Annotated in this window: 58 protein-coding genes, 2 tRNA genes and 1 pseudogene (2 of these 61 only partly in view); 34 read left to right on the forward strand and 27 right to left on the reverse strand. The window is 68.2% G+C overall.

Annotation, left to right across the window (positions count from 1 at the left end):
- The 9 genes in view from KBZ33_RS07715 to KBZ33_RS07755 are tightly spaced (at most 52 nt apart) and all read right to left on the reverse strand, a layout consistent with a single transcriptional unit that may run on beyond the window.
- A protein-coding gene (locus KBZ33_RS07715) for a glycosyltransferase family 2 protein (RefSeq protein ID WP_254951950.1) crosses the window boundary here: on the reverse strand, positions 1-367 show its start. It extends 725 nt beyond the left edge of the window; 367 of the gene's 1,092 nt are visible here — the first part of the coding sequence; its start codon is at positions 365-367; the stop codon falls past the left edge of the window.
- A 19-nt stretch (positions 368-386) separates the two neighbouring features.
- Positions 387-1,001 (reverse strand): triacylglycerol lipase, encoded by a 615-nt coding sequence (locus KBZ33_RS07720; RefSeq protein ID WP_254951952.1) that lies wholly within the window; start codon positions 999-1,001, stop codon positions 387-389.
- 26 nt (positions 1,002-1,027) lie between these two features.
- Positions 1,028-1,756 (reverse strand): peptidase, encoded by a 729-nt coding sequence (locus tag KBZ33_RS07725; RefSeq protein WP_254951954.1) that lies wholly within the window; start codon positions 1,754-1,756, stop codon positions 1,028-1,030.
- Positions 1,753-2,592 carry a transglutaminase family protein gene (locus tag KBZ33_RS07730; protein WP_254951956.1) on the reverse strand — a complete coding sequence of 280 codons (840 nt, stop codon included), beginning with the start codon at positions 2,590-2,592 and terminating at the stop codon, positions 1,753-1,755. Before KBZ33_RS07730 ends, KBZ33_RS07725 begins: the two co-directional genes overlap by 4 nt.
- A gap of 3 nt (positions 2,593-2,595) precedes the next feature.
- Positions 2,596-3,411: an N-formylglutamate amidohydrolase gene (locus KBZ33_RS07735; protein WP_255011621.1), complete on the reverse strand. Its 816-nt coding sequence runs from the start codon at positions 3,409-3,411 to the stop codon at positions 2,596-2,598.
- A 52-nt stretch (positions 3,412-3,463) separates the two neighbouring features.
- The gene (locus KBZ33_RS07740) at positions 3,464-4,330 is read right to left on the reverse strand and encodes a transglutaminase family protein (protein WP_254951960.1); all 867 of its coding nucleotides are present in this window, start codon (positions 4,328-4,330) and stop codon (positions 3,464-3,466) included.
- Between the two features lie 22 nt (positions 4,331-4,352).
- Positions 4,353-5,660, reverse strand: a complete 1,308-nt coding sequence (locus KBZ33_RS07745; protein WP_254951962.1) for an alpha-amylase family glycosyl hydrolase — start codon at positions 5,658-5,660, stop codon at positions 4,353-4,355.
- A 29-nt stretch (positions 5,661-5,689) separates the two neighbouring features.
- Positions 5,690-6,136 carry a hypothetical protein gene (locus KBZ33_RS07750; RefSeq protein ID WP_254951964.1) on the reverse strand — a complete coding sequence of 149 codons (447 nt, stop codon included), beginning with the start codon at positions 6,134-6,136 and terminating at the stop codon, positions 5,690-5,692.
- Between the two features lie 42 nt (positions 6,137-6,178).
- Positions 6,179-6,340, reverse strand: coding sequence for a hypothetical protein (locus KBZ33_RS07755; RefSeq protein ID WP_254951966.1), 162 nt, complete (start codon positions 6,338-6,340; stop codon positions 6,179-6,181).
- 186 nt (positions 6,341-6,526) lie between these two features.
- Between KBZ33_RS07755 and KBZ33_RS07760 the strand changes: the two genes are divergently transcribed.
- On the forward strand, positions 6,527-6,745 hold the full coding sequence (locus tag KBZ33_RS07760) for a CsbD family protein (RefSeq protein WP_254951968.1): 219 nt from the start codon (positions 6,527-6,529) through the stop codon (positions 6,743-6,745).
- A 40-nt stretch (positions 6,746-6,785) separates the two neighbouring features.
- On the opposite strand, the gene KBZ33_RS07765 is transcribed toward KBZ33_RS07760, so the two are convergent.
- Positions 6,786-7,193 (reverse strand): hypothetical protein, encoded by a 408-nt coding sequence (locus tag KBZ33_RS07765; protein WP_254951970.1) that lies wholly within the window; start codon positions 7,191-7,193, stop codon positions 6,786-6,788.
- Positions 7,194-7,726: 533 nt separating this feature from the next.
- Between KBZ33_RS07765 and KBZ33_RS07770 the strand changes: the two genes are divergently transcribed.
- The 4 genes from KBZ33_RS07770 to KBZ33_RS07785 all read left to right on the forward strand — a co-directional run bounded on the left by KBZ33_RS07770 (position 7,727) and on the right by KBZ33_RS07785 (position 11,412).
- The gene (locus KBZ33_RS07770) at positions 7,727-8,446 is read left to right on the forward strand and encodes a DUF305 domain-containing protein (protein WP_254951972.1); all 720 of its coding nucleotides are present in this window, start codon (positions 7,727-7,729) and stop codon (positions 8,444-8,446) included.
- 93 nt (positions 8,447-8,539) lie between these two features.
- Positions 8,540-10,144 (forward strand): iron uptake porin, encoded by a 1,605-nt coding sequence (locus tag KBZ33_RS07775; RefSeq protein WP_254951974.1) that lies wholly within the window; start codon positions 8,540-8,542, stop codon positions 10,142-10,144.
- Positions 10,145-10,191: 47 nt separating this feature from the next.
- Positions 10,192-10,881: a response regulator transcription factor gene (locus tag KBZ33_RS07780; RefSeq protein ID WP_254951976.1), complete on the forward strand. Its 690-nt coding sequence runs from the start codon at positions 10,192-10,194 to the stop codon at positions 10,879-10,881.
- A 264-nt stretch (positions 10,882-11,145) separates the two neighbouring features.
- Positions 11,146-11,412, forward strand: coding sequence for a type II toxin-antitoxin system RelE/ParE family toxin (locus KBZ33_RS07785; protein ID WP_254951978.1), 267 nt, complete (start codon positions 11,146-11,148; stop codon positions 11,410-11,412).
- 55 nt (positions 11,413-11,467) lie between these two features.
- On the opposite strand, the gene KBZ33_RS07790 is transcribed toward KBZ33_RS07785, so the two are convergent.
- A tRNA-Lys gene (locus KBZ33_RS07790) sits at positions 11,468-11,539 on the reverse strand.
- A 128-nt stretch (positions 11,540-11,667) separates the two neighbouring features.
- A tRNA-Lys gene (locus tag KBZ33_RS07795) sits at positions 11,668-11,739 on the reverse strand.
- 58 nt (positions 11,740-11,797) lie between these two features.
- Between KBZ33_RS07795 and KBZ33_RS07800 the strand changes: the two genes are divergently transcribed.
- The 6 genes from KBZ33_RS07800 to KBZ33_RS07825 all read left to right on the forward strand — a co-directional run bounded on the left by KBZ33_RS07800 (position 11,798) and on the right by KBZ33_RS07825 (position 16,376).
- Entirely contained in the window at positions 11,798-12,313 is a 516-nt protein-coding gene (locus KBZ33_RS07800; protein ID WP_254951979.1) for a gamma carbonic anhydrase family protein, read from the forward strand.
- Positions 12,314-12,342: 29 nt separating this feature from the next.
- Positions 12,343-12,465 carry a photosystem II protein Y gene (locus tag KBZ33_RS07805; RefSeq protein ID WP_254951981.1) on the forward strand — a complete coding sequence of 41 codons (123 nt, stop codon included), beginning with the start codon at positions 12,343-12,345 and terminating at the stop codon, positions 12,463-12,465.
- A complete protein-coding gene (gene trmFO / locus KBZ33_RS07810; protein ID WP_254951983.1) occupies positions 12,465-13,856 on the forward strand; it encodes an FADH(2)-oxidizing methylenetetrahydrofolate--tRNA-(uracil(54)-C(5))-methyltransferase TrmFO in 1,392 nt (463 codons plus the stop codon). Before KBZ33_RS07805 ends, trmFO begins: the two co-directional genes overlap by 1 nt.
- A 47-nt stretch (positions 13,857-13,903) precedes the next feature.
- Positions 13,904-15,469: a carotenoid isomerase gene (gene crtH / locus KBZ33_RS07815; protein WP_254951985.1), complete on the forward strand. Its 1,566-nt coding sequence runs from the start codon at positions 13,904-13,906 to the stop codon at positions 15,467-15,469.
- An 80-nt stretch (positions 15,470-15,549) separates the two neighbouring features.
- Positions 15,550-15,831 carry a hypothetical protein gene (locus tag KBZ33_RS07820; protein ID WP_254951987.1) on the forward strand — a complete coding sequence of 94 codons (282 nt, stop codon included), beginning with the start codon at positions 15,550-15,552 and terminating at the stop codon, positions 15,829-15,831.
- 29 nt (positions 15,832-15,860) lie between these two features.
- Positions 15,861-16,376 (forward strand): hypothetical protein, encoded by a 516-nt coding sequence (locus KBZ33_RS07825; protein WP_255011624.1) that lies wholly within the window; start codon positions 15,861-15,863, stop codon positions 16,374-16,376.
- 9 nt (positions 16,377-16,385) lie between these two features.
- Here KBZ33_RS07825 and KBZ33_RS07830 read toward each other — a convergent pair whose 3' ends face one another.
- Positions 16,386-17,177: a response regulator transcription factor gene (locus KBZ33_RS07830; RefSeq protein ID WP_254952072.1), complete on the reverse strand. Its 792-nt coding sequence runs from the start codon at positions 17,175-17,177 to the stop codon at positions 16,386-16,388.
- Between the two features lie 203 nt (positions 17,178-17,380).
- Between KBZ33_RS07830 and KBZ33_RS07835 the strand changes: the two genes are divergently transcribed.
- A complete protein-coding gene (locus KBZ33_RS07835) occupies positions 17,381-17,647 on the forward strand; it encodes a DUF6761 family protein (protein ID WP_254951991.1) in 267 nt (88 codons plus the stop codon).
- A gap of 23 nt (positions 17,648-17,670) precedes the next feature.
- Here KBZ33_RS07835 and grxD read toward each other — a convergent pair whose 3' ends face one another.
- From grxD to KBZ33_RS07855, 4 genes are read right to left on the reverse strand one after another with little or no spacing between them, the layout of a single operon-like run.
- Entirely contained in the window at positions 17,671-17,994 is a 324-nt protein-coding gene (grxD, locus tag KBZ33_RS07840; RefSeq protein ID WP_254951992.1) for a Grx4 family monothiol glutaredoxin, read from the reverse strand.
- A gap of 23 nt (positions 17,995-18,017) precedes the next feature.
- Positions 18,018-18,251: a BolA family protein gene (locus tag KBZ33_RS07845; protein WP_254951994.1), complete on the reverse strand. Its 234-nt coding sequence runs from the start codon at positions 18,249-18,251 to the stop codon at positions 18,018-18,020.
- A gap of 47 nt (positions 18,252-18,298) precedes the next feature.
- Entirely contained in the window at positions 18,299-18,880 is a 582-nt protein-coding gene (locus KBZ33_RS07850; RefSeq protein WP_254951996.1) for a hypothetical protein, read from the reverse strand.
- 29 nt (positions 18,881-18,909) lie between these two features.
- On the reverse strand, positions 18,910-19,536 hold the full coding sequence (locus tag KBZ33_RS07855; RefSeq protein ID WP_254951999.1) for a 1-acyl-sn-glycerol-3-phosphate acyltransferase: 627 nt from the start codon (positions 19,534-19,536) through the stop codon (positions 18,910-18,912).
- Here KBZ33_RS07855 and KBZ33_RS07860 point away from each other — a divergent pair.
- From KBZ33_RS07860 to KBZ33_RS07870, 3 genes are all read left to right on the forward strand, one after another.
- Positions 19,523-19,660 carry a hypothetical protein gene (locus KBZ33_RS07860; protein WP_254952001.1) on the forward strand — a complete coding sequence of 46 codons (138 nt, stop codon included), beginning with the start codon at positions 19,523-19,525 and terminating at the stop codon, positions 19,658-19,660. The genes KBZ33_RS07855 and KBZ33_RS07860 overlap by 14 nt on opposite strands.
- Before the next feature lie 121 nt (positions 19,661-19,781).
- Entirely contained in the window at positions 19,782-20,531 is a 750-nt protein-coding gene (locus tag KBZ33_RS07865; RefSeq protein WP_254952002.1) for a pyridoxine 5'-phosphate synthase, read from the forward strand.
- Between the two features lie 13 nt (positions 20,532-20,544).
- A complete protein-coding gene (locus KBZ33_RS07870; RefSeq protein WP_254952004.1) occupies positions 20,545-20,865 on the forward strand; it encodes an MgPME-cyclase complex family protein in 321 nt (106 codons plus the stop codon).
- Positions 20,866-20,877: 12 nt separating this feature from the next.
- Here KBZ33_RS07870 and KBZ33_RS07875 read toward each other — a convergent pair whose 3' ends face one another.
- The gene (locus tag KBZ33_RS07875; RefSeq protein ID WP_254952005.1) at positions 20,878-21,222 is read right to left on the reverse strand and encodes a hypothetical protein; all 345 of its coding nucleotides are present in this window, start codon (positions 21,220-21,222) and stop codon (positions 20,878-20,880) included.
- A gap of 123 nt (positions 21,223-21,345) precedes the next feature.
- Between KBZ33_RS07875 and KBZ33_RS07880 the strand changes: the two genes are divergently transcribed.
- The 7 genes from KBZ33_RS07880 (at position 21,346) to KBZ33_RS07910 (ending at position 33,852) form a co-directional block, all read left to right on the forward strand.
- The gene (locus KBZ33_RS07880) at positions 21,346-22,020 is read left to right on the forward strand and encodes a metallophosphoesterase (RefSeq protein ID WP_254952007.1); all 675 of its coding nucleotides are present in this window, start codon (positions 21,346-21,348) and stop codon (positions 22,018-22,020) included.
- A 10-nt stretch (positions 22,021-22,030) separates the two neighbouring features.
- Positions 22,031-25,339, forward strand: coding sequence for an exodeoxyribonuclease V subunit gamma (locus tag KBZ33_RS07885; protein WP_254952008.1), 3,309 nt, complete (start codon positions 22,031-22,033; stop codon positions 25,337-25,339).
- On the forward strand, positions 25,336-29,139 hold the full coding sequence (locus KBZ33_RS07890) for a UvrD-helicase domain-containing protein (protein WP_254952010.1): 3,804 nt from the start codon (positions 25,336-25,338) through the stop codon (positions 29,137-29,139). The genes KBZ33_RS07885 and KBZ33_RS07890 overlap by 4 nt, the downstream gene beginning before the upstream one ends.
- Positions 29,136-30,773, forward strand: a complete 1,638-nt coding sequence (locus tag KBZ33_RS07895; protein ID WP_254952011.1) for an ATP-dependent RecD-like DNA helicase — start codon at positions 29,136-29,138, stop codon at positions 30,771-30,773. The genes KBZ33_RS07890 and KBZ33_RS07895 overlap by 4 nt, the downstream gene beginning before the upstream one ends.
- 354 nt (positions 30,774-31,127) lie before the next feature.
- Positions 31,128-31,502 carry a phosphomannose isomerase type II C-terminal cupin domain gene (locus KBZ33_RS07900; protein WP_254952012.1) on the forward strand — a complete coding sequence of 125 codons (375 nt, stop codon included), beginning with the start codon at positions 31,128-31,130 and terminating at the stop codon, positions 31,500-31,502.
- Between the two features lie 90 nt (positions 31,503-31,592).
- Positions 31,593-33,494: a DEAD/DEAH box helicase gene (locus KBZ33_RS07905; RefSeq protein WP_254952014.1), complete on the forward strand. Its 1,902-nt coding sequence runs from the start codon at positions 31,593-31,595 to the stop codon at positions 33,492-33,494.
- Between the two features lie 34 nt (positions 33,495-33,528).
- The gene (locus tag KBZ33_RS07910) at positions 33,529-33,852 is read left to right on the forward strand and encodes a hypothetical protein (protein WP_254952015.1); all 324 of its coding nucleotides are present in this window, start codon (positions 33,529-33,531) and stop codon (positions 33,850-33,852) included.
- Positions 33,853-33,866: 14 nt separating this feature from the next.
- On the opposite strand, the gene KBZ33_RS07915 is transcribed toward KBZ33_RS07910, so the two are convergent.
- Positions 33,867-34,070 (reverse strand): hypothetical protein, encoded by a 204-nt coding sequence (locus KBZ33_RS07915; protein ID WP_254952016.1) that lies wholly within the window; start codon positions 34,068-34,070, stop codon positions 33,867-33,869.
- Between the two features lie 284 nt (positions 34,071-34,354).
- Here KBZ33_RS07915 and KBZ33_RS07920 point away from each other — a divergent pair, with 284 nt between their 5' ends.
- The 3 genes from KBZ33_RS07920 to KBZ33_RS07930 all read left to right on the forward strand — a co-directional run bounded on the left by KBZ33_RS07920 (position 34,355) and on the right by KBZ33_RS07930 (position 37,566).
- Positions 34,355-34,783: an RNA-binding protein gene (locus tag KBZ33_RS07920; protein ID WP_254952017.1), complete on the forward strand. Its 429-nt coding sequence runs from the start codon at positions 34,355-34,357 to the stop codon at positions 34,781-34,783.
- A gap of 14 nt (positions 34,784-34,797) precedes the next feature.
- The gene (locus tag KBZ33_RS07925) at positions 34,798-36,609 is read left to right on the forward strand and encodes an ABC transporter ATP-binding protein (protein ID WP_254952019.1); all 1,812 of its coding nucleotides are present in this window, start codon (positions 34,798-34,800) and stop codon (positions 36,607-36,609) included.
- Between the two features lie 78 nt (positions 36,610-36,687).
- Positions 36,688-37,566 (forward strand): LCP family protein, encoded by an 879-nt coding sequence (locus KBZ33_RS07930; protein ID WP_254952020.1) that lies wholly within the window; start codon positions 36,688-36,690, stop codon positions 37,564-37,566.
- On the opposite strand, the gene KBZ33_RS07935 is transcribed toward KBZ33_RS07930, so the two are convergent.
- Positions 37,535-38,035 (reverse strand): MgtC/SapB family protein, encoded by a 501-nt coding sequence (locus tag KBZ33_RS07935; protein WP_254952022.1) that lies wholly within the window; start codon positions 38,033-38,035, stop codon positions 37,535-37,537. The two genes, KBZ33_RS07930 and KBZ33_RS07935, sit on opposite strands and share 32 nt — an antisense overlap.
- Positions 38,036-38,265: 230 nt before the next feature.
- Between KBZ33_RS07935 and KBZ33_RS21805 the strand changes: the two are divergent.
- The 6 genes and pseudogenes from KBZ33_RS21805 to KBZ33_RS07960 form a co-directional block, all read left to right on the forward strand.
- Positions 38,266-38,574, forward strand: a pseudogene (locus tag KBZ33_RS21805) (FUSC family protein); the annotation flags it as partial.
- A 301-nt stretch (positions 38,575-38,875) separates the two neighbouring features.
- Complete coding sequence (locus KBZ33_RS07940; RefSeq protein WP_254952024.1) at positions 38,876-39,907, forward strand: FUSC family protein; 1,032 nt, start codon at positions 38,876-38,878, stop codon at positions 39,905-39,907.
- A 3-nt stretch (positions 39,908-39,910) separates the two neighbouring features.
- Positions 39,911-41,233 (forward strand): carbohydrate porin, encoded by a 1,323-nt coding sequence (locus KBZ33_RS07945; protein ID WP_254952026.1) that lies wholly within the window; start codon positions 39,911-39,913, stop codon positions 41,231-41,233.
- 114 nt (positions 41,234-41,347) lie between these two features.
- Positions 41,348-42,748, forward strand: coding sequence for a TolC family protein (locus tag KBZ33_RS07950; RefSeq protein WP_254952028.1), 1,401 nt, complete (start codon positions 41,348-41,350; stop codon positions 42,746-42,748).
- Complete coding sequence (locus KBZ33_RS07955; RefSeq protein ID WP_254952030.1) at positions 42,745-44,187, forward strand: chloride channel protein; 1,443 nt, start codon at positions 42,745-42,747, stop codon at positions 44,185-44,187. The genes KBZ33_RS07950 and KBZ33_RS07955 overlap by 4 nt, the downstream gene beginning before the upstream one ends.
- Positions 44,188-44,402: 215 nt before the next feature.
- Positions 44,403-45,368 carry a sensor domain-containing diguanylate cyclase gene (locus tag KBZ33_RS07960; protein ID WP_254952032.1) on the forward strand — a complete coding sequence of 322 codons (966 nt, stop codon included), beginning with the start codon at positions 44,403-44,405 and terminating at the stop codon, positions 45,366-45,368.
- A 300-nt stretch (positions 45,369-45,668) separates the two neighbouring features.
- Here KBZ33_RS07960 and KBZ33_RS07965 read toward each other — a convergent pair whose 3' ends face one another.
- From KBZ33_RS07965 to psbP, 3 genes are all read right to left on the reverse strand, one after another.
- Positions 45,669-46,829 (reverse strand): NHLP bacteriocin system secretion protein, encoded by a 1,161-nt coding sequence (locus KBZ33_RS07965; RefSeq protein WP_315859166.1) that lies wholly within the window; start codon positions 46,827-46,829, stop codon positions 45,669-45,671.
- Between the two features lie 211 nt (positions 46,830-47,040).
- A complete protein-coding gene (locus KBZ33_RS07970) occupies positions 47,041-48,105 on the reverse strand; it encodes an FAD-binding oxidoreductase (protein ID WP_254952034.1) in 1,065 nt (354 codons plus the stop codon).
- A gap of 2 nt (positions 48,106-48,107) precedes the next feature.
- Entirely contained in the window at positions 48,108-48,605 is a 498-nt protein-coding gene (gene psbP / locus KBZ33_RS07975) for a photosystem II reaction center PsbP (protein WP_094584211.1), read from the reverse strand.
- A gap of 233 nt (positions 48,606-48,838) precedes the next feature.
- On the opposite strand from psbP, the gene recR reads away from it, so the two are divergent.
- The 3 genes from recR to lipA all read left to right on the forward strand — a co-directional run bounded on the left by recR (position 48,839) and on the right by lipA (position 51,360).
- Positions 48,839-49,408 carry a recombination mediator RecR gene (gene recR / locus KBZ33_RS07980; RefSeq protein ID WP_396108183.1) on the forward strand — a complete coding sequence of 190 codons (570 nt, stop codon included), beginning with the start codon at positions 48,839-48,841 and terminating at the stop codon, positions 49,406-49,408.
- A 498-nt stretch (positions 49,409-49,906) separates the two neighbouring features.
- Positions 49,907-50,338, forward strand: a complete 432-nt coding sequence (locus KBZ33_RS07985) for a hypothetical protein (RefSeq protein ID WP_254952035.1) — start codon at positions 49,907-49,909, stop codon at positions 50,336-50,338.
- A gap of 110 nt (positions 50,339-50,448) precedes the next feature.
- A complete protein-coding gene (lipA, locus tag KBZ33_RS07990) occupies positions 50,449-51,360 on the forward strand; it encodes a lipoyl synthase (protein WP_254952036.1) in 912 nt (303 codons plus the stop codon).
- A 23-nt stretch (positions 51,361-51,383) separates the two neighbouring features.
- Here the strand turns inward: lipA and KBZ33_RS07995 are convergent, their stop codons facing one another.
- The 4 genes in view from KBZ33_RS07995 to KBZ33_RS08010 are tightly spaced (at most 23 nt apart) and all read right to left on the reverse strand, a layout consistent with a single transcriptional unit that may run on beyond the window.
- Positions 51,384-51,929 carry a DOMON-like domain-containing protein gene (locus KBZ33_RS07995; protein ID WP_254952038.1) on the reverse strand — a complete coding sequence of 182 codons (546 nt, stop codon included), beginning with the start codon at positions 51,927-51,929 and terminating at the stop codon, positions 51,384-51,386.
- Between the two features lie 5 nt (positions 51,930-51,934).
- The gene (locus tag KBZ33_RS08000; protein WP_254952075.1) at positions 51,935-53,125 is read right to left on the reverse strand and encodes a phosphotransferase enzyme family protein; all 1,191 of its coding nucleotides are present in this window, start codon (positions 53,123-53,125) and stop codon (positions 51,935-51,937) included.
- Positions 53,071-53,766, reverse strand: a complete 696-nt coding sequence (locus KBZ33_RS08005; RefSeq protein WP_254952040.1) for a phosphoribosyltransferase — start codon at positions 53,764-53,766, stop codon at positions 53,071-53,073. The genes KBZ33_RS08000 and KBZ33_RS08005 overlap by 55 nt, the downstream gene beginning before the upstream one ends.
- Before the next feature lie 23 nt (positions 53,767-53,789).
- Positions 53,790-54,114 carry the 3' portion of a hypothetical protein gene (locus tag KBZ33_RS08010; protein ID WP_254952080.1) on the reverse strand. It continues 113 nt past the right edge of the window, so the window shows 325 of its 438 coding nt (coding positions 114-438); its start codon lies beyond the right edge, outside the window; its stop codon occupies positions 53,790-53,792.

Below are 54,114 nucleotides of genomic sequence, written 5' to 3' on the forward strand. Positions count from 1 at the left end.
GGAAGACCAGAAGCTCCCCTTCGCTGGCGCGGACGCCATGGTGCAGGGCCCAGGTCTTGCCGCACCAGCCCTCCGCCAGGGGCGGCGGCTGCATCACCCTGACCCCTGCATCCGCGGTGATGGCGGCGGTGCGATCACTGGAGTGGTCGTCAATCACGATCACCTCCGAGGGGGTGAGGCTCTGCAGCTGCAGGGCAGAGAGCAGTTTCGGCAGGGTATGTTCCTCGTTGCGGGCCGGAATCAGCACCGAAAGCGTCGGGTGACCCTGCACCCTGGAGAGCGGCAGGCGCGGCATGCGCAGGCACAGGGCCCAGCCAAGCAGCCAGCGCACCAGCAGGGAGATGGCCAACAGATCCACGGTCGGCACGGCTGCTAATGCTTTCAAGCTAAGGACGCAACAGCTCGTCCACCAAAGCCTCCAGGGCCGCCGGGTGGGTCAGGAGCTGATGGTGATAGCGCACAGGCAGGTTTTTCCCTGGCCCGATCGGCAATAGGGCCCGCCAGGCCGGCATCACCATCAGATCCGGCTCACAGTAAAAACTGCAGCAATCCACGGGTACGAGGGTGGCGAGATGGGCGTTGAGCTCCGCCAGCAGCGGGCTGCCCGTTTTCAGGTCGGCAATGCCAGCCAGGGGCCAGCGGGGCCAGGGCCCGGCCGTGAGGGTGCCCTGCTGGGGACTGCCCACGCTGATGAAGCGTCGGGTGCGCCGGTAGCCGCCCAGCCGCTGGATCCAGGTGCGGGCAATCACCCCTCCCATCGAAAAACCCAGCAGATCGATGGGCTGCTCCTGGCCAAAGGACGCGTCGATGTGGGTGCCGAGCAGGGCAGCCTGCAACGCGATCGGCGTCAGCCCGAACCGATGCGGCAGGCGGGGGATCAACAGGGGGTAGCGGCGCCCTGCCAGCTGGCGCTTGAGCGGCTCAAACACAGAAGGGGTGTCCAGCATCCCGTGAATCAACACCAGCGGTGGGAAGGGATGGGGCCGATCCTGAAGGGTCATCGATGGCCCGTGGCGCTGGATGTCACCTACCAGACCAGCTCCGGCAACTCCCGGAACACCTGCCGCACGCCCACGCTCCACTCCCTGCTGAGGTCCTTGAAATAGGCATCACCCTCACTGAATCGGAGCCGCTGGGTGATCTCGAGGCGATCCCGCTCGTAGAGGAGCAGGTCGATCGGCATCCCCACCGACAGGTTGCTGCGCATGGTGGAGTCGAACGACACCAGCACACACTTGGCCGCTTCCGCCAGGGTGGTCTCGGAATGGATCACACGGTCGATGATGGGCTTGCCGTATTTGGCCTCACCCGTCTGCAGAAACGGCGTGTCCTCGCCGGCTTCGATGAAATTCCCCTCGGCATACATGCGGAACAGCCTGGGCGCTTCCCCCTTGATCTGCCCACCCACCAGGAAGGACGCATTGAAACTGGAGCCGGACGCCTTGAGGTAGGGGCCATCCCGCTCCTCGATCGCCCGCACCGCATCCGACACCAGGCCCATCACCTCAAACATGGTCTGCGCCGTCCAGACAGTGGGCTCCCCATCGCCGGCTTCGGCCCGCTGGCGCAGCAGGCCGATGACCGCCTGGGTGCCGGCCAGGCTGCCGGAGCTGAGCAGCACGAGCACCCGATCGCCCTTGCGCTCAAACACCGTCATCTTGCAGAAACTGGCGAAATCGTCCAGACCCGCATTGGTGCGTGAATCAGAGGCGAAGACCATCCCCCCCTCCAGCAGCACGGCCACGCAATAGGTCATGCCGTCCACACCTGAAACGACTCCAGCTCCGACGGGCCGAAGGTGGTGGTGAGGGCCACATCCGCCGCATCCCGGCCTCGGGCGATCAGGATCCGGCCGATCCGGGGCGTGTTGTTGCGCGGGTCGAACACATGCCAGCCATCGCCGAGATAGGCCTCGAACCAGGCATGGAAGTCCATGGCCGTATGGGGCGGCGGCACCTTGATGTCGCTCAGATAACCCGTGCAGTATCGCGCCGGGATGTTCATGCAGCGGCACAGGGCGATCGCCAGATGGGCGAAGTCCCGGCACACCCCTTCCCGGCTTTCGAGGGTCTGCAACGCCGTCTTTGTCGGGCTCGAACGGCCGTAGCCGAAGCGCACGTGCTGGTGCACGAAATCGCAGATCGCCTGCACCCGGCCCCAGCCGCCGGGAATCCCCTCGAAGCGCGACCAGGCCATGGGCGAGAGCAGGTCCGATTCGCAGAAGCGGCTGGCCAGAAGGAACAGCAGCGCTTCTTCCGGCAGCTCCTCCACCGGCTGCTGCACAAGCCATGGCAGAACGGGATCGGGCTGGCCGGAATCAGCCACCAGACCGCTGCCCCGCAGTCGCAGCACGCCGGCCGGTGCCACCAGTCGGTGGCAACGGTTGCCGTAGGAATCCACGTACAAGCGCAGCGGAACTTCCGGCTCCACCTGGAGCCGGTCGGCCTCCAGCAGATCGGCGGAGCGACTGGAATGCACGCCCAGGGTGACGATCATCGGAGTCGCCGCCGTTAAGCGCAGGGCCACGTCAAATCCCACCCGTATTTCAAGGGGTTGGTTCGGCAGCGGCGTGGCCTGTTGCAATGTGTCCATGCATCACCCTAAAGAGCGTGGGCAAGCCTGAAGCGGCGGAAATCCCTCCGCCAGGGCGACCTCCAGCACCTCGGCGAGGCGCTCCGCCCACTCCTTCTGGCCGGCCTCGGTGGCCAGCAGGTCCTGGCGAATCTCCAGCTCCACGTGGGGAATCTGGCGCCGCTCACCGTGCACCACCAGCGTGTGGTCGCTCGCGTCGCTGACCGCATAGGGCTCGTTGTCTCCCACCTGCAGACCCTGTTCACGTTCCAGCTCCTGGTGGATCCGCCGGGCCAGGCGCTCATCGCGCCCGTACAGCACGCCCACATGCCAGGGTCGCTGCTGAGTGCCGAGCACCGGTGTGAAACTGTGCAGCGTCACCAGCACGCTGGGCTGGCCGCGCCTCCGCCGGGCCTCCAGTTCGGTGGCGATGCGGTGGTGGTAGGGGTGGAAGAGCGCGTCGAGCCGCTGCTGCCGCTCGGCGGGGGAAAGGTTGGCGTTGGCGGTGATAGCGACAGCCTCGCTGTGGCTGATGATCGAATCCGGTGCCTGCGGCGGCCGGTTGGCATCAACCACCAGCCTTGAGTAGTTGTGCAGGATCAGGAAGGCATCGAGCCGCTTCGAAAGCCGCGAGGCCAGCCCGGCCACGCCCAGATCCCAGGCCACGTGGGTGTCAAGCAGCCGCTCATCCAGACCAAGGCCGACCAGACGACGGGGGATGGCGCGGCCAGCGTGGTCGGCCGTGAGCAGCACGGCCGAGCCACCGGCGGGGCTGACAATCCGGAAGACGGCCGGATCAGCGGCCCCCAGGAGGGGTTCTGGTTGCACCGGTGACTCCATGATCCGAAGCGGTTAGGCAGGCAAGCACGGCCGCTGGTGCTGAGGGTCCAAGCTATGTCGTGGAGCCTTGGAGTTCGGTGATCCAGACACCCACCTCCATCGATAACAGCGCAGCTCCGCAGAAACTGCCGGCAATGGGAGGCACAGACTCGGGCCTTCGGGCCACCGCGACAGGGATGTGGGTGTCGCCCACAATCACGCCGTGGGTTGGATCAAAGCCCTTCCAACCAGCCCCCGGCAGAAACACCTCAGTCCAGGCGTGCGTGCTTCCGGCCTCCTCCGGTGGAAGCGCGGTGAAGCTGTAACCGCTGACGAAACGGGCAGCGAATCCGAAACATCGGGCCGCCTCCATGAACAGGAAGGCGATATCACGGCAGGTTCCAAAGCCGCTGTCGAGGGTTTCGGCGGAGGTCTGGACGCCAGGCTCGTCGCGCTTGCGGTAGGAGACCCTCTGGTGAGCCGCCAGATTCAGGCGTTTCAACAGGGTGTAGCTCTGGATGATGTCGCCCGGCTGCCAGACCGTTGCCGTCCACTGCTGCAAAGCCCGGCATGGTTCCGCGGTCGCTTCCGCCAGATAGGCCCCCAGAACGGGGCGGTCCCTGGGAACGTAGTCGAAGGGATAGGAAACAGCGTCATCATCGACAAGAAAGTCGAGTGGAACACGGTCGTATTGCTGGATGATCAGATTACTTTCGATCAGCAATCTTTCGGCAGCGACGCTGAATGAGGCCATGGCAAGACAATTACCCTCAACATCACGATGCCAGCGCAGCTTCGCCGCCGGGCGAATGGAGAGCGAAGAGGTTTCGATGCGCAGATCATGGCCCTCCCGAGGACGCAGACGCAGCGTATGGGTGCCGAGTCGGACAGGGGCGCTGTAGGTGTAGGTCGTGAGATGGAGGATGTTGAAGCGTCTCATCAGCTCGCCATGCGGGGGTTGATCATTGGGAATAGATCAAGACGCTATACGGCCCAACGCGGAAACGGGCGTGATAGGGAAAGCCATCCCACGCTCCTTGAACGGCTTCAACATCACCGCTTTGGCAGCCGTCGAAGCACTCACTGTAGCCGTGCCAATCACTGTTGAAGCGAAGTTTCCATTCCTTGGCCGCCGGCAAGCCCACGATGTAGTCCTCTTGGGGCTGATGAAAGAAATTGGCGATCACCACCACATCATCCCCGGGCCCTCCTTGATCCCAGCGGTGGAAGGCCAGCACATTTCGCACGCTATTGAGATGAAAAACCTGGCTGAACTGACCACAAAGGCCACGGGATAGTCCCTCACCATTGAGCCGGAGACGGATCAGATCCCGGTACAAACGCACAAGGCCGCAAAACTCCTCACGCTGGTCCCAGTCAACGGGAACCGTATCGCGGAACCAGCCGCCCTCGAGAAACTCCTGACCTTGAAACAGCATGGGAATACCAGGTGCCGTGAACACCATGGCGGCAGCCAGCGTGGAACGCTTCTGGGCATGCCAGCCCGTGGGATCAGCTGGGTTGACATCCTGGGGGATCCGAGACTGTCCGTTGGCAACGTCGTCATGGGATTCGCTGTAGATCACACGCTCGAAGGCATCGTCGTTATAGCGATAGAGGAGGGCGTCCCGGATACTCTCGAGGGCACGGTCTTCATCCTGGGAGGCAATCACGGCCTGACGGATCGGTTGGACAAAGTGAGGATCCCATTGGGATCCAAACCCTGCCCCACCAGCCCCCACATCCTTGGTCAACCAATCATTGCTGCGCAGGTCTTCAGCAATGGTGATCCGCCCCGGGTGCAGCCGGGCCACGGGTTCATTGATGGCCTGAAGCATACTCCAGCCATCGGGGATCTCTTCGGTTCCGGCTTCGCCGATGTTGCGGATGTAACCAGTACTGTCGAATCGAAGGCCATCGAGGTGATACTCCTCAAGCCACATACACACGTTGTCAAGGATGTACTGACGAACTTCCCCTCGGCCATAGTCGGGCCGCGTTTCCCCCCAAGGCGTTTGCGCACGATCGTCATTGTAGAAATAGATTCCTCCCTTGCCATTCTCAGACCAACCGTCGAATCTCCAAAGGTCAAGGTCACTGGGGCCAAAGTGATTGAAGACAACGTCCAGAATCACAGCAATGCCAGCCTGATGGGCGCGTTTGATGAACCGCTTGAAACCCAGGGAGCCGCCATAGTCGGAATCGACGGCAAAGATATGGGATGGGTTGTAGCCCCATGAGCGTTGGCCGGCAAACTGACCGACTGGCATGATCTGAATGGCATTGATGCCAAGACGTTTCAGGTGCTGCAGCCGTGCCGTGATGGAATTGAATCGGCAGGCTGATTGAGATCGTCATCATTAAATGTGCCGACATGCAACTCATAGACGACAAGCTCATTCCAGCGCATCATGGAGAAGTCATCACCATCCCATGAAAAGTCAGGATCGTGAATGATGGCATTACCGACCGAGTTGGTCACTTCACGGGCATAGGGGTCGATGCGCTTCATGACTCCCCACGGCGTACAGAGCTGGTATTTGTAGTGGTCGCCGATCTTGGCACTCTCAATGTTGATGGACCAGAAGCCACGCGGCTCTGAATGCATCGGATGGGCGTCGCCATCCCAGTCGTTGAAGGAACCGATCACCGAGACCCTCTCGGCATGGGGCGCCCAGACACGAAACGCCACGCCGTCAGAGGAGGGAAAGGATCCCATCCCTGGATGGATCGGCTGCTTTTCCATGGTTCAACCCTGCTGAAACCAATCTTTCACAGGGGTTCCTTCTCAGAGCAGGCATTCAGAAACCTTGAGCAACAAGCCATGGCTGAATGCAGAGATGCAGCCAAAGCGCTGCAGGCTGATGCAGAAGTCCTTTTCAGCACCAGTCGTTGTCATGGATGACGTGTTCCTGTCACCCCTTGATTCCTTTCTGGTGAGCGGCCCCATGGAACGATGGGTCCTTGATCCACACGCGCGCCGTGCTGCCATGTCTAGGATTGAAAGGCAGCCTCAGATGGGTGCGAACACCCTGAATCTCTTCTGATTCACGCCTGATTTCGTTGCCCCTCATCGTCAACGCAATGTTGACACAAATGATCTGCGCAATGTTGATAACCAATCGCGACTAACACCATGTCCAACAAAGCTGATGCCGCAGCCAAAGAGGCGGAAGGCAAACTTGAATCGGCCCTGGGTGAGCTGACTGGCGACACTGAACACCAGATCAAGGGCAAAGCCAAGCAGGTTCAGGCCTCGGCCATGAACGCGGCAGAAGAGTTGAAGGATGGCGCCAGGTCATTGGCCCAGAAGGTCAGCGACGCTGCCGCGAAACTGGCTGACGGAAAGGGCTGACAGTCAGCGTCGACCAGGCACTCCATGCAAGTGGAGGGTCTCAGCCATGGCGTCCGCCGGCGTCAAGACTGGCAGGCGCTGGGGTCTGCCCCCCTCGTCGGGTCAGGGAACTGATAGGGCGGCGAAGCCGTCGCAGACCATTGGCAATGACAAGCAGGCTGGTGCCCGCGTACACAGGATCACCGCAAGCCTTGTCGACCGGCAGGCTTTCGCCGGTGATCGGGGCCTGGTTGATCGCGCTCTCCCCACGGAGCACCGTGCCATCCAGTGGCAGGCGTTCCCCCGGTCTGACGCGTACCCGATCGCCGACTTGCAAAGCACGGACCGGCAGCTTGTGCCAGCGGCCTTCGGCCCAACGGACCTCGGCCTCCTCTGGGGCCATCGCCATCAGGCTGGTGATGGCCTGGCGGGCCCGCTGCACCGCCCGTGCCTCGATCGCCTCGGCCAAGGAGTAGCACCATCTCCATGGCGGCTTCCGGCCAGCGACCGATCAGGAAGGCGCCCGTCACCGCCACACGCATCAGCGCATTGATGTTCAGCCGCCCCTGGCGCAGGGCAGCCAGACCCTTGCGATAGACGGAGAAGCCCGCGAAGGCGATCCCGATCTTCAGCAGCTCCGCACCTGGGCAGGCGGGTATGACCAGATGCAGGAGTTCCGCGATGCGAAACAGCACTTCCGAGCTGCTGGCAGGCAGAATCGATCTGGTGGCCTCGTCCGGCTGTCCGCTGGACTCTGATTCGCAACGCCGCTGGGGCAAAGGCCACACCATCCAGATCCCATCCAGCAGCGGCTGAGGCTGGAGAACAGATCGAAGAGCCGAGCTGGCACCGAGCGCTGGCTAGCCATGCAGCCATGGTGCACAGAGAGGCCTGAATCATCAGGTGAAGTCCAGGGGTGCGGTGGCATGGGCTGCAGACTCCGATTCCCTTGACTCTCCTGCCCGGGGGAGACCATACGGTGAAGGTTCCTTTTCCATCGCCATGCGCCCCAGCCGAATCTCCACCGCTTTGCTCGGGGTCCTTGGCGCCCTGACGCTGGCCGCCCCCGCCCTGGCGCAGAACCACGGCGGCATGGAGCACAACCATCACAACCACGCCACACCAAGCCAGCCCAACGCGGCCGGGGCGTCGGCCCATGCCGAGCACGCCCATGACGTGGGCCCGGCCGGCGCCACCTACGACCTGCGCTTCATCGACGGGATGGTGCAGCACCACACCGGCGCCCTGCGGATGAGCGAATTCGTCTTCGGCATCGGCGCGCCTGGCGTGGGGGCTCTGGCCACCACGATCTGGCGCGATCAGGCCAACGAGATCCGGGCGATGGGGCTGTGGCGCAAGGCCTGGTACCCCCAGGCGCCCGTCTATCCGGTGGCCCTGGCCAAAGGTGGCGATCCCAACAGCCTCGCCGGCCTGAGCCGCATGGGCCAGGCCCAGATCGATGGCATGCGCATGATGGGCGACGCCCCCACAAAGGAGAACAGGGTCACCTGGTTCCTGGAGGGGATGCTCCATCACCACGGCGGGGCGCTGACCATGGCCCATGACGCCCTGGCCAAGAGCACCAATCCCACGATCCGGCGCTTCGCCCGCCAGGTGATCGTGGCCCAGCGCGCCGAGATCATCGAACTGCGGCGGATGCTGGCGGTCGATGGCCTGCGCAAGCCGGTATACGCCCGCTACGACAGCCTGTTCGCACTCTGAGCCGCCAGCCGGACTGACCTTGCCAGCCTGCCGAAGGCCGAGGCAGGAGTGAGAATGGTTCCCATTCTTTTCCTGCCACCTGGCGGAGCTTCCATGAACATCCTTGGCGTCGTTTCCAGGTTCTGGCACGTCCCCCTGGGCCTCGGGCTTCTGGCCGCCCAGCCCGCGGCCGTGACGGCCGGGGAGCTCAATCTCGACGCCATCAATCGCTACGCCAGGAGCGCGACGGGGCAGAGCCAGGAGCAGGCCACCAGCATCAACCAGTTCTCCGACGTCAAGCCCACTGACTGGGCCTATCAGGCGCTTTCGAACCTGATCGAGCGCTACGGCTGCGTCGCCGGCTACCCGAACGGCACCTACAAGGGCGGCCAGGCCATGACCCGGTTTGAGGCGGCGGCCCTGCTGAACGCCTGCCTCGACCGGATCACCGAGGTGACCGATGAGCTCAAGCGCCTGATGGCCGAGTTCGAGAAGGAGCTCGCCGTGCTGCGCGGCCGCGTGGATGGCCTGGAGGCCAAGGTGGGTGAGCTCGAGGCCACCCAGTTCTCCACCACCACCAAGCTGAGCGGCCAGGCCACCTTCGTGATCGGTGCCAATGGCTTCTCAGGCAACGACAGCCTCAACGTCGATGCCGCCCGGGCCGCCGTTGGCGCCACCACCTTCAGCTACGACATCCAGCTGAGCTTCGACACCAGCTTCACCGGCAAGGACCTGCTGCGCACGAACCTGCGGGCCGGCAACTTCGCCGATTCCGCCTTCGGCGGCGCTGGCCCCACCGGTGGGCTCTCCACCCTGGAGGCTGCATTCCAGGAGGACTGCGGTGGCCCCGCCGACTGCGGCGATGTGGTGGCGATCGACAAGATCTTCTACCAGTTCCCGATCGGCAGCTCGTTCACCGCGACCGTCGGCGGACGGGTGGGTCAGGAGGACATGCTCGCCATCTGGCCGAGCGCCTACCCCGCCGACACGATCCTCAACCTGTTCACCCTCAACGGCGCCCCGGCGGCTTACAACAAGAACCTCGGACCGGGGGCCGGCCTCTGGTGGCAGCAGGGCGGCTTGAGCATCAGCGCCAACTACGTGGCCGCCAACGGCGATGGGGGCGATCCCAACATCGGCGGCATCGGCACCGTGGCCTCGGCCGGCACGGGCACTGTGCAGATCGGCTACGCCAAGGAGCAGTGGGGCCTGGCGGCGATCTACTCCCGCATCCAGTCGGGCGTGGGCGTTCCGGGCACCACCCCCTTCACCGGCCTCACCTTCGAGGCCAACCCCAACAGCCGCACCGATGCCTTCGGCGTCAGCGGCTACTGGCAGCCGGCCGAGTCCGGCTGGATTCCCTCCATCAGTCTCGGCTGGGGCCTCAACGGCACCAGCGACAACACCGCCCAGGCCCCCGGCGCCCTGCGCACCAGCCAGTCGTGGATGGTGGGCCTGCAGTGGGACGACGCCTTCGTCAAGGGCAACGCCCTCGGCATGGCGGTGGGTCAGCCCAGCTTCGCCACGGCCCTGACAGGCGACCAGACGCCCCAGGACGGCAACTTTGCCTGGGAAGGGTGGTACAAACTCCAGGTCACCGACAACATCAGCGTGACGCCGGCCCTCTTCTACCTGAGCCGGCCCCTGGGGCAGGACACCACGCCCGGCACCACGTTCCGGCAGCTGGGCGGACTGGTGAAGACCACCTTCCGCTTCTGAGGGCCCGCGGGAACGCATGATGAGGGAGACCTGGAGGCCCGGCCACCATGGATCTCACGCCGTTCCTGCCGAGCCTGGAAGGAAACACCTTCGAGGACGTGCTGCTCTCGGTGTCGGTGAAGGGGAAGGTGGCTATCGCCATGAAGGGCCGCTTCCTGCTGCGGGCGCTGTGCGAGAGCGTCAGCGACCGCCGCCTGATCGGTTGCGCGATCACCGATGAGGAAAGCTGCCTCGGCTACCTCAGGCAGGAGCCCTACGAATGGCTGCTGTGCACCGATCACCTGGAGAGCGGCAACGGCTTTGAGCTGACGCGCAAGGCCAAGCAGCTGAGCCCCGATCTCAAGGTGGTGATGCTGGCCCTGGGGGATGTGATCCCCGCCGAATACGAGCACGCCCCCTGGCTGGAAGCCGTGGTGGCGGAGGCCGACATCGTCGAAGATCAGCGGCCCCTGCAGGCCGCCGTGATCGCGGTGCTGGGGTACCACTCCTATCGCAGCCCCTCACTGCGCTCCGGCAAGCTCCCGTACCTCAGCTGTCCGCGGCTGACCCCGCGGGAATACGAGGTGCTGGACCTGCTGGCCAGCGGCCTCAGTGACCGGGAGATCGCCAGCAAGCTGGTGGTGAGCGACGCCACGGCCCGCCCCTACACCAAGCGCCTGCTCCAGACCCTCGGCGTCAAAAGCCGCATGCAGGCGGTGCTCAAAGGAGTCCGCTGCGGCATGGTTCAGCTGGGCTGAGGGCCGGCACCTCCTGGCAAGGACTAGCCTGAATACACCGATTCAGTTGACTGCAAGGCCCCCTCCGTGCGTCTGGACCCTGCGACGGAGGCGCGGCTGGATCGGCTGGCCTCGGAAACGGGCGGACCAAGGCCTTCTAGCTGCGAGAGCTGATCGAGCAGGGCCTGGACGACTTGGAGGATGCTTACCTCGGTGCTGCAGCTCTGGAGGCCCACCGCCGCTCTGGGGAGCCGACCATCCCGATGGATCAACTGGTGAGCGACCTTGGCCTGGACGGTTGAGTTCATCCCGGAGGCGGCACGGCAGCTAGGCAAGCTGGATCGCACGGCCGCCGCTCGTATCACTCGGTACCTCCAGCACATGGTGTCCAGTTGCAGTCACCCGCGCCAGAGAGGCAAGGCCCTGACGGCAAACCTCTCCGGCCCATGGCGCTACCGGGTTGGCGACGACCGCGTGATCTGTCAGATCGAGGATGAGCGCCTTGTCGTGCTGGTGGTCGGGCTCAGCCACCGCAGCGACACATACCACTGATGCCACCCGCTGCTGCAAAGCGGCGTTTGGCTGGAGTCTCCTGCGGTGATTGGGATGGGTCGCCTGAGATTCGAACTCAGGACCAGTCGGTTAAAAGCCGAATGCTCTACCGCTGAGCTAGCGACCCGATGCAGGTGCCCTGGACAGGGACCGATCGAACGTATCACAGGGGGATGGGGCTGATGGAGGACGCCCCTGCGGTGCCGCACGCAATCCCATCACCCCCTGACGAGGGAGGAAGAAAAGGTGGCGAAGTGGGCCGCCTCGGATTCGAACCGAGGACCGATCGGTTAAGAGCCGACTGCTCTACCGCTGAGCTAGCGACCCGCCATTGGCGAAACTATCACCCGTCGGCGACCCCTCCCAAGCCCGCCACCCGCCACCCATGACCAGCCCCGACGCCTGGCCCAGCCGCTGGGACGCCCCCCGCCTCGACGCCGCCGCCTGGGTGGCCCCATCGGCTGTGGTGATCGGCGATGTGCGGCTGGCGGCGGGGGCCAGCCTCTGGCCCACCGCGGTGGCGCGGGGGGATGTCTGCACGATCGTTGTGGGGGAGGGCAGCAACGTGCAGGACGGCGCCGTGCTGCACGGCGATCCCGGCCAGCCGGTGACGATCGGCGCCGATGTGACCATCGGCCACCGGGCCGTGGTCCATGGCGCCACGCTGGAGGACGGCTGCCTGATCGGCATCGGCGCCATCGTGCTCAACGGCGTCACGGTGGGGGCCGGGGCCCTGGTGGCGGCCGGCGCGGTGGTCACCCGCGACGTGCCCCCCGGCACCCTGGTGATGGGGGCTCCGGCGGTGGTGAAACGCCGGCTCGATGCCGCCGCGATCGAGGCCCAACGGCAGCACGCCCGCCGTTACCGCAGCCTGGCGGAGGTTCACGCTGGACTCCGTTAGGATCCCGCCATCGTTTTCCCTCCTCCGCCATGGACCTCCGGCTGCTGCTCGTCGCTGCTCCGATCCTCCTGGCCGTGGGTTGGGCCGCCTTCAACATCGGCCGCGCCGCCTTGGGTCAGCTGCAACTGATGCTCAAGCGCGCCCGCGCCTGATGGTTGTCGTCATCGGGGCCGGCCTCGCCGGTACCGAAGCCGCCTGGCAGATGGCCGCAGCCGGGGTTCCGGTCCGGCTTGTGGAGATGCGCCCCGTGCGCCCCTCCCCCGCCCACCACAGCGGTGAATTTGCCGAGTTGGTCTGCAGCAACAGCTTCGGCGCCCTCTCCTCCGATCGGGCCGCCGGCCTGCTCCAGGAGGAGCTGAGGCGCCTGGGATCATTGGTGATCGGCACCGCCGATATCCATGCGGTGCCCGCCGGCGGCGCCCTGGCCGTCGACCGGGGCCGCTACAGCGCCGCCCTCACGGCCGCCCTTGAGGCCCATCCCCTGGTGACGGTGGAGCGGCGCGAACAGCTGGGGCTACCCGACCCTGAGGAGATTGCCGTGCTGGCCACCGGTCCCCTCACCGGCGCCGCCCTGGCCGACGACCTGCTTCGCTTCACCGGGCGGGAGTCCTGCCATTTTTTTGATGCCGCCAGCCCGATCGTGGAGGGGGAGGGCATCGACCTGTCGGTGGCTTTCCGCGCCAGCCGCTACGACAAGGGCGACGCCGATTACATCAACTGCCCCATGGACCGGGAGCAGTATCTCGCCTTCCGCACGGCCCTGCTGGAGGCAGAAAAGGCGGAGCTGAAGGATTTCGAGCAGGAGAGCGCCACGTTCTTCGAGGGCTGCCTGCCGATCGAGGAGCTGGCCCGCCGCGGCGAGGACACGATGCGCTACGGCCCGCTCAAGCCGATCGGCCTCTGGGATCCGCGCTGGGGTGACCTGCACGACCGCGACGTGCGCCGTGCCAAGCGGGCCCATGCGGTGGTGCAGCTACGCCAGGAGGACAAGGACGGCCAGCTCTGGAACCTCGTCGGTTTCCAGACCAACCTCAAGTGGGGCGAACAGCAACGGGTGCTGCGGATGATCCCCGGCCTGGAGAACGCCACCTTCGTGCGGTTCGGGGTGATGCACCGCAACACCTTCCTCGACTCCCCCGAGCTGCTGAGGCCCACCCTGCAGTTCCGCCAGCGCCCCAGCCTGCTGGCCGCCGGCCAGCTCACCGGCACCGAGGGCTACGCCGCCGCCGTGGCGGGCGGCTGGCTGGCCGGCACCAACGCCGCCCGCCTGGTGCGGGGGCTGGCACCCCTGAGCCTGCCGCCCACCACCATGGCCGGTGCCCTGCTCGCCTTCATCTCGGATGCGGATCGCAGCGGCAGCGCACGCAAGGGGGGCTTCCAGCCCATGCCCCCCAGCTTCGGGCTGATGCCGGAGCTACCTGAGCGAATCCGCGACAAACGCCGTCGCTACGGCGCCTACCGCGACCGGTCCCTGGGGGATCTGGCCGCCTGGGAGAGCGAGCGCCAGGCCAGCGCCCGTTGCGCGGTTCCCGCAACCGGCTGAGGAGGGCCGCTTCCTAGGGTCAGACCGCTTCCGTTTGCCTGGTTCCGGTGACCGTCACGGCCCGTTCGTCCGCCGCCGCTCCCCACACCGCGGTCGATGGCCGCCCCTGGGACGTGGTCGTGATCGGCTCCGGCATCGGCGGGCTGGTCACCGCCAGCCAGCTGGCGGCCAAGGGGGCCTCGGTGCTGGTGCTGGAGCGCTATCTGATCCCCGGTGGCAGCGGCGGCAGCTTCCGCCGCGATGGCTACACCTTTGATGTCGGCGCCTCGATGATCTTCGGCTTCGGCGAGAAGGGCCACACCAACCTGCTCACCCGCGCCCTGGCGGATGTGGGCGAGCACTGCGAGACCATCCCCGACCCCGCCCAGCTGGCCTACCACCTGCCCGGCGGCCTGTCGGTGGCGGTGGATCGCGATTACGAGCGCTTCATCGCCGACCTCACCGTCCTGTTTCCCCATGAGGCCAAGGGGATCCGCGCCTTCTACGACACCTGCTGGCAGGTGTTCAACTGCCTCGATGCGATGCCGCTGCTGTCGCTGGAGGACCCCGCCTACCTGGCCAAGGTGTTCTTCCGCGCGCCCCTGGCCTGCCTGGGACTGGCCCGCTGGCTGCCGGTGAATGTGGGCGCGGTGGCCCGTGCGCACATCAGCGATCCGGATCTGCTCAGGTTCATCGACATGGAGTGCTTCTGCTGGTCGGTGATGCCCGCCGATCGCACGCCGATGATCAACGCCGGCATGGTGTTCTCCGATCGCCACGCCGGCGGCATCAACTACCCCAAGGGCGGCGTCGGGGTGGTCGCCGAGAAGCTGGTGGCGGGCCTGCGGAAACACGGCGGCGAGATTCGCTACCGGGCGCGGGTGGTGAAGGTGCTGCTGGAGAACGGCCGGGCCGTGGGGGTGAAGCTGGCCAGCGGCGAAGAGATTCGGGCCCGCCGGGTGGTGAGCAACGCCACCCGCTGGGACACCTTCGGCTCCCTGGTGGACGCGGAGCACACCCCGGCCGCCGAGCGCACCTGGCGGCGGCGCTACAAGCCCTCGTCTTCCTTTCTTTCGTTGCACCTGGGGGTGAAGGCCGAGGCCATCCCGCCGCACAGCCATGTCCATCACCTGCTGCTGGAGCGCTGGCAGGACATGGAGGCCGAGCAGGGGGTGATCTTCGTCTCGATCCCCACCCTGCTCGATCCCTCCCTGGCCCCGGAGGGCCACCACATCGTGCACACCTTCACCCCGTCGGCGATGGACACCTGGCAGGGGCTGGCCCCGGGCGCCTACAGGGCCGCCAAGGAAGCCGCCGCCACCCGGCTGATCCGCAGGCTGGAGGCGATCCTGCCGGGCCTGGAGGGCGCCATCACCCACCGGGAGATCGGCACCCCCCGCAGCCACCGCCGCTTCCTGGGCCGCCACGGCGGCAGCTACGGACCGGTGCCCGCCCTGCGGCTGCCCGGCCTGCTGCCAATGCCCTTCAACCGCACCGCCATTGCGGATCTCTATTGCGTCGGTGACTCCTGCTTCCCCGGCCAGGGGCTGAATGCGGTGGCCTTCAGCGGCTTCGCCTGCGCCCACCGCATCGGCGCCGACCTGGGTCTCAATCCCTGGAGCCTGCCGGCCTGAATCTGCCGCCGCGGATCACGCGAGCTACTCCCGCCCACACCTCGGCGTCTGTAGGGTTTGTGAATATTTATTTCGCATCCATGGCGGCTCCGATTCCCAGCTCCGCCGACCTGGCGCGCTACATGGAAGCCCGCGGCGAGATGGGCAAGCCCTGGGTGTGGCACCTGCTCCGCCTCAGCAAGCTCAAGGAGGCCAAGGACACGATGGAGCCCAACGAGTACGTCGAGCGCCTGGGCGAAGCCCACGCCGACCTGATGCGCCTCGGCAGCTTCTGGAAAGGTCGGGAAGCGGAGCTGTTCGGGGGCCGCTATCAGCCCAGCCAGGTGATCGAACCCCTGCCCGGCTCCCCCGACGACCGATGAGCGCCGAGCCGTCTTGCCATCGCTACCCCATGGCAGTGCTGATCCGCTTCACGCTGCTCGGGCTTTACCTGGCCCTGGTCTTGCCTCTGCCGTTGCTGGCACCAGAGCCTTTGAAGCTGACCTTGCTGCTGGCCTCCATCGCCGGCCTGGTGCTGGTGCTGGCCATCACCAGTGAGCAGGTGGAGCTCGATGCTCAGGGTCTGCGGGTGGGCCATCCCCCCTGGTGCGCCTGGCTGCTGCGCCGGGGCTGGAGCCTGCCCTGGAGCCGCATCACCGCACTGACACCGGTGACCACCAGCCAAGGGGGTCGGGTTTACTACGTGCGCAGCGCCGCCACGGAGGATGGCCCCAACCGAGAGTCCTGGTTGCTGCCCCAGCGGGTGGCCCGCTTCGATGATTTCCTGGAACGCTTCTCCAGTGCCACCGGCCTGACGACCCAAGGAATCAGCCGGATCAGCCCTCCATGGACCTATCAGTTGCTGGCCCTGCTTTCGGCCCTGCTGCTGGTCGGTGAAACCCTGGCCCTGATCCTTCGTCCGGGGTGAGCCTCGGACCTAGTTGAGGCGGGACGAGCTACTGGGGGACGTGAGCAGCAATCCCGACCCAGCGCTGCCGGCAGCCTCCTCGCTGAATTCGGGAAGGGTGTCGAGGCTGAAGCGATAACCCTGCTGGCGCATCGTTTCGATCGCACCACCTTCGCCGAGACCCGCCTGCTCCAGCTTGCGGCGCAGGGTGAGCACCTGGGTATCGACGGATCGGGGCCCACCACTGAAGGGAGGCCAGGCCATGCGCAGCAGCTCCTGGCGACTGCGCACCACCCCCGGGGGCATCAGCAGGGCACAGAGCAGGGCGAATTCCCTGGGGCTGAGTTCCACCGGCTGGTCGCGCAGGGTGACCTGGCGCAGCAACAGGTGCACCTCCAGGGGGCCGACGCAGACACGCTCCTGAAGGCCACTGCCACTGCGCCTTAGCAGGGTGCGGCAACGGGCCGCCAGCTCCTCAAGACCGAAGGGCTTGCGCAGCACATCGTCGGCGCCGTCGTCCAGCAGGGCCACCACGGGCTCGGAACCGGAACGGGCCGTGAGCACCATCACCTGGCAATGCAGCTGGGCCGCCAGACGCAGGGCCGAAGTTTCTTCAAGCAGCTCAGCGCTCACCAGCAGATCGGGTGATTGCTCCTGGCAGATCTCGAGGGCTTCGCGGGCGGTGGCCACCGCCGCAGCGAGGTGGCCATCCTGGCGAAGGCGCTGGGCGAGAACCGTGCGCAGGGTCGCGTGGGGATCCACCACGAGAACCCTCCGTGGGGTACCTCCGGGATCGGTCAGTTTGTCCTGAGACACGGGCAGCTCCTCGGCATCACGATGAAATCAGAAGCGGAAGTGCCGGCAGCCGACTGAGTGTGTCAACGCTAACTGGAAATGTGCGTGGACGCCGGTGACGGGCGATGCCTTGTCAACTGTCTGCTCCCGGAAGGCGGTCGCGGCACGGCAGGATGGAGCCATCTGCCGGCTTTCGCCGCCTCAATGACGCCAGGGGCCCGACCCCAGCCATGACAGCACTCCAACATCCCGACGCGATCCGCCACTTCCAGTCCCTGTGCGATGCCTGCCAGGACCTGTCCGATCGTCATCACGGACCCTCCGAGCTGCGCCTCTATGCGGACGGCTACCTGCACGCGCTGCGGCGGACGGCCGTGCTCGACCACCACTCCCAGAGGCGGCTCGAGGAACTGATCGACCGCTGGATCCAGGACCCGTCCAGCTTCATGGGGCCCGACGGCCAACCCAAGCTGCTCATGGAAACAAGCCGCTACTGAGTGGACCGTGGGGCAAGGCTGGGCTAAGAAGCCAAGGCCACTTCAAGCTTCTCGCGCAGTTCGCCGCTGTTGTACATCTCGATCAGGATGTCGGAGCCGCCGAGAAACTCCCCTTTCACGTACACCTGGGGGATGGTGGGCCAGTCGGAGAATTCCTTGATTCCCTGGCGGATCTCCATGTCGGAGAGCACGTCAAACGTCTCGAATGCCACACCGAGTGACTGCAGGATCTGGACCACATTGTTGGAGAACCCACACTGCGGCATCAGCTTGTTGCCCTTCATGAAGACGACCACGGGGGCGGTCGTGATCAGGTCGTCGATGCGTTGACGGGTGCTGGCATCCATGGTGAGGAAATCGGAAAAGGGATTCAGGAAGGGAGGGAGGTCTGGACCGCCAAGGCATGGATGGCCTCACTGGCCAGTTCGCTGCGCAGGGCGCCGTAGACGAGCTGGTGCTGCCGCACCCGGTTGAGCCCGGCAAAGGCGCCGGACACCACCTTGACCTGGAGGTGGTCACCACCACCGGTGAGATCCTCCACCTCCACGGCAGCATCGGGAAGCGCGCGGCGGATGGCGTCCTTGACCTGCTCCGGTTGCACCATGGCGGCGGGGATCTGGGGGGTGATGGGCAGCTGGAATCTAAGGACGATCAGCCGCCGGCGGCCGATCCCGGTGCGGTGTAGGGAGTGACAACAAAACCCAGTTCCACCAGTTGCTGGTAAGCCTTGCGCCCGCCTTCGTTGGTGGGGGTCATGATCTTGACCACTTCCACCAACAGGGGAATGGCCACCTCCGGCTGGTTCTGGCGGCGGAACAGGGCCGCCAACCTCAGGTTGGTCTCGGCCAGCAGCGTCAGGGCCTCCCGCCCCTTGTCATCCATCTCCCGCGGGATACGGGCATCGAGGCCGCGGAAGGAGCCGCTCAGATCGCGGTAGAAGCCGAGCAGACGCCGGCTGGCATCCCGGGCCAGGTCGTAGAGGCGCCGCCCCTCGGCCAGGTTGCCGCTGGCCACCGCCGCGTCACCCCTGGCGAGCAAGGTTTTCACCGAGGACAGGTTGAGGTCGGTGCCGGCGGGCTGCACGGTCTGGGGGGTGTCCTGGGCCCGGGCCACCGGCTGGAGCAACGGTTGGGCCAGGGCGAGCAGGGCCAGGGCCAGGGCCCCTCCGCAGACCCCGGCGAAGCCCGATGGCCGAGCGGATCGAAGGGAAACGATGGCGGAAGGCCTGATCACGTCGACGCCTGACGGGTAACGGCCGAACTTTACGGGGACCCGATCGGACGTCCCACCGCGGCGCGGGCCGCTTGCTCGGCCGACTCCATCGCGGCGGCGAGCTGGGCGCAGAAAGCCAGGGCCGCCTGGCGACCCTGCCCCGCTGCCAGCAAGGGCGGGCCGAAACAAAGGGCGGCTTCATCGCCGTAGCGGGGGTCGGCGTGGCCGTAGGCGATGCCCACCGGCACCACCGGCACCTCCACACCCTGGCTGGCGGCCAGCAGAGCCAGGCGTGCCAGCCCCTGTTGCACACGGATGGGCCCATCCTCCCGGCGGATGCGACCCTCCGGAAACACCACCAGTTGCTGGCCTGCGGCCAGCAACTCCACGGAGAACCGCAGGCTGGTCAGGGTGGGGCGGCCCTGATCGACCGGGAAACAGCCGAGGCGGTGCAGGAACCACCCCTGCAGTCCCTTCATTTCGTCCGCCGTCACCATGAAGCGGCAGTCGCGACCGGTGATGCGGCGGCCGGCGGCCCAGGGCAGCATCAGGGCATCCCAGCGGGCCCGGTGGGTGGGAGCCAGCAGCACGGCCCCTTCAGTGGGCAGATTCTGCCGATCCAGCAGCTTGAGCTCAGCGAAATAGCCCTTGAGAACCACGTCGATGGTGACCACCATCGCCAGCGGCGACAGCCAGGGGCTGATGCCGTTGCAGAGCGAACTCTCCCGCGAGCTGATCGCAGCGGAGAGGCCTGATCCGGGGGGCGTCTGCGCCGCCAACACTCTTGATCCGGCGGAATAACGAAATGGACGCTAAGGGCTCGATCCCCCCGCTGCAGGGCCGAGGCTGGCAGTTGGGCCTGCGGCCGCGGCCCCGACGACCGATACGGTTCGGTCAGGATCGCTTCAGCCACCAGCCGCCCATGGCCAGCCTCGGGGTCAACATCGACCACATCGCCAACGTGCGGCAGGCCCGCCGCACCGTGGAACCTGATCCGGTGCGCTTCGCCCTGCTGGCCGAGCTGGGCGGCGCCGACGGCATCACCGTGCACCTGCGGGAGGACCGACGCCACATCCAGGACAGGGACGTGGAGCTGCTCCGGGCCACCGTGCGCACCCGTCTCAACCTGGAGATGGCCGCCACCGCGGAGATGGAGGCGATCGCCCTGCGGGTCCGCCCCGACATGGTGACCCTGGTGCCGGAACGGCGCGAAGAGGTGACCACCGAGGGCGGCCTGGACGTGGCCGGACAAGTGGAGAGCCTCGCTCCCCTGGTGGGGCGCCTGATGGGGGCGGGGATCGGCGTCAGCCTGTTCGTCGACCCCGACGACGCCCAGATGGAGGCCTGCCGGGACTGCGGGGCCCGCTGGGTGGAGCTCCACACCGGCACCTATGCGGAGGCCGCCTGGGAGCAGCAGCCGTTCCAGCTGGCCCGAATCACTGAAGCCACCGCCATCGCCCGGGGCCTCGGCCTGCGGGTGAACGCCGGCCATGGCCTGACGTATCACAACGTCGAGCCAATCGCAGCGATCGAGGCCATGGAGGAGCTCAACATCGGCCACACGATCGTGACCCGTGCCCTGGCGGTCGGCCTCGAAGAAGCGGTGCGGCAGATGCGGGCGCTGGTGCAGAATCCCCGCCGCGACCCGCTGTTCGGCGACCGCCAGCCCTGAGGCCCCCACCGCCATGACCCGCTTCCACTTCGTCGCCGCCAGCCGCGCCTTCCTGCTTGAGGAGGAACCCCTGGAGGAGGTGCTGCGCGAACGCGTGCGCCACTACGCCGAGAAGGACAAGACCATCGACTTCTGGCTCCTGGAACGTCCCGCCTTCCTGGAAGCGCCCGAACTGGCCGCCACGGTGGCCTCCGTGCCCCGACCCGCGGCGGCGGTGGTATCCACCGACGAGAAGTTCATCACCTTCATGAAGCTGCGCCTGGAGTTCGTAGCCCAAGGGAGCTTCGAGGCCCCGAGCCACGCCATCCCCGATGCACTGGCCACCATGACCTGATCAAAACGGCCCTCAGAACAGGCCCAGGAAGCGCCGCCGGGGCGTCTGGTCTTCGCTTGGGCTTGAAGGGCGGGGCTTGCCCTGGCCGCCATCCTGCTGGTAGCGGGGCTTGCTGTCGCCGATGGTCAGGGGCGCTTCCTTGTTCTTCCACCAGACCCAGTCCCGGATCGGCGGGGTGTTCTCCAGCTCCCAGCGGGTCAGGCCCAGTCCCAGCCGGGAGGAGGCATCGAGCAGCACATCCAGCATTTCCTCGCCATCCCTACAGCGGGCCAAGGACTCGTTGGTGCGTTTGGCCCCGTCCAGGGCCTTCACCAGGGCGTTGACGCGCTGGGTGACCGGCAGATCCTTCAGATCCATCGCCCGTTACCTCCTGGGGTGCACCGCGGCCGCACCGTATCAGCGCTGGAGCCCTGCCGGCGCCGGCGGGGGGTGACAGAAACCCCCGTCAAGGGCAAGACTCAGGACGAAGCTTCTTTTTTGATGACCTTCCCGGAGCCACGCTCACCGCACCACTGGGTGATCGGGGATGTCCATGGCTGCGCAGAAGCTCTGCAATGGCTGTTGGCCCAGCTGCCCCCAGGCGACCGGCTGGTGTTCTGCGGCGACGTGATCAACCGTGGCTCCCGCATCGAGGCCGCCATGGAGCTGGTCTGGGACCTGGTACGCCGCGGTCGGGCGGTATGGCTCAAGGGGAACCATGAACGGGACCTGGTCAGCCGGCTCGACCTGGGCCTGGCGTCCTCCAGCCACCCGGAACTGAACGGTAACGACACCTACCGCCAGCTCGGAGCGGCCCGCTGCCGCCTCTGGCGCGACCGGCTCGACCAGCTGCCCCTGGCCTACTGGGGTCGGGGCTGGGTGGCCACCCATGCCGGCTTCGACCCCCGCACCTGGCAGCCCGATCTCAACGTGCGGCTGGCCTTCTGGCAAGCCTATGACGACCGCTTCGGCGAGGTGATCGTCGGCCATACCCCCGGGCCCGGCCTGCGGCGGCTGGGATCGATCGTCCTGCTCGACACCGGCGCCTGCTACGGCGGTGACCTCACCGCCTACTGCCCCGAAACCCGGCAGACACGACGGGTCAGCGGTCTGCCTCCGGCAGGCAGATCCTTGCCAGCCGTCGTGCATGGCTCAGCCCTGAGCTGCGTCCTCTGAGCCCGTCCCCGTGCTGACGGTCTTTCGCAGCAACCGGGCGGAGCTGCTGGCCAGGGTGCTGGCCACCCAGCTGCGCTTGCAGCCCCCCGATCCCTTCGAGCAGGTGCAGGTGGTGGTCAACACCTGGCCCACCAGCCGCTGGCTCGGGGAGCAACTGGCGGAGCACCTGGGCGGCATCGCCGCCAACCTGCGCTTTCCCTTCCCGGGCAGCCATCTGCGCCAGCTGGTGGAGCAGCTGCTGGCTCCAGCGGAAGGGTCAGCTGAAAGCAATGCCGATCCCTGGCGCGCCGACCAGCTGGTCTGGCCCCTGCTCGGTCTGCTGCCAGCCGTGGCCGCCGCAGGGGAGGGGGGGCCGCTGCGTCATTGGCTGGCCGAGAGAGGCGGCGGCGACCAACTGGAACTGGGCCACTGGCAGCTCGCTCGCGCCATCGCCGATGCCTTCGATGACTACGCCCTCTACAGACCCGAGCTGCTGGGCGCCTGGGGGGCCGGCAAGGCGATCGATGCCAGCGGCGGGCCCCTGCCGGAGAACCAGCGCTGGCAGCCCCTGCTCTATCGCTCCTTGCTGCAGGAGCTGGGCCACGAACCGTTCGGGCGCCGGGTGCAGGAGCTGATCGGGAAGCTGCGCCGCGGCGAGCTCTCCGAGGAGGCGCGCGGCACCCCCCTGCGCCTGTTCGGCCTCAGCAGCATGGCCCCGATCCAGGTGCAGCTGCTTCAGGCCCTGAGCCTGCATCGGCCGGTGGACCTCTACCTGCTCACCCCCTGCCGGGATCTCTGGCAACGCTGCGGCGAGCGTCGCCGCCAGCTCAGTGATGCCCTGGCCCTGTATCAGCCGTTCGAGGCCGCCTGGCTGCTGCAGGCCCCGGGCCTGGAGGCCCGCTTCGGCCGCCTGGGAGGGGAGTTCCAGCAGCTGCTGGAGGGCACTGGCGAGGCCCAGCTGGGGGAGGAGCAGGAGAAGGACCTCTTCTTCGCTGCGGCCAGCGGCGACGGCCCTGCCCCCTTGCTGGCCCAGCTGCAGGAGCAGCTGGCCGATGCCAGCCGGATTCCGGCCCTGGAGCTGGATCCCCAGGATCGCTCTCTGGAGTTCCATGCCTGCCCCGGCCGGCTGCGCCAGGTGCAGATCGTGCGCGACCGCCTGCTGCAACTGCTGGCAGCCGACCCCAGCCTCGAACCACGCGACATCCTGGTGATGACACCGGACATCAACGGCTTCGCCCCCTTGGTGGCCTCGGTCTTCGGCGATGGCGGCGCCACGGGGGTGGAACTCCCCTGGCGACTGACCGACCGCAGCCAGGACGAGGGGGCCGGTCTCGGCAGCACGTTGCTTCAGCTCCTGGAGCTGGCCGGCACCCGCCTCACCGCCTCCGGTCTGGAAACCCTGCTGGGTTGCGGCCCCCTGCTGGGCCGTTTCGACCTCGAGGCCAGGGAGGCGGCCCGCCTGGTCGAGGCGTTGCAGGAGGCGGGCTTCCGCTGGGGCCTCGACGGTGAGGAGAAGGACGGTGCGTGCCACAGCCTGGCCTGGGCCATCGACCGGCTGCTGCTCGGCCTGGTGCTGCCCGCCGGAGCGGGCCTGGCGCCGGGGGAGACGGCCCCCTGGGAGGGGGGCGTGCCCCTGGAGCTGACCGGCCGCTGGCTGCATCTGCTCGGCCGACTGCGCCACTGGCTGGGGGAGCTGCGCCGCGGCGGTGCTGTGACCATCTGGGTGGAACGGCTGCGGCGGCTGATCGACGACCTCTTCGGTGACGGGGGCGAGGCCGCCGGCGAACTGCCGGCCCTGATGGCAGCGATCGACGCCTGGCATACCGCCGCCGGCCACTGTCCGCTGGGCCTGGAAGCCCCGGTGGCGGCGGCCGTGCTGCGGGAGCTGCTTGGGGCCGACAGCGGCCGCTTCGGCCATCGCAGCGGCGCCCTGACGATCAGTGCCCTCGAACCGATGCGGGCCATCCCCTACCGGGTGATCGTGCTCATGGGGCTGGAGGCGGGCCTGTTTCCCCGGCCGGGCGACCGTCCCGCCTTCCACCTGATGGAGGGCCAGCGCCAGCTCGGCGACCCCCATCCCGCCGACCAGGACCGCTACGTGCTGATGGAGGCCCTGCTCTCCGCCCGGGACCACCTGCTGCTCAGCTGGAGCTGCCGCGACGACCGGACCGGCGCCGCCCTGCCCCCCTCCGGTCCTGTGGGCCATTGGCTGCAGTGGCTGGCCGGCCAGCTGGACCCCGAGGCCATGGGACGCCTGCAGGTGGAGCACGCGGCCAACCCCCTCGATCGGCGCAACTTCCTGCCCGCCGCAGGCCGGGAGCCCTCCAGCTGCGACCGCAGGCTGTTGCAAGCGGTGCGCCTCCTGAGAGGCAATCCACCGCCGCCAACAGCGCCATTGCTGGCGGGGCCGAGCCCGGAGGAAAGCACCACAGCCACCGACACTCTCACCGCCAGCGACGCTTTCAACGACCTGCGGCACTGGCTGGCGGCCCCCCAGGCGCACTGGCTCCAATCCCTGGGCCTGCGCCCCGGTGAATGGGAGAAGCGCATCGACGACCTCGAGGCCCTGTGCCTGGGGGAGCGGGAGCGTTCCACCCTGCTGCGGGGCAGGCTGCAGCGCAGCGACGGCGACCCCAGTGGCGGGGACCCAGGCACGGCTAACGACTGGCTCGCCTGGCACCGCGGGGAAGGTGTGCTGCCCCCCGGGGCCGCGGCTGATCTGGAAGCGGTCCTCCTGCAACGGCGCTGGTCGAGCCTGGCGGCGGCCCTCGAGCACCTCGGCCCGCCGCGGCAGGTCAGCCACCTTTGGGGCCCCTGGCAAGCCCCGGTCCCCTGGCGCGGCGAGACGGTCGTGCTGGTCCACACGGCCCAGGCCCGTGTCAGCCACCGGCTGGGGCTGTGGCTGCAGCTGTTGCTCGCGGCCGCCGCGGCCGGGGCCCCCTCGACAGCAGGCGGCCCGGCCCGGGGGGTTCTGATCGCCCGCGACGGCGACGTCTTCGCCCCGGCCCTGGAGCTCAAGGCGCCGACGCCCGAGGCGGCCCGCGACGAACTCCAACGGCTGGCCGGCCTGCAGCGCGACTGGCGCCGCCGTGGCTGGCCGGTGCCCCCGGAAACGGGCTGGAGCTTCGCGGTGGGCGAGCGCAAGCGACCGGGCCAGGGGCGGCTCAAGGCCGCCAGCACCTGGGAGGGTTCCGGTTTCCACAGCGGCGAGCGGGAACGGGCCGAGATGGAGGCCTGCTTCGGCGCCCGCCTACCGGCGGACGCCCTGCTGACGCCGGAGGTGCTGGACCTGGCCGACGCCCTGTTCTCCCCCCTGCTGGCGGCGGAGACAGAGCCATGACCGCCAGAGCCTCCGAGGCCACACCCCCCGAAAGCTTTGATCCCAATGCCGTCCGCCTCGACGACGGCGTGATGCTGCTGGAGGCCAGCGCCGGCACCGGCAAGACCTTCGCCCTGGCCCACCTGGTGCTGCGTCTCCTGGCGGAGCGACGGCTGGGGCTGCGGCAGCTGCTGGTGGTGACCTACACCAACGCCGCGGCGGCGGAACTGCGCGATCGCATCGGCCGTCGGATCCAGGAGGCCCTCACCGGCCTCCAGCCCCCCGCCGGCTGGCGGGCGCCCGACCCCGTGCTGGCGCAATGGCTGGAGCGCCAGCCGGGCGAGGCCGGGGCCCGCGGCACGGTGCAGGGCCTGCTGCTGCTGGCCCTCGAAGAGCTCGACGCCGCCGACATCACGACCATCCATGGCTTCTGTCAGCGCACGCTGCGGCGCCAGGCCATGGAGGCCGCCCGGCCGCCCGACCTGACGCTGGAGACCGACGCCGCTGAACTGGTCCGCCAGGTCGCCCACGACTACTGGCAGCAGCAGGTGCTGGCCCTTCCCCTGCATCTGGTGGAAGGGCTGGCGGCGAGCGCCGGCCTGGAGGACCTGGAGCGGCTGTTGCAGCTGCTCGATGGGGATCCCGGCCTGGTCCTCGCCCCCCTGCCGCAGGGCCTGAGCCTGGAACGGCCGCTGTTGGAGCAACTGGAGACGCTCTGGCACCAGCCGTGGAGGCGCTTCAAGCAGGCCTGGGCGGCCCAGGGGCAAGCCCTGGAGCAGGCCTTCAGGGACGCCGCCGGCGACTGGCGCGCCTCCGGCGCCAAAAGCATCACGCCGTATGCCGCCAAGCCCAAGACCGATCACTGCGGGCGGGTCGAGGCCTGGCTCGCCGGCCAGGACGACACCGGCAGCTACGCCGCGGTCTGTGCCGAAAAGGAGCTGGGGGAGTACTTCCACCCCCACCCGTTCTGCAAGGTGGCCAGAACGGTGGAAGGCCCGGAGCGGGAGATCCGGCTGCCCTGCCCCGACCTGCTGGAGGCGGTGGCCGCCCTGCGGGACGGACCGGCCGAGGCGTTGCTGCTGCACGGCTGCCACTGGGGACGGGCCGAGCTGGGCCGGCGTCGGGCGCGCAGCGGCAGCATCGGTTTCGCCCAGCTGCTCGAGGGGCTCGACCCCGGCCCGGACGCCACGGCCCCCACCCCTTTGCTGCGGGCGGTGGGGGAGCGCTACCGGGCCGCCCTGATCGACGAATTCCAGGACACCGACCCCGTCCAGTGGCGGATCCTGCGGCTGGCCTTCGCGGATGACGCCCATCTGCTGGTGATGGTGGGCGATCCGAAGCAGGCCATCTACCGCTTCCGTGGCGGCGACCTGGACACGTATCGGCGGGCACGACGCAGCGCCGCGCGGGTGCTCGCCCTTCAGGAGAACCGGCGCTCCAGCCCGGCGCTGATCGACAGTCTCAACAAGCTGATGGCCCCGGCGGGCCTGCCCCGCTCCCTCCTGCCGGTGCCGCCGGTGGAGGCCCGATCCCGGCGCCGCGGGCCCGACGGCCTGGCCCCGGTGCGCCTGCTCTGGCTGGGGGGCGAGCGGACGGCCGGGGAGCCCCTGCCGAGCAAGAGTGCGCTGGAGAGCCGGCTGCCCGACCTGGTGGCTGGCGCCGTTGCGGAGTTGCTGGAGCAGGCCCCCGCCCTGGTGGCGGGCGACGGCCAGCCCCCCCGCCGCCTTTGTGCCGGCGACATCGCCCTGCTGGTTCATAACCACCAGCAGGCGGAAGAGCAACGCAGCGCCCTGGAGCGGCGGGGCATCGCCAGCCGGTTGGTGAGCAAAGCCGATGTGTTCGCCAGCCCGGCGGCCACCGCCTTGCAGCGCCTGCTCGATGCCCTCGCCGATCCGGCCGATCCCAACCGCCTGCGGCTGCTGGCCGCCTCCCCCTTGCTTGGCTGGTCGGCCCGGCAGATCACCGCCGCCGAACCGGGCGACTGGAGCGAGCTGGCCGGACGGCTTCAGGGCCTGGCCCGGGATCTGCCCCATCAGGGACCGCTCGGGGTGCTCTCCCAGCTGCTGGACGGCGAAGGTCTGGCCCGACTGAGTGTCGGCGGCCGGTTGCTGGCGGATCTGCAGCAGGTGGCCGAACTGCTGCAGGAACGGCTGCATGGGGAGCGGCTGGCGCTGGTGGCCGCCGCCGATTGGCTGCGCCGCCTGCGGCTGGACCAGAGCCGGGCCACCGGAACCATCCCGGAATCCCACCAGGCCCACAGCGACAAGGTGGATGAGGCGGTGACTGTGATCACAGTGCACCGCAGCAAGGGCCTGGAGTTTCCCGTGGTGGTCTGCCCCTATCTCTGGGAAGCGGCCGGCACCGCTTCGGCGGGCCGGCATCGGCTGGGAATCCGCTGGCAGCCCCCCGGCAGTGCCGAGTCCCGCCTTGACCTGCATCGGCGTCCGGGCTGGGGCCAGGGATGGCAAGCACTCCGCCAACAGCGCCAGGCCGAACGGGCCGAGCGGGAGCGCCTGGCCTACGTGGCCGTCACCCGCGCCCAGCACCTGCTGGTGCTCGCCTGGGCGCCGGCGAAGGGGCAGCAGGCCAACCCCCTGTTCCCCTGGCTGTTCCCCGGCGAGCCCCTGCCCGATCCCGATGACGAGGCCTCCCTCGCGGCTCGGGGCGACGGGGACTGGCAGGCGCTTCTGCTGGCGGAAATCGACCGGCGGGCCCTGGGCGTCGATCTGCAGCCGCCGCCCGGAGATCGCCCAGCCCGTCGGAGCCGTGCGCAGCCCCCGGAGGCGATCGCCGCGCTTCGCTGCGGCCCTGTTCCCCTGCGCCACCTGGACACCAATTGGGGCCGCAGCAGTTACACCGCCTGGACCCGTGCCGCCCATGGCGCCCCGCCGTCGGTGGCGGCCCTCGACGAAGGCCGGGACACCAGCGATCCCAGCCCCAGCGACGAGGCAGCGGAGGCTGGGGCCGACCAGTGGCCCGAGCAGGGCCCCCTGGCCGGCTTCGCCCGCGGTGCGGCCGCCGGCGACTGCCTGCACCGGATGCTGGAGCAACTGGACTACCGCCGTCCCATCGACGCGGCGGCCAACCGCGAGCTGGTGGAGCGGGAGCTGCGAAGAGCCGGTCTTGGGGCGGAGCCCCTGGAACCGCTGCTGCAGGGACTGGAGCTGGTGCGCCTCACCCCCTTCGGCACCGAGCTGGGGTGCCTGCGGGTGGCCGACCTGGGACCGGAGCGCCGGCTGAACGAGATGAACTTCGATCTCACCCTCGGCTTCGCCAGGGCCGCGGGCCTGGCGTCGGCCTTCGCCGACCACCCCGGCGGCGCCTTCGGGGCCGCCTATGCCGCCACCGTGGCCAGCCTGCCGGTGGCCAGCCGCGGCTTCCTCACCGGTTCGATCGATCTGATCTTCACAGCCACCGGGGCCGACGGACAGGAGCGCTGGTGGGTGGCCGACTGGAAGAGCAACTGGCTGGGACGGCGGGACAGCGAAGGCCGGCCTCTGGCCTGCGGTCCGCGCCACTACGGCCAGGAGGCGATGGCCGCCCTGATGGCCCACAGCCACTACCCCCTCCAGGCCCACCTCTATCTGGTGGCCCTGCACCGCTACCTGGGCTGGCGCCTGCCGGGCTATGCCCCGGAGCGCCATCTGGGGGGCTACGCCTACGTCTTCCTGCGCGGCGCCCCCGGGGAAACGGGGGCGCAGGCCCTGCCCGGGGCTGTGCCGGGCCTGTTCGTGGAACGACCGCCCCTGGCCAGGGTCCTCGCCCTCGATAGGGCTTTGGGCGGCCACGCCGCGGAAGGCTTCGAGGAGGGGTCGCCATGAAGGACCCCATCCAGACCCCCCTGCCCTGGGTGGCGGCCCTTGGCCCCAGCCTGGCCGAAGCCCTGCCGCGTCTTTACGGCACTCCCTGCGATCCCTTGATCAGCGAGGTGATCAACGCCCTCACCGCAGCCCTGGGGCGGGGGGAACTGGAGCTGGAGCTGAACGGGCCGCCACCGGCCGAGGTGAGCGAAGCGTTCTGGCCCGAAGAGCACCGCAGCGCCTTGGCCAACAGTCCCCTCTGCGGGGATCCGGACGGCCCCCTGGCCCTGGAGGACGGGCGGTTGCAGTGGCGTCGCTGGCAGCGGCAGCGGCAGGCGGTGATCGACGCCCTGGTCGGCCGTGCGGGAACCCTGGAGCGGCCGGCTTCGGCTGCGGTGCCTGGGGTCCGTGACCTCCCCGAATTCGCCGACCTCGATGGGCGCCAGCGGCAGGCGGTGGCCGCGGTGCTGAGCCACGGGCTGGTGCTGCTGGAGGGAGGCCCCGGCACCGGCAAGACCAGCACGGTGGCCGCCATGATCGCGGCGCTCCGGGCCCAAGAGCCCGGGGGCCGCCTCCATCTGGCGGCACCTACCGGCAAGGCGGCGGGCCGCCTGCGGGCCGCCACCGGGGGCACTCTCCCCTGCACGACCCTGCATCGGCTGCTGGAGAGCCGCGGCGACCGTTTTGGTCGCCACCGCGGCCGCCCCCTCGCGCTCGACCTGCTGGTGGTGGATGAGGTGTCGATGCTGGACTTGGGACTGATGGCCGCCCTGCTGGAGGCCCTGCCCGCCACCTGCCGACTGGTGCTGGTGGGCGACCCGGCCCAGCTGCCCCCGATCGCGCCGGGGGCCGTGCTCCTGGAGCTGCAACGGCCCGACCGCCGTCATCAGCTCGGGGCCGCCGCCATCACCCTGACCACCAGTTACCGCAACGCCGGCGCCATTGCCGCGATGGCCAGCACCCTGCGCCAGGGTCTGGCCACCAGCCCCAGTTCCACCGACCCACTCACCGCCATCCGGCCGCTGCTGCAGGCCCTGAAGGCCACCGACAACCTGCGCTGGCGTCCCTGCTCCCCTCGGACCCTGCCAGCGGAGCTTCTGGAGCGGTTGCTTCGTCACCAGGCCTCCCTGGCACGGCTGGCGGGACGGTGCCGGCCGGGCGAAGCCCAGGGATGCGGGGAGTTGCTCGAAGAGCGTGACCGGCTGCTGGTGATGGCCCCCCAGCGCCAGGGGCGCTGGGGACTGGAAGCGATCCACCGGACCCTGCTGGGGGGACAACTGGACGGCGATCTGCAGGATCTACCGGTGGGCACCCCCGTGCTCTGCCGCCGCAACCTGCCGGAACTGGACCTGGCCAACGGGGATGTGGGGCTGCTCGTCGGCGGGCCGGGGCCGTCGGCACGGCTGCTGTTCGGCGACGGGAACGGGGAGGCGATCTGGATCCATCCCGGCCAGCTGGCTGGCGCGGCCGAGCCAGCCCTGGCCCTGACGGTGCACAAGGCCCAGGGCAGCGAAGCCGAGGAAGTGATCGTGTTGCTGCCCAGCGGCGGGTCCAGGGATAGCCGCCTGCTCTATACCGCCCTGACCCGGGCCCGGCAGGCGGCCCTGCTGCTCACCGATGGGGACAACGAACCAAGAGCCGGGACTACGGCTTAAACGTTCTTCATGCATCGCCATACGGGGTGATATGTCTACGAAAAGTGAACCGTTCGAGGCGAGCCTCGACCCCCGATCCATACTTCGTCCATCGGCGCGGTACCCCCGGGCCGGTCGCACCGGAGCCCCTGCTCCAATAGTCTCCACCGCTGGGATCTCTCCCCTTCAGGGAGCCCTCCATTCCTCCTTGAGGAATGCCCTCTTGCATCGTCACGAAGGATCGGACCGGCTCCCCCGGACACGCTCCCTCAGGTGCCCCGAGGTCGACAGGGACAACCCTTTGGATACCCTGGCCCCAGGTGGTTCCGGTCAGTCTTTCTTGCCAACCGACTACTCCCCACCCATCGGCGGCCGTTGACAGCGTCCAGCACCGAACGCGTCCACCGCCCTTGGGGATGGTTTGAAACCCTGGCGACAGGCCCCGGCTATCTCGTCAAGCGGATCCTGATCACGCCCGATCAGCGCCTCAGTCTTCAGCGCCACCACCACCGCAGCGAGCACTGGGTGGTGGTGGCTGGGGCGGGTGTGATCGAGTGCGATGGCGCCTGCATCGCCGCCGTTCCCGGCGCCACCCTGTTCGTACCCTGCGGTGGCGTCCACCGGGCGGCGGCGACAGCTTCCGACCTGGAAATCATTGAGGTGCAACGGGGGACGGAGCTGCGCGAGGACGACATCGAGCGTTTCAGCGACGATTACGGCAGAGTGGTAAAGTCTCATTTCAACCTTTGAGCAAGGGCAAGGCAGCCCGGGTGCAGAGCACCCATTTCCCACGGTCCACTGCCGGCCTGCGTTGAAGGATTCACCAGGCTTCAGCAACCCGTGACCCAGATCATTGACGGCAGCACCCTCACCGGTGCCGCCGATTCTCAGGCGGCTACTGAGCAGCCTTGCGACGACATTGTTCTCTCGCCCATCCTCGCTTCCCAGGACGACGACAGCAACACCGACACCACCGAAACTGTTGTGTCCGCTGAGCCGGTAGCGGACCTTGGGGACGCCGTTCCCGCGCCGGAAATCGCTCTCCCCGTCAGCGCCTTCGCCGCTTTCGGCCTGCGCCGAGAACTGCTCGACGGCCTGGCGGCCATTGGCTTTGAGGAACCTTCCCCGATTCAGAAAGCCGCCATTCCCGAGCTGATGCTCGGCCGCGATCTTGTGGGCCAGGCCCAGACCGGCACCGGCAAGACGGCCGCCTTCGGCTTACCCCTGCTGGAGCGCCTCGATGCCGGCCAGCGCACCCCCCAGGTGCTGGTGCTCACCCCCACCCGCGAACTGGCGATGCAGGTGGCAGAGGCTTTCAACAGCTATGCGGCCTGCATGAAGGGCGTGAAGGTGCTGCCGATCTATGGCGGCGCCGACTTCCGCGACCAGATCCAGCACCTGCGCCGGGGCGTGCAGATCGTGGTCGGCACCCCTGGCCGGGTGATGGATCACATGCGTCAGGGCACCCTCGACCTCTCCGGCTTACGCAGCCTGGTGCTGGACGAGGCCGATGAGATGCTCCGCATGGGCTTCATCGACGACGTCAAGTGGGTGCTGGAGCAGCTTCCCGCCGAGCGTCAGGTGGTGCTGTTCTCCGCCACGATGCCCTCAGAGATCCGTCGCATCTCTCAGAACTATCTCAAAGACCCGGCCGAGGTCACCATTCGTCAGAAGGCCGCCGATGGCCGCCGCATCCGCCAGCGACATCTGGTGGTGAACGGCCCCCAGAAACTCGAGGCGCTCGAACGGGTGCTGGAGGCCGAGGGCAGTGAAGGGGTGATCATCTTCGCCCGCACCAAGGCCATCACCCTCACGGTGGCCGAGTCGCTCGAGCAACACGGCTACGACGTGGCGGTGCTCAACGGCGATGTGCCCCAGAGCCAACGGGAGCGCACCATCGAGCGTCTGCGGGACGGCCGCGTCAACGTGCTGGTGGCCACCGACGTGGCCGCTCGTGGCCTCGACGTCGACCGCATCGGCCTGGTCATCAATTACGACATCCCCTTTGATGGCGAGGCCTACGTGCACCGCATCGGCCGAACCGGTCGGGCCGGCCGCAATGGTGAGGCGATCCTTTTCCTGACGCCGCGGGAACGTCGCTTCCTCGGGGGTATGGAGCGCGCCGTGAATCAGCCGATCGAAGCGATGGAGGTGCCCGGTAACGCCAGCATCAATCAGCACCGCCTCGACCGCCTGCGCCAGAAGCTCACCACGGCCCTGCAGCAGCCGGTCTGCAGTCCGGAGGAAAGGGCCCTGCTGGGCGAGATCCTGCAACGGGTGGCCCAGGAGCAGTCCTGCAGCCCCGACCAGCTGGCCCTGGCCGCCCTGGAGCTGGGGCTGGGCGGCAAGCCCCTGCTGCTCCAGGGAGAGGAGCGCTGGGGTCAATCCCGTCCCGGTGCCCCCACCAGGGAGCGTGACCGCGACCGTGGCGACAGGGAGCGGGGCGGCGAACGCCGTCCGTTCAACGACCGCAACCAGGAGCGCAACGACGACGGCCCCGAGGACAACATGGAGCGGTTCCGCATCGAAGTGGGCTGGCGCGATCGGGTCAAGCCCGGGAACATTGTGGGCGCCATCGCCAATGAATCCGGTCTCGCCGGTCGTTCGATCGGAAAGATCCGCATCTTCGATGCCCACAGCACCGTCGACCTGCCCAAGGGCATGCCTGAAGACGTCTTCGCGGACCTTCGTCGCCTGCGGGTGATGAACAAGGAACTTCAGATTTCCCGACTGGGCTCCTGATTCCCCTCGCCGGCGTTCACCACGCCGACCTCCCATGCCTTCCCAGCAGCGGCCCCGATGGCGATCTCCGCGCGTCCTGCCTGGCCTTGGCTGGCTGCGGTTCAGCCTGCTGGCCCTGACAGCTCTCGGGCCGGTGGGGGGGCCTGTGGAGGCGGCCTCCGGCCCCATCCTTGAGGTGGTGCGCTCTTTCTGCCTCTCCGCCTTCGAGACGGAACTGGCCCAGTCCGGCAAGAAGGCTCCCGATGGGATGGCCCACTACGCCTGCAGCTGCGTGGCCGATCGCATCACCAGCGGCAGCAGCATCGCCTCCGCCCGCAGCAGCTGCAGGGACGCCACCTCGAAGCGCTACCCGATCTGATCGTGGCCTTCACTTCAGGCACACAACCGGGTGACCTCCTCGCTGGCCATCGCCTGGAGATCACTGACCGTGAGCTGCTCCACGGCGGCAATCAGGGACATCTGGACCTCGTGACTTTCATTGGCCACAAGGACCTGGAGCAGGTCGAAGAGATCCTGGGTTCCGAGCTCGCCATCCTCACACCAGGTGAGGCTCCAGGGGACGGGGGCGGTTTTCATGGGATCAACTGGATCAGGGTTTGCTGACAATGGAGCGTCCAGACCAGGGGCCGGAAAAACCTTCGGAATTACTTCGCTTCCGCTTCAAACTTCTCCATAGAGCCTCGGCCACGGTTGTAAGCTGCCAGGAATTCCACGACGTTCTGGCTCCCTTCGGCACGCAACGCCGGCTCAGGCCCAACAGAACCGTTCCCTCCCCAGGATCCGTTCTGAGCTCCATGCCGACCGCCTGCTTCCCATGGGATTCCCGACACCGGAGGAATCCGTTCCAGCTTTTTCATTGAATGACCATCTACGTCGGCAACCTCTCGTTCCAGGCTGAACGCGAGGACCTTCTCGACCTCTTCGGCCAGTACGGCGAGGTCCGTCAATGCAGCCTTCCCCTCGACCGGGAAACGGGCCGCAAGCGTGGCTTCGCCTTCATCGAATTGGCCGACGATGCCTCCGAGCAGAAGGCCATCGACGACCTACAGGACGTCGAATGGATGGGCCGCATGATCCGGGTCAACAAGGCCACACCCCGTGAAGGCGGTGGTAGCGGCGGTGGCGGTGGTCGCCCCGGCGGTGGCGGCGGCCGCTCCGGTGGTGGTGGCGGCTACGGGGGTGGTGGCAGTGGTGGCGGCTACGGGGGTGGTGGCAGTGGTGGCGGCTACGGGGGTGGTGCCAGTGGTGGCGGCTACGGGGGTGGTGGCGGAGGCGGCAATCGCTGGTGACGCCCGCGGCCCCCATGGCCGTTGATCGCATCGGGGCGCCAACCACCCCAACACCCGGCCTTGGGCGTCTGCTAGCAAGCCTGCGGCCCCACCGCCGGCTTGTTCGACTCGCAGCCGCCTGTTCGGTCCTCAACAAACTCTTCGACCTCGCCCCGCCTGTCCTCATCGGCCTAGCGGTCGATGTGGTGGTCCAACAGCGCACCTCTTGGCTGGCCGGACTCGGCTTCAGCACCGTTCCCGGTCAGCTTGGGGTGCTGGCGGTGCTCTCGTTCCTGGTCTGGAGCGCCGAATCCCTTTTCGAGTACCTCTACGCCCTGCTGTGGCGGCGCCTGGCCCAGACCGTGCAGCACGAGCTGCGCATCGAGGCCTACGACCACCTCCAGCACCTGGAGATGAACTTTTTTGAGGCCGGCAGCAGCGGGCGTCTGCTCACGGTTCTCAACGACGACATCAACCAGCTGGAGCGCTTCCTCGACCAGGGAGCCAACGAGATCCTGCAACTGGTCACCACCGTTCTGGCGGTGGGCGGCACCATGCTCGTACTGTCCCCCACAGTCGCGGGTGTCTCCTTCCTGCCGATTCCGGTGATCCTGTGGGGATCCCTGCGTTTTCAGCGGCGCCTGGCCCCCCGCTACCGGGAGGTACGCGAGCGGGCCGGTGACCTGGCCAGCCTGCTGAGCAACAACCTCGGCGGCATGCTGACCATCAAGAGCTATGCGGCGGAGGACTGGGAGAAGCAACGGCTGGTCACCCAGAGCCAGGCCTACCGCGCCAGCAACGGCCAGGCGATCCGCCTGTCAGCCGCTTTCATCCCCCTGATCCGATTCGCGATCCTGTTCGCCTTCCTGGCGATCCTGGTGATCGGCGGCCTGCAGGCCTGGAGTGGTGCCATCGCCATCGGCACCTACAGCTTTTTGGTCTTCATCACCCAGCGCCTGCTCTGGCCGCTCACCACCCTGGGCCGCACCCTGGACGACTACCAACGCGCCATGGCCTCCACCCATCGGGTGATGGACCTGCTGGACACCCCCATCGCCATCCCCAGTGGCGACCGGCCGCTGCCCTTCGCCGCCGTCCGCGGTCAGCTCCGCTTCGAGGCGGTCGACTTCGCCTACGCCGGCCGCGACAGGCTTCTGGAAGGCTTTGATCTGGAGGTGCCCGCCGGTGCCACCCTCGGGATCGTCGGGGCCACCGGCTCCGGCAAGAGCACCATCGTCAAGCTGCTGCTACGGCTCTATGCGATCCAGGCGGGCCGGATTCTTCTTGACGGCGTGGCGATTGAGGAGCTGACCTTGCAGGACCTGCGCCGGGCCATCGGCCTGGTCAGCCAGGAAGTGTTTCTCTTCCATGGCACCGTGGCCGAGAACATCGCCTACGGCAGCTTCGAGGCCAGCCGCGGGGCCATCGAAAGGGCCGCCAGCCTGGCCGAGGCGACCACGTTCATCCATGAGCTGCCCCAGGGTTACGACACCGTGGTAGGCGAGCGGGGCCTGCGCCTGTCCGGAGGCCAGCGGCAGCGCATCGCCCTCGCCCGGGCGATCCTCAAGGACCCACCGGTGCTGGTGCTGGATGAGGCCACCGCCGCCGTCGACAACGAAACGGAGGCGGCGATCCAGCGCTCCCTCGACAGGATCACCGCGTCACGCACCACCCTGGTGATCGCGCACCGACTGAGCACGGTGCGCCACGCCGACCGGATCGTGGTGATGGAACGCGGTCGCATCGTCGAGAGCGGCGGGCACGACGATCTGCTCGCCAGGAACGGGGCCTATGCCGTGCTCTGGCGCGTACAGACCGGACTGAGGCCGGAGGAAGCCCTGCGCTGAGTCCGGGGGCTTAGTTTGGATTGAATGAAAATGTCCCAGCCCAGGTCGGCACGTCGGCGTGCCCCCATTTTCTTCGCCATGGCCTGTGGCCTTGGAGCGGGCCTGTTGCTGGCAGGGCCCCTGGCCCAACTGATCTCAGCACGATCCAGCGCCGAGGGCAGCGCGGCGCTCACCAATCCCTTCGCCGCCTGGAGCGGCGGCATGGGCCGCCAGGATGTACTGATTCTGGGCACCGACGTGGGCGGTGGCAACACCGATGTGATCGCCACCCTGCGCATCGATGGCAACCGCACAAGCATCACCCAGATCCCGCGCGACACCTACATCGAGGCCGAAAGTTTCGGCCCGGTCAAGATCAACGCCCTCTACAACTTAGGCGGCATCGAAGCGGTGAAGCGGGAGATTTCTCAACGTCTCGGCCGTCCCATTCAGCACCATCTGGTCGTCAATCTCTCCTCCATCCGCCAGATGGCCGACGTGCTGGGCGGCATCGAGGTGGATGTCCCCAATCGCATGCTCTACGAAGACCGAAGCCAGGGGCTCTCGATTGATCTGCAGCCTGGGATGCAGACCCTGCGGGGCAAGGATCTGGAGGGCTTTCTGCGCTTCCGCCATGACGAAACCGGCGATCTCGGCCGCATGGACCGCCAGCAGCTGGCCCTGAAGTCCCTGTTCCGCAAGCTCACCCGGCCGGAATACCTGGTGCGGCTGCCGGCGCTGATGATGGCTGCCCGCAAGGACATCAAAACGGACCTCGGACCAATGGAGCTCGGTGGCCTGATCACGGCCATGGGGAGCACCCAGCTCGACACCCAGCGGCTGGATGGCCGGCCCTTCTATAAGGATGGCATCAGCTACTGGGACGCCGTCTGGCCGACCCCGGAGGGGGATCCACTGGAAGCCGAGGGCGACGGCCAAGTCAACGCTACGAACGGTCGCCACCGCTTCCTTTTTTGAGATCTTCGGGCTGAGGAAGAGCGGCCTCACCACTGTCGACGCTATGGCCGTTGCGGTCGGAAAGGGTGATCAAAGCCAGGCCGAGGGCCATCAGGACCGGCACCGGACTGGAGACGGCCACCGTGATGCCGAGGGCGGCGGTGAACCAGATCGAGGCGGCGCTGCTCAGACCACGCACCTCCGGGATGCCGTGCTTCGAGCGGACCGGAGGCACCAGGATTTCGCCGGCTCCCAGAAACCCGACGCCTGTCGCCACCCCCTGGATCACCCGGCTGCGGGCCTGGGGGTCGGAACCAGCCGCCAGAACCATCAGACAGGCACTCATTCCCACCAGCACATGCACCCGCAGCCGGTTGGGATGGGCCCGGCTGCCGTGATGCGCCCGATTGATCCCCACGGCCAGTCCGCACAGCACCGCCATGCCAAGCCGCAGCAGGACTTCCAGATCCGGGCTCAGCGAGAGGACCATGGCGGCCCGTTCCAACACAAGGGAGTGTCAACCCTCGCGCATCGGCGTACAGCCCTGGCGTAACGGCAAACAGCCCGGGACCATGAAGCTCCAAAGGCTCCTGCCTGCCACGCGCTTCGAGGTCCGTGCGATCCGCCTTGCTTTGCAACAGCCTGCGGCTTGGGGTGGCCGCCTTCGTCACCGCCGCGCTGTCGCTCTGGTTCGAGCGCATCGCCTACGTGTGGTAACCGATGCTGGCCGTGATCACGGTCATGGAAGACGGTGATGGCCTCGGTCTTCAGACCGCCCGGGTGAGGGTGTTTGGCACCATCACCGGTGGCCTGGTCACCTTTCTGGTTCACACCGTGCTGGCCGGCTGGCAGGGGGTGCTGGTGTCGCTGCTGCTGATGCTGCCGCTGCTGCGCTGGCTGGGCTGGCAGTCGGAGGCCGGGACAGCGACGCTGGTCAGCCTGATGTTCCTGATGATTCCGAGCCACGTGGCCCTGAACTGGGACTACGTGTTCAACCGCACGCTGGACACGTCCGTCGGCTGCGTGATTCCGATTCTGGTGGGCCTGCGCGACGGCTACATCGCCCAGAGGCAACCTCAGTGGGACTGGCTCAAGGGCCGGGGGGAGCGGCCCCTGCCCCTGCCCCCGGCCCAACTCAGCCACGACCTGGTGGCCATGGAACAGCTGGTGGCCCAGGAGAACCGTGGTCCCCATGGCCGGCGGATGCAGGGACGGCGCTGGGCCCAGCGGCTGCAGCTCTGGGGAGCTGTCCAGCACCACTGGGTGCAGTGGGAGCGGCTGCTGGCTGGCCTTCCAGACCGCCTCCGCCCAGGGGCGGACCACGGCGCCGATGGCGGTAACGATCCGCTGGCGGGGGGCATGGCTCCCATGGGGGCCGTGGCTATGGCAGGCCCTGGCCCCGGTGGCCTACGGCTTCTACGCCCCCTTGGCGGTGCTGGTGGTCTGCACCGGCACCTACGGGGGCTCCATCGGCCTGGGGCGCCAGTGGCTGCTGGGGTCGGTCGCGGGAGCCGTGGTGCTGGTCGTGTCGTACACCGGCCTCAGCCACCTGCCCCTGCCACTGGGTCTGAGCCTGGCCCTCGTCGCCATGCGGTTGCTGGGGGCGGCCCTTGGGCTGGAAGTGGGCTACAAGGTGGGCAGCAACATCATCGTGATGGGCTGGTTGTTCCACGATGGCGAGCTGGGAATCTGGGTCCCGGTGCGGCTGTTCTGGACCGTGGCAGGCATCTTGGTGGCCCTGGTGTCTCTGCGGCGGTTCCTGGCCGACCTCGGCGCCGACCTCGTCAGCCAAGCCGACCGCATCGAAGCCCCCGCCGCCCCCCTTCCCCCGGGCGCCATGGCGGCCGGCCAGCGGCTGGACCTGCAGATGGCACAAGGCTTGCGCCGTCAGCTGGTGGCGCTGCGCGAGGCCATGCCGGCGGTGGCCGACGAGCTGGGTAACAACCCCACCAGCCCCGCCACATTTCGCCTCTTCCAGCTCCTGAATGGGACCAGCTCGCAACTGGTCGGCGGCGTCGACGGGCTGCGGCATCTGGAGCACACGCCATCGGATCGCGGCCCGCTGGAGGGGGGCCATGGCGCCCAGGCGGAACTGCTTCGGGCGGTGGCCGCCCGCCTGGAGCAATGGAACCATGGCCTGGAAGTGCCCCACCGGCACCGGCCAGCCCCACCGAGCACGCACCTTGAACCGCCACCTCTTTGGGAGAGCCTGGAACGTTGTCTGCACGATCCGGACCTCGATGGCTTCGAACTGCTTCTTTTGCAGCGCAATGCCAGCCGGCTGAGGCTCTGCGGCCAGGCCCTGCACAGCATCGAGCAGGCAGAGCAAAGCTGGCGGGCCCTGGGGGAGGCCCGCGGCTGAACCATGGGTGGACCGCGCCGCTCTCCGCCGAAGACCCCCAGGCTCTGGTCGCCACTGGCGCTGCCGCTGCTGCTGCTGACCAGCGCCGTACCCGGCGCGGCCGAGCCGATCGAACCTGAGGGAAGCCCGCCGCCAGCGGCGGTGCCCTTGCTCAGGCTCGAGCCAGGCTGGGGCCGCCTCCAGCAGACGCTGGGTCTGCCTGCCTGGGTCGATCTGGATCTGGGGGTCCTGGCCGAACCGATGGCCAACCCAGCCGGTGGCCTGGTCCGCGAAGCGAGCTGGATCCAGCAGACGACCCTGGCGCTGACCTTGCGGCTCCCCACGGACCCGGACCGCTGGGCCATGCAGGTCACCATCGCCAGCTTCAATGGCGACCCCCGCTATGCCCAGAGGTTGGGGGCGGTGCTGCCGTTGCAGGAGGTGGCCAATCCGGTGGGGCTCTGGCTCACCCGCGCCAGCCTCCAGCACCGATCCGCCGACGACCGCTGGAGCCTGGAGGCGGGGTTGGTGGGAATGAGCCCCGATCTGTTCAGCACGCCGATCGAGGACTTTTACGTGCATGACGCCCTCAACGGGGCGCCGGTGCTGTTCTCGATCCCCAACTTTCCCGTCTTTCCCGTCGCCGCATCGGGCGCCCTGCTGGTGCTGCGGCCAACATCGGCCAGCACCCTGCGGCTGGCCAGTTTCAACCTGGCCGCGACCAACACGGTGGCAGGGCTCCTGGGGACATCCAGCGGCCTTCCCCCCGGACGGGGCTGGACCCATCAGCTGCAGTGGAGCTATGCCGCCCCCTGGCTGAACCGCCACCTGACGGCCCCGATCGCCGCCTGCCACCAAGGTGCCGGCCTCAGGGCCCGACATGGGACCTGTCCCCGACCGGTGCAGGTGGAGCGCCAACTACCCGGAGGCCTGCTGCAAGTGGCGGCCTATGCCGGCACCGGACCGAACCGGGGGCTGTACGGCAGCGCCACCGTGCCGATTCACCTGCCCTGGGGCCTCGACCACAGGCTCTGGGCCGCCGCCGCCGCAGGGTTCGACCCCGCCACCAATCCGACGCCCAGCTACATCGGGGGCGGTCTGGTGAGTCAGGGGGTCCTGCCTGGCCGGCCCTTCGACCTGCTGATGCTCGGAGTAGCCCGCCCGGGCTTCAGCCCGACCATCAGTCCCGGCCTCAGCCATGAAGGTGTGGTGGAACTCGGCTACCAGCTGCGGATCAACCAGTCCTTCAACCTGCAGCCCAGCCTGCAGTGGATCGTCAACCCTGGCGGAGCCGGCCGGGTGCCCGGAGTGTTCGCGGTGGGGTTGCAGCTGGGTTTGAGCTTTTAAGAGTCGGGGTGGCCGGTGTCGAGCAAACTGGGCGCCGGATGGGGGGGACGGCGAGCCATGGGGGGCAGCGGAACGGGTCGGCCCCTGGCCAGGTGGATCTTCGCGGGGCTGGCATTGGCTGTTGGCCTCGGATCAGGGCCGCTGGCGGGCCAGCCCCTGCCGGCGGCCAGCAGCGGGGACCTGCGGCGCCTCGAGCGCCGCTGCAACGAGCTGGATCGCCAGATCCGAGCCCTTGAAGAGCTGCTGCCAGCGGAGTCGGAACCTCTCAAAGGCGGCGCACCGGCCAACCCATCGCTGCCACCGCACAACACCACGCCCCTGCCACCGCTGGCGCTACCGGAGGGCGGCAACCTGCGCGAAGACCAGCCCCAAGCCCTCAGCCTGGAGCAGACCCTGGCCATCGGCTTCGCCAACAGCCCCAGCCTGCAGGCCCGCCGCGAGGAGGTGGCGGCGGGCCTGGCCGAGTTGCAAAGCCAGATGGGCACCTACTGGCCGCGGATCTCGGCCTATGCCGCCGGTGGCACCGACCAGGAGAGCACCAGCTTCTTTTCCCCCACCGGCTCGGGAACCCTGTTCGCACCCAGCAACCCGTTCTTCATCCCACCCGGCGGCAGGGCTTCCTTGAACACCAACGCCAATGCGTTGGCCACAGGCCTGCAGCTGCGTTATGAGCTGCTGGATTTCGCCCGCACGCCGAAGGCGCGAGCCGCCCTGGCGAGCCTGCTCAGCAGCCGGCTGGCCCACGCCGATGCCCTGCGACGGCTGCAGCTGACCCTGAGCGAGAGCTACTACCAGCTGCAGCGGGCCGACCAACTCGTGCGCATCCGCCAGGCCGTGGTGGGCAACGACCTGCTGATCCTGCAGGAGAGCCTGGATCTCAAACAGGCGGGGCTGGTTCCCCGGCTGGATGTGCTGCGGCGGCAGGCGATCAAAGCGGACGACCAGGAACAGCTGATCGCCGCCCTGGCGGACCAGGGTCGCTGTTCGCCAGCGCAGGGGCCAGTGCCAGCAATGCCAACAGCTGGAATGTGGGGGGTCGCCGATGGCGGCTGCTGCGGCGCCACTGTCGCCACCTCCCAGAACACTGACGGCAGCGACTGGTCGGTGGGCCTGGCGGTGAGCTGGCTGCTCTTCGACGCCGGGACCACCCGGGGCCAGGAGCGAGCCCTCGCCCGCCGAGGGGCGGCCGTGGCCCAGCAATATGCCGCCCAGCGCAACGACATCCGGCTACGGATCGAGCAGGCCTTCTTCGGCCATGAAGCCAGCCTGGCGCGGTTGGTGGCCGCCCGGCGCGGCGTGGCGGCGAGTCTGGAGGCCTTCCGTGATGCCCGCCGGCGCTACCAGGCGGGTCTGAGCAGCGAGCTGGATCTCTCCAACACCCAGGTGCGCCTGATCTGCAGCCTCGTGCAACGTCTTGAGGCCACCGTGAACGTGAACGTCACCTACGCCCAGCTGCTGCCCATGCCCACCGATCCGGGCGCGCCGGTTCCGGCCCGCCTGCAGTTGGAGCCATGACGCCTCCCCCTGCAGCGCTCGGCGACGTCCAGCCTGACGGGAGCCTGCGCCGGGGCCAGGTGCTCGCCCTGCTGCTGGCCGCGCTGCCACTGGTGCTGCTGCTGCAGCCCTACCAGTGGCTTTCGGCCCTGGGCTTCCGCCTCCAGCGGGCCTGGCCCCTGGGCGAACAAGGGGGCATCCCCGCTAGGAGCCTGCTGCTGGTGTTCACCGGCACGGCGCTGCTGACCCTTCTGGCGAACGGCCCCCTGAAGGGCAGCAGGGGGGGCGGCCTCACTGGGGTGCTGGCCCTGCAGCTGGAGCAGGTGCAGCAGGGTCCGGCCCGTTCCGCGGCCCTGGCCTCGTTGGATCTGAAGCGCCAGCTAACCCGCCTGCCGCTGTTGCTGCTCACCCATGGCGCCAGCCTCACGGTGGGCCTGGAATCCCCTTCGGCCTCCCTGGGGGCGAGCCTGCTGCTGGCGCTGCGAGCCAGGCTGGCCCCCCTCAAGCGGCTGCCCCTGCCGGTACTGCTGGCGATCGGTGCCGGAGCCGGCCTGGGCATCGCCTTCAACTCCGTCCTGCTGGGGGTCACCTACGCCGTCGAAGAGTTGTGTCGCCGGCGCTCGGCCGCCCTGATCAACGGCACCCTGCTGACCACGGGCCTGGGGGTGGTGATCGGGGCCGCCACGGGCCTGTGGCAGAGCACGGCCGAGGCGGCCCCCGCCCACCACGCCGGAGTCTCCCTGCTGGTGGGCGGGGGAGGCCACCTGATCGCGCCGGCCCTGCTGCTGACCCTGGCGGCGGGTTGGCTGGGCGGGGTGTTCACCTCCTGCACCGCCTGGATGGCCAGCCGCTGGAGCCACTGGCTCTCTAGGCCCGTCGGCCCGGGGGGGTCGGCCAACTTCAGGCCCCTGGTCTGGGCCCTGGGGGCTGCCCTGGTGATCAGCCTGGCGGCTGTCGCCAGCGACGGCTGGAGTCTCAACGACGGCCAGTTGCTGATCCTGCGCATGGCCTACGGCGAGGAACGTCCAGGCCTGGAGGTTCTGCCCTGGCGCCTGCTGGCCTCGGTGTTGAGCATCGCCATCGGCGCCCCCGGCGGTGTCATGCACGACGCCATGTCCCTGGGTGCCCTGCTGGCGGGGCCCCTGATCGGCGATCTACCGCCCCTGGAACGGCAGCTGCTGGTGTGGACCGGAGCGACAGCCCTGTTCAGCGGCGCCTGCCGCACGCCCCTGTTCTGCGCCCTGTTCGTGGCCCAGATCGCCGGCAACGTCGCCCTGGTGCCTGTTCTGCTGCTGGTGGCCGCCCTGGCGGCGCCGATCGGTCGCTGGGTGGGGGCGGACAGCTGGAATGAGGTGCAGTTGGAACGCTGGCTTGAAACCCACGGTACCGGCCCAGTTGAAAAGAGAAAGCAGACTGAGTCCTCAGGCTTCCACCATTTCCTTATGCGGCTGAATAGCTGAAGTCTCAGCGACAGGACAAGAGCCGAAGGAGCACGGGGGAAACACGCTAATGTTGGCAACAGGTTTTACGCTCTTATAGGCTGTCAGTCCGTCGTTGGCCAGACCAGACGCCTCACGTCACGCATCGCTCGCCACCCAAGCGGGCCTTTCCAAGCTGGTTTCGGCCCCTCCAGATTTTCACCATTGTCCAGCCCCATGCATCCAAGAGAGATCCATTGAAATCACCCGAGACTCCTGAAGACGACACGCTCCGCCTCGCCAAGCTTCGATCACTCCGCATCCTGGACTCTGGAGCGGATGTGCGTTTCGATCGGCTCACACAGATGGCACGGCGCATCTTCAACGTGCCGATTTCCATGATCCGCTTGGTGGATGAAAACCGTCAGTGGTTCCAATCCCTTGATGGCCTGACGGTCTCAGGATCTGCCAGCAGCGTTGCCTTCTACGGCCATACGATTAATGCCTCCGATGTATTCATCATTGAGGATGCGCTTGAGGATGAGCGGTTTGCTGATCATGCGCTTGTCGTGAACGATCCACACATTCGCTTCTACGCTGGATGCCCCCTGGTTCTTGATCATCACAAACTCGGCATCCTCTGCATCGCCGACCAATCGCCAAGATCTCTGGACCAGGAGCAAATCGAAACTCTCAAGAACTTGGCGAGCCTGGTGGTGCAGGAATTTGCGGCTATCCTCCTCGCCACTAAGGACGAGCTCACCGGCCTTGAAAACAGACGCGGCTTCCTCGCTCTTGCCCAGCAAAGTCTTCAGCTCTGCACGCGGCAGGGCTTACCCGTCTCCCTGCTCAGTCTCGACCTCGGTGATTTCAAGCTGAACCGCTGCCTCCAGGACCCGCAGGACTGGAATCAAAACCTCGTCACATTTGCAGAGCTTTTGCAGCATGTATGCCGCGATTCCGATGTCGTTGCCAGGCTGGGATGTGATGAGTTCGTGGTGTTGCTGATCAATTCCACCAGGGAGCAATCAGAGAATGTCATCCTACGCATCAAGAAAGCACTGATGCACGAAAATAATTTGGCCGGCAATCTGCACGACGTCAATTTCTGTTATGGAATCACGGCCTATCAACCCGAAAGGCATGAAACCATCGCCGAGCTACTCGCCGATGGTGACACGTTGATGCATGAGATCAAGCAACTGCGCCGTCTGGCGCTGTAGTCCTCAGGCAGCGGTTCAGCGCCAGCCGCCGCTGCGGCAGCTGAAGGGAGGGAGGGAGGGAGGGAGGGAGTTCGTCCATAGCTTTCAGGACATCGTCAGGTGCGCGGACCGTCGTCGCTGCCGGTGGCCCTCCCACAGCACAGCAGAAACACGATGGCGGCGGCAGGCGATCACTCCAGACGGGAGGGAATCCAGCGCTCCATCCTGTAGCCCAGAATCACCAGCAGGACCACCTCACTGACCAGCCAGGGAACTTCCTGGCGCAGCAGGGGATTGCGGATCTGCCACCAGCCCGATCGCTCATGGCCGTGGCCCGCTCTGGCGCAGTGAGGGGCGGTCCCAAAGGCGATCGATGCGCAGCGTGCGGTAGCCGCCGGTGAGGGAGCGCAGCCCTGGAATCACGTAGGTAATCGGCGTGCACCATTCCACGTAGGCATGGGCGGCGATCGTGAGGCCTTCCCGCACAGGGAAGACGCCGCTGCCGCCCGAAAGGGTCCAGCGGTAGCCGTCCCGGCTGGTGGGATCCCGCTCCAGCTCAATCTCCGTGCGCATCACCGGACCCCGCTTGAGCAGGTCATGGGCCAGCTGGGGGTTGCCGATGGTGGTGGAGATGTCCTCCTCCGTGGCCGGCAAGGCCAGAACCTGGGTCACCTTGCCCATGATGCCGCCAAACCGGCCCCGCTGGTCCCAGAGGGGCACCACCTCCACCGGCAGACCCGCCGGCAGACGCCGGGCATCGGCAGGGGCGAAATAGGCCACGGCCCGCAGGATCGGCGCCCGCACACCGGTGCTGGCCGTAGCCCGGCCCAGGGTGCCCAGGCGCTGCCCGGTCGCAACCGTCTGGCCCTGGATCACCTGCAGATCCAGCACCGTGCCGTCACGGTCGACCAGCACCTGGCCGTCATAAGCCAGGCGGGCCTCGGTGACACGGATCTGGCGGCGCATGTCGTCGATCTGATAATGGCGGCGCAAGGCCTGGGTCTGGATGTCGAGCTTGACCTGCTCGTAGCGGGTCAGCAGCGCCTTCTCCTGGATCCTGACCGCATCGAGATTGACGCTGGTGCTGGTCAGACCCTGCTCAGCGGCCCCCACCTCGGAGGCCAGGGGGGCCACCACCTCCCGCTGGCTCAGCCAGCGCAGGTTGCGCACCTTTTCCGCGTAAGTAGCCGCCAGCTCCTCATAGCGGCGCCGATCCTGGGCCAGCTTGGCCAGGGAGGTGTCGACGCTGAGCATCTCGCTGGCCAACCGCAGGCCATCCCGGCGGTCAAGTTCCCGGTTGTCGCGCTCCAGCTGGGCCAGGTTGCCGCGTTGCTGCTGCAGCTGACGATCGAGCACCGGCAGGTACAGCTCCATCAGCACCTGCCCCTTGCGCACCATCTGCCCCACGGCCACCCGCAGGCGCCGCACCTGACCACCGGCGCGGGCATCGAGCAGGCCGGCGGTGTCGGGGTAAAGCAACACCCCCTACCCCATCACCTCTGTGGGCACGGGCCAGAACAGCACCCACAGCCCCAGGCCACCCGGCCACCAGGCAGGCCCCCACCTGGCCCCGATCACCCAGGCCCCGCCAACGGCGGCGCAAGCCAGCGGCCGGCCGAAGGGGCGGCGCTGCACCGGTCGGGGGAGCGGACATAGCCATCGCCCGCCAGCACGCTGGATGGGGGCCCGCCTGTCAGCCCGCCAGGACGCCCAATCCGGCCAGGGCCGAGCCATCGGCCACACCAGCGATCACATCGGCCAGCAATGGAGCGAGCACCGGCACCTGGGCGAAGGCACCGCCAAACCCACTGAACACCCACAGGCCCGCCGCCCCCGGCAGCGAGCCCACCAGGGGAAGCCCGCCACTGCAGAACGCCACCGGCACCTGCCGGTAGGGGCCTGGCAGGGCGGCCAGCAGCGGGTCGAGTCCGGCCAGTCCCTGGCGCAGTCGCCCTTCCATAGCCGCCGCTTCCGGTGGCTCGCCAACCTGCAGGCCCGGCCGCACCAGGCTGATCTGGCCCAGCAGCAACCCTGCGCCCCAGGGGGCGCAACCGGCATCGACGATCCAGCGCTCCTCCCCCAGCCCCGGCGCCGCCCCTTCCAGAGCTGGACGCTGCCAGTGGCGCGGCTGCACGAGGCGGCGCCGCATGGCGTGCCGCCACCAGGGGCTGGCGGACGGAGAGGGAAGGGTCGGGCGCGCCGGCAGGGCCAGCACCCCGGCCCAGCTGACCCGGTGACGGTCCGGCAAGGCGGGGGCGAGGGCGCGGCAACCGGCCCCGGCCGCCAGCACCACCTGCTCCGCCAGCAGGGGGCCTCCGGGCTCCAGCTGCAGCTGCCAGCCAGCGGCCAGCGGCCGTGGTGGGGCCAGGACCCGCGCCCGTCGCAGCTCCACCCCAGCGGCCGCCAGCACCCGCGGCAGGGCGGCCATCAGCAGGCTGCTGTCCACCTGGGCGAAGGGGGGGCGCAGCAGGGACGTGTCCCAGCCGCCGCCATGGAGGCGCAGACCGCAACCCCGCCAGCCGAGAAAACCATGCCGGCCCTGCAGCCGTCGCCAGCGCTCAGGGGCCTGGCGCAGCAGCGGACCGAGACGGCCGGGGGCCCCAGCCCACCAAGCCACGCCGCCATAACTGAGCGCCGTGGCCGAGACCTCGCCCGCATCGACAAGGGTCACCGGCAGGCCCCGCTCCACCAGCTCCAGAGCCAGCAGGCTGCCCGCCAGGCCGCCCCCCACGATGGTCAGCCGGCCAGGGGCGGACACCCCTAGATCTGCAGGGTGAAGGAACCGATCACCACGGCAAACAGATCCTTGACCTTGTTCCAACGGGCTTCGTTGGTGCTGGCGGCGAAGGTGTAAAGCCGGCCGCGGTCCACCACCACGGTGGCGAGCTCGTGGCGGTCCCGGTCGGCCAGATGGACCGTGTACTCAAGGTCGTAGTACGTGCGGCCGCCCTGTTCGCGCTCGTGGGCTTCCACCAGTTCGGCGTCACGGCCACTGCCTTCCGGTGAGATGACGCTGCGGCGCAGGGTCTCGCCCACCTCAACGGCACTGCCCAGCTGGCTGAGATCCCGGTCGGGGGTGACCTCGGACACCACCAGGCTGAGGGTTTCGTCGCTGTTGATCAGGTCGTGGAAGACCACCTGGGGGCCATTGCTGACCTGCACCCGGGTCCAGCCGGTGGGGTACAGGAAGGCATAGCGGCCATCCGGGCTCTGAAAGGAATTCAGACCCGCGGCTGCGGCGCTGCAACCCACCAGCATCAGGCTCAGCAGCAGGGCCCCGACCAGGGAGCCGCCCCAGCGTCGGCGCCCAGTGGCGGCAGGTGGAAGGGGCTGGTGGGTGGCAGGAAAACCCATGGCACGGGGCGGGGCAGGGGAGCTGGCAAGAGCCGCCGCCATCCTCACCCGGCGCCCCGCCCCGCGCGAGCGGGCCGCCTAGATTCACACCAGCTGCAGTCGGTTCGCTGAGCGGTTTCACCCGACCCCTGGCCAGGCTGATCGACCAGTTCGAGCGCCTGCCGGGCATCGGGCCCCGCACGGCCCAGCGGCTGGCCCTGCACCTGCTGCGCCAGCCGGAGGAGCAGATCCGCAGCTTCGCCGACGCCCTGCTGGCGGCCCGCAGCCAGGTGGGGCAGTGCCGGAGCTGTTTCCACCTTTCGGCCGAGGAGTTCTGCGAGATCTGCCGCAACGAGGAGCGTCGCAACGGGCAGATCTGCGTGGTGTCCGACTCCCGCGACCTGCTGGCGATGGAACGCAGCCGCGAATTCCATGGGCACTACCACGTGCTGGGCGGACTGATCTCGCCGATGGATGGAATCGGGCCGGAACTGTTGCAGATCCAGCCGCTGGTGGAGCGGGTCGACCGGGAGGGGGTCATCGAGGTGATCCTCGCCCTGACCCCGAGCGTGGAGGGCGACACCACCAGCCTTTACCTGGCCAGGCTGCTCAAGCCCTTCACCAGCGTCACCCGCCTCGCCTATGGACTGCCAGTCGGTGGCGAGCTGGAGTACGCCGACGAGGTGACCCTGGCGCGGGCCTTTGAAGGGCGCCGCCGGATGGAATGACGTGCTCGCAGGGGGGCCAACAAAGCCAGGCCTTCGATCTGTTGGCCACCTTCGTCAACGCCTCTGAGGCACCGAAGCCGTCGCCATAGCTGCCGAGCGCAGGCACCCTGCCGCACTTCAGCCAACGATGGCGAGACCCCATCGACCTGACCGTCCTGACCAGTGGCCTGCAGCTGCTGATCGCCCTGCTGGGGCAGTCGTCCGCCATGGGCCTGCCTCTCTGCCTGGTCACCTGGCTGATCCTTGCCATCGTGATGGCCCTCAGCCATCCCGCCATGGATCTGCTGGCCGGGCACCATGCCAGCGGCCCAGGGTCCTGTTGCCGCCGCCCTGCTTCCGGGGGGGCTTGCGGGGCTTCAGGCAGGTCTTCCTCTGCCCTTCCCTGGCCAGTGGCCTGCTGGTGCTTGGGGCCGTTATCGGCAGCGGCTCGTTGTCGCCAGATCACTGCTGAGCGATGTTCGTCCCCAGCCGAACCGGGCCCTGGCCGGGGAACGCCAGTTGTCGCTGCTCCCCCTGGCGGAGGTCTGCCAGCGGCAGCGACTTCAGGTCCTGTTCGTGGAACTCGACCGGGACGGCAACGGCAGCCTCAGCGTGGCCGACCTGGCCGAAGGTCTGGAGCAGCGACCAGCTGGAACGCGGCACCAGAGCACGTCTCCCCTGCCCCTGGCGGTGCCGGTGGTGGATCCAGACGAGTTCGCCGAACTGATGCTGCGGCTGCGCCGTCTGCAGGAGGGCCGGGAGCGGCTGCTCACCTACCTGCAACCCGTGGATGCCGACGGCAATGACCCGATGGAACCCGCCGAACTTGACCGGCTGCTGGGCAGCGTCGGACACCCCCGGCTCCATGCCCAGGAAGGCCAGCCTCTGTTCGGCTCAGAGGGCCGTGGCCTGAGCTGGGGAGACTTCGTCGACCGACTCCTGCCGACCTGAGGAAGCGGGCCTCGCAGGGAGATCACTGGCGGCGGCGAAGCCCCTATTGTCTGGTTCAGCCGGCCGGAATTGCCGTTCGGAGCACTCAGCGCGCGGTTGCCCTGACAGCGATGCGACCCACCAGCCGCTACAGCACCATCCCCCCCGTCGAGCGACTGCCGGAGTGGATCCGGCGCCCCCTCGGTGAGGCCTCGGCCACCGAACGGGTCCAGGGGGTGGTCCGGGAGCAGCGGCTGCACACCATCTGCGAGGAGGGGCGCTGCCCCAATCGGGGCGAGTGCTACGCCGCCGGCACGGCCACCTTCCTGCTGGGCGGGCCCATCTGCACCCGTAGCTGCGCCTTCTGCCAGGTGGATAAAGGCAGGGCACCGCTGCCCCTCGACGGGGGTGAAGCGGAGAGGGTGGCGGAGGCGGTGCAGGTGCTCGGCCTGCGCTACGTGGTGCTCACCGCCGTGGCCCGCGACGACCTGGACGACCACGGGACCAGCCTGTTCACCGCCGCCATGGCAGCGATCCGGCGCCGCGATCCGCAAGTGCTGATCGAGGTGCTCACCCCCGATTTCTGGGGCGGCCATGCCGACCCCGACCAGGGCCGCCGGGCCCAGCGGCAGCGACTGGCCGCGGTGTTGGCCGCCGCGCCGGTGTGCTTCAACCACAACCTGGAGACGGTGCAACGCCTGCAGGGGGAGGTGCGCCGCGGCGCCACCTACGGCCGCTCCCTGGAGCTGCTGGCCATGGCCCGGGAACTGGCGCCGGAGATCCCCACCAAATCCGGCCTGATGCTGGGGCTCGGCGAAACCGCCGCGGAGGTGGTGGCCACCCTGGAACACCTGCGGGCCGCCGGCTGTCAACGACTCACCCTGGGCCAGTACCTGCGCCCCTCCCTGGCCCACATCCCCGTGGCCCGCTACTGGAGACCGGAGGAATTCGAGGAGCTGGGCGCCATCGCCAGTGGCATGGGCTTCGCCCAGGTGCGCAGCGGTCCCCTGGTGCGCAGCAGCTACCACGCCGCCGTGGAGTAGCCGCAACGGCCTGAGTGACGCTCTCAGAGACGCAACTGGAACGCCTCCCGGCGGTGGAAGTCGGGCTCAGCCCCCGGATGGGACAGGGCCCAGTAGCTCAGCCGCCCGCTGCGCTCTTCGATCACGCTGGTGATCCCCACCTGCAGAGGCGCCTCCTCAGCGAGCCCCTGTGGCAGCAACAGATCCAGGTGCAGCGTCAACTCGGCAGCGTCGCGGACGACGCGATGCGGCGGCAGGTCGTAGCCGGGCTCGGGCGTCAGACCATCGCGGTAGTCCTCCAGTCGGTAGAGGTTCCAGTGGCCGGCCGGGGACAGATTGAGTTCCCAGTAGGGCCTCTCCCCCTCGACACCCCAGAGGCACTCGAAACAGGTCGTGGACCAGAGGCCATCCCGGCGCACAGGTGCCACGACCGGCGCCGGCAGATGCACCGCCTCGATCGCTCCTCCCAGCCGCAAACGCAGCAGAAGCCGCGAGCCCTCTCGGCTGATCTCGCCCCCCAGCTGAAGAGCCGGCGACGCTGTGCCGTCATCAAAGGGGCACAGCTCGAAGCGCTGGGAAACGGACGCCACCACCATCAGCAGCCAGGGGCGAGATCGGCCCTGAGCTCAGCGATCAGGTCCTGGATCTGAATCTCCTGGGCCTCGATGCTCTCGGTGAGCCGGAATTGCACCAGGGCGCGTTGCAGGTTGTGGCCCGGCTGGTCCGTTCTGAAATAAACGTTACCTGCCAGATGATCGGTCAAGAACCGCAGGCCGAGCTCGAAGCTGATCAGGCGCACAGCCGCATAGAGGTGGTCATAGTCGGCAGCGGTGAGAAACCCTGAGGCGGCGGCCAGATAACCGCTGAGCACCTCGCGGCAGAGGTCGATATCAAAGGAGACGGCCTCCAGATCCGCCGTTTCCTCCCCCAGGGGATTGCAACAGGACCGCAGGCAGTCGCCGATGTCGTAGTGAATCAATCCTGGCTTTACCGTATCGAGATCCACCAGGGCGCAGGCCCGGCCGGAGCAGGCCTCCATCATCACGTTGTTGACCTTGGGATCGCCGTGGATGGGGCGAAGGCGCAGTTGGCCGCTGTCCCTGGCCGCCTCCAGCACCGACGCAAAGTCCCGGCGCTCGTCCACAAAGGCCAGGCAGTGCAGCACCTCGTTCACCACCGCAGCCGGCGCCTTGGCCAGCACCGCGTCGTAGTGCTCGAGATACCGGGGTGTGATGTGAAAACCCTCCAGGGTGTCGGCCAGCCCGGCCGGGGGCAGGTCACTGATCAGATGGTGGAAAACACCCAGCCCGAAGCCCACCTCCCTGGCCTGCGCAGCGCTGGCCACCACATCGAAGCTCCGGGAGGATTCGATGAAGGTGATCAGGCGCCAGAAGGCACCGTCCCGTTCCACCCAGGGCCGCTGGTCGCCGCGGCAGCGCACCACCCGGGGAACCTCCCAGCGTCGTTCCCCCAGGGGGGAGCCGCCCTGAGCCAGGCGCCGATCGACATGCTCCCCGAGGGCGAGAATGTTGGCCATCACCAGATCGGGCCGGGGGAACACCCTGCGGTTCAGGCGCTGCAGGACGAACCTCCGCTCGGGCGGGCCGTCACAGACAACGACGAAGCTCTCGTTGACGTTGCCACTACCCAGGGGTTCGAGGCTGCGGATCCGGCCGGGAAGATCGAATGCCTCGGCGATGGAGACCAGGGCGGCGTCGGATTCCCCCAGGGTCATGGGCCGCTCACCGGTGGCGCAGGTGCGGATGATCGCATGCCGGCCCCGCATCCCTGCAGGAGGGTGAGCACCTGCCGGTCGCTGAGCTGCTCGAAGTTCTCGTACCACGACCCCACGGCCTGCAGGTCGCTGACGACGGCCAGGGCCTCCATGCGGTCCACCAGGCGGCCCAGTTCCCCGGCGACCTCCCGATCCACCACCGGCACCGCCAGGGCCAGGGAGGCCGGGCCCACCCGGCGCAGGGACAGCAGCGCCGCCTTCACCGTCATGCCGGTGGCGATGCCGTCGTCCACCACGATCAGGTGCCGGCCGCGCAGCTGATCGCCGGGTGGGTCCCCGAAAAGGCGCTGCCGCCGTTGCAGTTCCAGCTCCTGGTCCCGCAGCCAGCCGTGCTCCGTTGCCGTGGTGGCCCGCTGCCGGCCCCTCGCCCCGTTGCGCCAGAGCACCACCCCGCCGGCGGCGACGGCCCCGATCGCCAGCTCGGGCCAGCGGGGATCGGCGACCTTGCGCACCGACCAACTCACCAGGGGCAACGCGAGCCGCGACGCCATCGCGGCCGCCACCGGCACCCCGCCCCGGGGCAGGGCCACCAGGGTGGTGTCGCCGCCGTGACCCCGGCGATCGGCGAAGGCATCGGCCAGGGCCATCCCCGCCTGGTGGCGATGGGTCCAGAGGGGAGCGCGGGGCACCATGGCGACAGGGACGGCGGAACGGATCAGGCGAGGGCTTCAGTCCTGGCCCCGGCCAGGTGGCAGAGGAACCAGTCGCGGGCCAGGTGGGCGGCCTGCTCCAGGGCACCGGACTCCTCGAACAGGTGGGGCAGGCCACCAGAGCCGCAGCAGCGCCGGTGCTGGCGGCCCACCCAGTCGATGGCCCCGATCAGGCGCCGGCCCAGCAGGGCGATGTCGAAGCGCAGGGAGCAATCGAGCGCATCGGTCCTCTCCTCGGGGGCGGTGAGCAGATCGAACAGGAGCGTGGCCAACCCTGCGTCCACCAGAATGCTGGCCACGTAGCGGTTGCGGCGGCTGCTGCCGCTGCCA

This window comes from Cyanobium sp. Cruz-8D1 (genome assembly GCF_024345975.1).
GTDB lineage: Bacteria > Cyanobacteriota > Cyanobacteriia > PCC-6307 > Cyanobiaceae > Cyanobium.

What these genes read in the sequence shown, in the direction of transcription:
- KBZ33_RS07780 (WP_254951976.1), top strand. Translation starts at nt 10,192, where the DNA reads ATGGATCTCACGCCGTTCCTGCCGAGCCTGGAAGGAAACACCTTCGAG.
- KBZ33_RS07770 (WP_254951972.1), top strand. Translation starts at nt 7,727, where the DNA reads ATGCGCCCCAGCCGAATCTCCACCGCTTTGCTCGGGGTCCTTGGCGCC.
- KBZ33_RS07945 (WP_254952026.1), top strand. Translation starts at nt 39,911, where the DNA reads ATGGGTGGACCGCGCCGCTCTCCGCCGAAGACCCCCAGGCTCTGGTCG.
- KBZ33_RS08005 (WP_254952040.1), bottom strand. Translation starts at nt 53,766, where the DNA reads ATGGTGCCCCGCGCTCCCCTCTGGACCCATCGCCACCAGGCGGGGATG.
- KBZ33_RS07865 (WP_254952002.1), top strand. Translation starts at nt 19,782, where the DNA reads ATGGCCAGCCTCGGGGTCAACATCGACCACATCGCCAACGTGCGGCAG.
- psbP (WP_094584211.1), bottom strand. Translation starts at nt 48,605, where the DNA reads ATGCTGGTGGGTTGCAGCGCCGCAGCCGCGGGTCTGAATTCCTTTCAG.
- KBZ33_RS07870 (WP_254952004.1), top strand. Translation starts at nt 20,545, where the DNA reads ATGACCCGCTTCCACTTCGTCGCCGCCAGCCGCGCCTTCCTGCTTGAG.
- KBZ33_RS07880 (WP_254952007.1), top strand. Translation starts at nt 21,346, where the DNA reads ATGACCTTCCCGGAGCCACGCTCACCGCACCACTGGGTGATCGGGGAT.
- KBZ33_RS07775 (WP_254951974.1), top strand. Translation starts at nt 8,540, where the DNA reads ATGAACATCCTTGGCGTCGTTTCCAGGTTCTGGCACGTCCCCCTGGGC.
- KBZ33_RS07920 (WP_254952017.1), top strand. Translation starts at nt 34,355, where the DNA reads ATGACCATCTACGTCGGCAACCTCTCGTTCCAGGCTGAACGCGAGGAC.
- KBZ33_RS07755 (WP_254951966.1), bottom strand. Translation starts at nt 6,340, where the DNA reads ATGGGGCCGCTCACCAGAAAGGAATCAAGGGGTGACAGGAACACGTCA.
- KBZ33_RS08000 (WP_254952075.1), bottom strand. Translation starts at nt 53,125, where the DNA reads ATGCGGGGCCGGCATGCGATCATCCGCACCTGCGCCACCGGTGAGCGG.
- KBZ33_RS07735 (WP_255011621.1), bottom strand. Translation starts at nt 3,411, where the DNA reads ATGGAGTCACCGGTGCAACCAGAACCCCTCCTGGGGGCCGCTGATCCG.
- KBZ33_RS07890 (WP_254952010.1), top strand. Translation starts at nt 25,336, where the DNA reads ATGACCGCCAGAGCCTCCGAGGCCACACCCCCCGAAAGCTTTGATCCC.
- grxD (WP_254951992.1), bottom strand. Translation starts at nt 17,994, where the DNA reads ATGGATGCCAGCACCCGTCAACGCATCGACGACCTGATCACGACCGCC.
- KBZ33_RS07915 (WP_254952016.1), bottom strand. Translation starts at nt 34,070, where the DNA reads ATGAAAACCGCCCCCGTCCCCTGGAGCCTCACCTGGTGTGAGGATGGC.
- KBZ33_RS07855 (WP_254951999.1), bottom strand. Translation starts at nt 19,536, where the DNA reads ATGGTGGTCACCATCGACGTGGTTCTCAAGGGCTATTTCGCTGAGCTC.
- KBZ33_RS07825 (WP_255011624.1), top strand. Translation starts at nt 15,861, where the DNA reads ATGGCAGTGCTGATCCGCTTCACGCTGCTCGGGCTTTACCTGGCCCTG.
- KBZ33_RS07750 (WP_254951964.1), bottom strand. Translation starts at nt 6,136, where the DNA reads ATGGAAAAGCAGCCGATCCATCCAGGGATGGGATCCTTTCCCTCCTCT.
- KBZ33_RS07745 (WP_254951962.1), bottom strand. Translation starts at nt 5,660, where the DNA reads ATGCCAGTCGGTCAGTTTGCCGGCCAACGCTCATGGGGCTACAACCCA.
- trmFO (WP_254951983.1), top strand. Translation starts at nt 12,465, where the DNA reads ATGGTTGTCGTCATCGGGGCCGGCCTCGCCGGTACCGAAGCCGCCTGG.
- KBZ33_RS07940 (WP_254952024.1), top strand. Translation starts at nt 38,876, where the DNA reads ATGGCGGTAACGATCCGCTGGCGGGGGGCATGGCTCCCATGGGGGCCG.
- KBZ33_RS07845 (WP_254951994.1), bottom strand. Translation starts at nt 18,251, where the DNA reads ATGGTGCAACCGGAGCAGGTCAAGGACGCCATCCGCCGCGCGCTTCCC.
- KBZ33_RS07875 (WP_254952005.1), bottom strand. Translation starts at nt 21,222, where the DNA reads ATGGATCTGAAGGATCTGCCGGTCACCCAGCGCGTCAACGCCCTGGTG.
- KBZ33_RS07955 (WP_254952030.1), top strand. Translation starts at nt 42,745, where the DNA reads ATGACGCCTCCCCCTGCAGCGCTCGGCGACGTCCAGCCTGACGGGAGC.
- KBZ33_RS07895 (WP_254952011.1), top strand. Translation starts at nt 29,136, where the DNA reads ATGAAGGACCCCATCCAGACCCCCCTGCCCTGGGTGGCGGCCCTTGGC.
- KBZ33_RS07720 (WP_254951952.1), bottom strand. Translation starts at nt 1,001, where the DNA reads ATGACCCTTCAGGATCGGCCCCATCCCTTCCCACCGCTGGTGTTGATT.
- KBZ33_RS07800 (WP_254951979.1), top strand. Translation starts at nt 11,798, where the DNA reads ATGACCAGCCCCGACGCCTGGCCCAGCCGCTGGGACGCCCCCCGCCTC.
- KBZ33_RS07930 (WP_254952020.1), top strand. Translation starts at nt 36,688, where the DNA reads ATGGCCTGTGGCCTTGGAGCGGGCCTGTTGCTGGCAGGGCCCCTGGCC.
- KBZ33_RS07760 (WP_254951968.1), top strand. Translation starts at nt 6,527, where the DNA reads ATGTCCAACAAAGCTGATGCCGCAGCCAAAGAGGCGGAAGGCAAACTT.
- KBZ33_RS07925 (WP_254952019.1), top strand. Translation starts at nt 34,798, where the DNA reads ATGGCCGTTGATCGCATCGGGGCGCCAACCACCCCAACACCCGGCCTT.
- KBZ33_RS07835 (WP_254951991.1), top strand. Translation starts at nt 17,381, where the DNA reads ATGACAGCACTCCAACATCCCGACGCGATCCGCCACTTCCAGTCCCTG.
- KBZ33_RS07910 (WP_254952015.1), top strand. Translation starts at nt 33,529, where the DNA reads ATGCCTTCCCAGCAGCGGCCCCGATGGCGATCTCCGCGCGTCCTGCCT.
- KBZ33_RS07740 (WP_254951960.1), bottom strand. Translation starts at nt 4,330, where the DNA reads ATGAGACGCTTCAACATCCTCCATCTCACGACCTACACCTACAGCGCC.
- KBZ33_RS07935 (WP_254952022.1), bottom strand. Translation starts at nt 38,035, where the DNA reads ATGGTCCTCTCGCTGAGCCCGGATCTGGAAGTCCTGCTGCGGCTTGGC.
- KBZ33_RS07805 (WP_254951981.1), top strand. Translation starts at nt 12,343, where the DNA reads ATGGACCTCCGGCTGCTGCTCGTCGCTGCTCCGATCCTCCTGGCCGTG.
- KBZ33_RS07730 (WP_254951956.1), bottom strand. Translation starts at nt 2,592, where the DNA reads ATGGACACATTGCAACAGGCCACGCCGCTGCCGAACCAACCCCTTGAA.
- lipA (WP_254952036.1), top strand. Translation starts at nt 50,449, where the DNA reads ATGCGACCCACCAGCCGCTACAGCACCATCCCCCCCGTCGAGCGACTG.
- KBZ33_RS07820 (WP_254951987.1), top strand. Translation starts at nt 15,550, where the DNA reads ATGGCGGCTCCGATTCCCAGCTCCGCCGACCTGGCGCGCTACATGGAA.
- KBZ33_RS07860 (WP_254952001.1), top strand. Translation starts at nt 19,523, where the DNA reads ATGGTGACCACCATCGCCAGCGGCGACAGCCAGGGGCTGATGCCGTTG.
- KBZ33_RS07725 (WP_254951954.1), bottom strand. Translation starts at nt 1,756, where the DNA reads ATGACCTATTGCGTGGCCGTGCTGCTGGAGGGGGGGATGGTCTTCGCC.